Source organism: Streptomyces sp. NPDC001020 (genome assembly GCF_053599115.1).
On sequence record NZ_JBSFLQ010000004.1, the window covers coordinates 227,585 to 285,255 of the forward strand.

Below are 57,671 nucleotides of genomic sequence, written 5' to 3' on the forward strand. Positions count from 1 at the left end.
CCCGACTGGATGTGGCCCGTGCCTATGCCGAGGCAGGGCGGACAGACGAAGCGATAGACCACCTCAAGCGCGCCTACCGAACAGCTCCCGAGCAGATCAGGGCACACGAGTTCGCTCGGGACCTGGCGCGTCGGCTCCACAAGCGATCCCGCCGTCAGGACGTCCAGGACCTGGCCATGCGGCTCGGCGCCATCAGATAGAGCCTGTTCTGTAGAGATGTTCGTTGGCAGACCCGGAAAATTCCTCCGGGTCCACCTCCCTGTCGGCTTCTACGGTCTTCGCGACCAAGCCGCTTGTACGGGGAGGCAGCGAAGTGCCTGTGACCTACCGGCCGGATGATGGCGTCGGTCCCGAGAAGAGCAGTGTGGTGGTGCTGCGCTGGAGTCGCCACCCTCGCTGTGTCGGCCTTGCGCGTCGTGAACTCCGTAAGACGCTGGACGGTTGGGGACTCTCAGGTATCGAGGACCCAGCTGTCCTCGTTCTCTCAGAGCTCTTGACCGACGCGGTACGCCACGGTGATGTGCGGCCGAGCGCGGAGATCGAGACTCGGTATCTGCGACTCCGAAATGGCCTGCGTATCGAGGTGTCCGACACAGTCCACGAATCTCGCCAGTCGATGGCAAGTAGCCTGGAGCCGCGCCGAGATCCCCGGCTACGGCTCGTAGACGCACTGGCCGATCGGTGGAAGATGAACGACTCCTGCGGGCTTGTTACGTCGGCATGGGCAGAGTTCGACTTCCCGTCACAGACCGGTGCCCCCGATGTCGCCTGATGCCCTCAATCGCTTTCCGCTCGCCTTAGCAGTTGACGAGGGTACCCGCAGGATCCCGACACGCCCAGGCGCAACGCGGGTTGAGAGCGGGATCCAGGAAGGCAGCACCTCGCCCTCGTCCGAGGCGGACACCGCTGAGCGGCATGGACGCCAGTGTCGATGGTGTCGACGCCCTCTGAGCCGATACAACAATGAACCGTACTGCAGCGCTTGTTCGCGACACGTACCAGCTACCCCGTCACGACCGCCCCAGGTGGAGCCAGAGGTCTGGAAGCGATTAGACGTCCGGGAAGCTCTCTGGGCCCGTGACTTCGGACGAGTGTGCCACCTTGTGCGAATCGGAAGCTCGCTCCGCCAGAGTGATATGGCGGAGCTCACGGGTCTGAGTCAAGCCTTCCTGTCCATGCTGGAGTCAGGGGTACGAAGACTCACCAACATCGACAAGATCGTCGAACTACTTGCGGGACTCAATACTCCGGCGGAACTCACCGGCCCGATGCTGCAATCGCCGACAGCGGAAGGCCGACCGTGCGGCCCATCACCCACGGGGATGAATGAGGGATTGCCGGCGTGACGCCCGGCCCGACAGGCCACTCCAGCGGCATCGGAAGGGCGCTGTTCACGTAGCAGAAGCTTGACGACCGTCCGGTTGTAGTGCTGGAACTGATCGAGGGAGCTGGAGTTGCCGGGGCTGACTCTGGACCATGGCTTGTTCTCGTGGGGAGCGCGGGCGGTAGCGGGTCAAAGGCGCTCGACGTTCACGCCGCTCAGGCGGGCCCGACAGTCTAGGACGTAGGCCGCGTGCCGCTCGACGAGCCGGAGGTCGAAGGCATCGTGATCGGTCAGCAGGACCACGGCGTCAGCCGCAGCCACGTTGGTCTCGGTGAGATGTGCGTGGTGAGCGTGGGTATCAAGATCGAAGGGTTCCTCAACATGGGGGTCGACGACCTGGATCTGCGCGCCCTGGGCGATCAGGAGCCGCGCGATGGTGAAGGCCGGCGAGTGCCGGGTGTCGCCGGTGTTGGCCTTGTAGGCGAGGCCGAGGAGGAGGATGTGGGAGCCCATGACCGGCAGACCACGGCGGTTGAGCGCCTCGGTAAGGCGTTGCACGACGTGGGCCGGCATCGAGGTGTTGATCTCATCGGCCAGTTCGACGAGGCGCAAGGCGCCGCCTGTCCGGCGCCGGACCTGCCAGGACAGGTAGGTGGGGTCGATCGGCAGGCAGTGTCCGCCCACACCGGGGCCCGGCGTGAAGCGCATGAAGCCGAAGGGTTTGGTGGCGGCTGCGTCCAGTGCCGCCCAGATGTCCGTGCCGAGTTGCCTGGTGTGGGTGGCAAGTTCGTTTACAAGAGCGATGTTGACCTGGCGGAACGTGTTTTCCAGGACCTTCGCCAGTTCAGCGTCGCGGACGGTGGCGACTTCGACGACGGTGTCGACCAAGCCACGGTAGAAGTCGCTTATGGCTGCCAGGGAGGATGCGTCGATCCCGGAGACGATCTTGGGGGTGTTCTGGAGAGTCCATGTCCGGTTCCCGGGATCGATGCGCTCCGGGCTGTAGCCCAGGTGGAAGTCCGCGCCCCCTGCAAGCCCGGACGCGGATTCCAACAGGGGCTGCAGGACGTCCTCGGTGGTCCCGGGATAGGTGGTGGATTCGAGGATGATGACGCAGCCGGGGCGCATGTGTGGGGCGAGTATCCGGCCGGCGTCCAGGACTGCGGAGAGATCCGGTGCGCCATCGCGCAGCGGGGTCGGCACCGCGATGACCGCGACGTCGAACCCGGCCAGGTCGCCTGAGCACGTGGTCGGTGTGTAGTCGGCGTTCGTCAGGACGGCCGAGATCTGGGCGGCTGTCACATCAGGACCCAGCGGCTCTGCTGCCTTCAGCCGTTTCACGCGTCCGGCGTCGGTGTCGAACCCGATGACACGGTGGCCGACCTGTGCTGCCCGGATGGCCAGCGGAAGGCCCACATAGCCCTGGCCGAGTATGACCGTGCGGCGGCGTCGTGAGCTTGCGTCAACCACCGGCGATCACTCGACCGGCAGAGGCAGGTCGTCGGCCAGTAGACGCTCGTGAAGTTCGCCGAGAGCCGTGCGATTGCTGTCGAACCGCAGTGCCTCGAGAGCCGCCTTGTAGTCCAGCCACTGGACGTCGGTGTGCTCGTGGGAGATCTCGATCTCCACGTCGGTCAGGTCGGTGGCGAACGAGTGCTCCGGTACGACGTAGGTCCCGGCAGGCCAGCTGTCGCGATCAGCGAAGAACCGCGCCGGAATACTGGCCCTGGTCTGCAGGGGGTACAGCGGTACCGACTGGTCGAGGCCGAGTTCTTCACGGGCCTCGCGTGCGGCGGCCTGCTGCGGAGTCTCGCCGGCCTCGCCGCCACCGGCCACGGCCTGCCAGACGTTCATGTCCTCGCGTCGCAGCACAGCGAATTCGACCTGGTCGCCGACTCGGCGGAAAGGAACGACAAGGACTTGAAAAGGGGCTCGGGGCATCGTGGCTCCTTGACTGGTGGTGGGATCAGACGTGGTTCCGGCCGAGCTGGTGCTGCTCGCGGCGCAGATGGCGACGATTCTCGTGGATCTTTTCCACCGCGCGTACGACATCGGCGAGTTCCGCCGGTTCCTCGAACAGCAGCCCTGATCCGGCTGCCTGCCCGAGCAGTACCAGCCTGGCGCAGGCCGCCCGAGCCTGCGCTGCCGAGGCTGTCCGTGAGCTGGAGTAGTCACGGCTGGTGACATCGGCGTAGATCGGTTCATCGGGGCAGGCGACGAGGTCGCGGAGAGAGACAGGTATGCCCTCTGCCCGCAGCGCGGAGCGGAAGACACTGACCGAGGCGCCGCCGGTACCGTCGCTGCCGAATGCCTCGCTGTCGAAGGTGAAGGCGAAGGAGAACCGGCCGTGCGCGGTCACCCGCGGGTCGAGATCACTGGGTGGGGGCACGGGGCTCAGGCCGGGCACGCTGGACAGCTCCGAAGCGAGGTAGGCCGCACCTTTGCCCTTCGCGGCCAGGTGATCCTTCAGGCGTGCCAGCTGGACACGCAGGATGGCGGATTGGAACTCACTGAGGCGCAGGTTCCAGCCGAGTTGGGGGTGGTCGCCGGTGCCGCCGGGAGGTCGGCCGTGATCGCGTAGGGAGGCGATGCGTGCGGCGAGTTCATCATCGTGGGTGACGACTGCGCCGCCTTCACCGGCGGTGATGTTCTTGGTGCTGGCGAAGCTGAACACCCCGATCGTGCCCAGGGATCCGGTCTGGCGGCTGTTCCAGGCCGCGCCGAGAGACTGGGCACAGTCCTCGATGATCGGAATACCATGCGTGTCGGCGACAGCGCCCAGGCTGTCCATGTCGGCCGGGTGTCCGCCCAGGTGAACGGCGATGACCGCTTTCGTCTTCTCGCTGATCGCGGCCTTCACCGCCGAGCTGGTGATCGTGTGGGTGACGGGATCGATGTCGGCGAAGACCGGTACGCCACCGAGCAGGGAGACCGCTGTGGCCGTTGCCACGTATGTCATGGCGGGGACGACGACCTCGTCACCCGGTCGGATACCCAGGGCCCTCAGGGCGATCATCAAACCGGCGGTGCCGTTCGAGACCACGGCCGCATGGGGCACCTGGAGGTACGCCGCGAGCTCGGTTTCGAAGGATTCTCCTTGTGATCCGCTGTGGATGCCGCCCCAGCGGCGGCTGTTGAGGACATCGGCAAGTGCGCCGAACTCCGCTTGGTCGAACTGCGGCCACGTCTGGAAGGGGCGTGTGCGCAGGGGTGGTCCGCCGAGGAGCGCGAGAGCGGTCATGGACGTACCTCCTCCGCGACCCTGCGCAGAAGGTCGCGATGCTCGATGATCCAGGTCAACTGCTGGTGTCGGGCTCTGGCGAAGGCATGCATGCCGCGGATCTCGCCCTCAGGTGTGGTGAACGTCCGGGTCTCGGCCGCCTGCACGGTGACGTACAGGTCGACCATGAGTGCGCGGTCCGCCGCGGAAATCGGCATGATGGCGTGATAGGCACTCAGGTAGGACCGGAATGTCGAGTCCAACAGGTGGGCGGGCAGCTCAGGGCCGACGGAGGCGACGTAGCCCCGAACGACTTCGTACGGTCGCGGGAAGCGTGAGACCTGGTCGAAGTCGATGAACAGGTGCCGACCCGCGGTACACGTGGTGGTGAGCAGATTGTCCGGGCGTGCGTCGCCGTGGATCCAGCTGCGGTGGGTGGTCGCCACTGTCTGTGATCCGAGCCCGTAATCCGCAAGGATCCGCAGGCGCCACTCAATGACCTCGCGGCAGGCTTTGTCCTGCGTCCGCCGCAGAACCCGCTCCAGGCCCAGGGCGGGAGGGCCGGACAGCTCAAGGAAGTCCGTGCAACGACCGCCGGGACGGAAGCCTTCGAGTCGGACGTGCAGTGTGGCGAGCGCGGCAGCGAAGTCGGTGAGTTCGGGCGGACACGCTGGATCGATGTACTCGGTGATCATGTAGGTGGCATCGTTGATCTCTGTGGTCAACTGGCCGCTCAGCGTCAACCGTACCGGTGGGGCCAGCCCGGCGATCGCCGCGAACTGATGGGCCTCCGCGGCGAGCCGAGTGCGCGCGGCGTCGAATCGTCCGCCGAACCGTTTGACGGCCAGTGGCCCTTGGCTGGTCGGAACCACGACGGTGCTTCCAACGTGCCCGCCTGGCAGGGGCCGTGCCGCTCGGCGTGCCTGCAGCCCGTATTTGCGCAAGCACGCGGTCAGCTCCTCCCCATCCATGATCGTGGTCACTTGGCGAGCACTCGGTTGCCCAGGACGAGCAGGTCAAGGCCCGAGGAGTAGTAGGTGCGGATGGCGTCTTGAGGCGTGCACACGATCGGTTCCTCGGCGAGGTTGAACGAGGTGTTGAGGACCGCACCGACGCCCGTGAGATCGCGGAATCCACTGATCAGCTGATGGAAGAGCGGGTTGGTGTCCGCACTCACGGTCTGCGGCCGTGCGGTGCCGTCGACGTGGACGGCAGCCGGAATGAGTTTCTGTGCTTCGGGCCGTACAGGGAGCGTTCGCTCCATGAACGGCACCGGGGGTTCCGATCCGAAGTAGACGGCGAAGTCCTCGGCGAGCACGGCCGGCGCGAAAGGCCGCCACGGTTCGCGGAACTTCACCGCGTCGTTCACCTGGTCCCGCATGTGCGCGCTTCGAGGGTCAGCGAGGATCGATCGGTTACCCAGGGCACGTTGGCCGAACTCCATGCAGCCCTGGAACCAGCCGACGATCTTGCCCTCGGCCAGCGCGTGGGCGGCAGCGGCGGCCGGATCCTCCACGGCCGGCGCCCGCAGCTTGGTGCGCGACAGCACCTCGTCGATCGATGCCTGGCCAAAGGAGGGACCGTAATAGTTGTGGGTCATCGCAGGACCACGTTCCGCGCCCAGCAGGACGCAGTGCGTGTAGAGCGCGGCTCCGATCGACGTACCGCTGTCGTCCGGGCAGCTTGAGATGAAGACCTGGTCGAAGGGAGTCGACGACGTGATCTTCCCGTTGAAGACGGAGTTCATGAAGCTCCCTCCGCCCAGGACAGCTCTCCTCATCCCGGTCTGCCGGTGCAGGTTCATGAGCAGGTACCGCAGTGCGTCCTCGAGCACATGCTGCACAGCCGCCGCCACGTCATGGTGCCGACTCGTGATGGCTTCGCCAGGCTGCCGTGCTGGACCGAAGCGGTCGATGAACGCGTCACTGACCGCGCCACGCGAGGGGCGAAGGTAGTAGCCGAAGTAGTTGAGGTCGATGCGGACGGTGCCGTCCTTGAAGTCGACGAGATCACGAAGGGCCTTGTAGGCGGCTGAGTCGGGATCCCCGTAGGCAGCCAGTCCCATGACCTTCCACTCGTCTCGGTCGATCCGGAAACCCAGGTACTGGGTGACAGCGCCGTACAGCAGCCCCACCGAGTGGGGGTAGGGGATGGTGTCGACCGTGGTGAAGGTGGTCCTGTCTCCGGCCGCACTCAGCGCAGTGCAGTCCTCACCCCGCCCGTCGACTGTCAGGATCGCGGCCGACTCGAAGGGGGAAAGGAAGAAGGCGTTCGCTGCGTGGGCTTCGTGGTGGTAGACGTAGTCGATCTGTAGGGGCTTGTCCGCGGTCTGGAGCACCTGGGTGGTGTGCCCCTGGTATGGCCCATCCACCAGGGTGGCGAGATTGTTCGGAATCGAGTAGAGGCCCTCTGGGTACCAACGGGCACGTCCGGAGTAGCGGCCGTCGGGCACGCTCAGATCGATCGCCGGGTTCGCGCTGACCGCGACCCGGTCGACGCCGCTCAGACCACCGGGAACGGTGGACAGACAGTAGTCGATGGCGCGGGCGGGGAACGCCCGAGTGTGCTTGCTCCGACTGAAACGCTCTTCGGGCGCCGCGGCCACGATCTGGCCGTCCTCGATCAGCGCGGCGGAGGAAATGTGCATGTCACTGGCGATACCGAGGATGCGCATCTCTCACTCTCCCGCCGGTGTGCGGCTCATGAGGTCTTCGATCAGTTGGACGGTCAGCGGGCCCATAGCGGGCGGTTGGACCAGGCGGTAGGCGGGAACTCGCGGAATGCGAAGCGCGGTCCGGTTCGCCGGGTCGGCAACGACGGCCTGTTCGGGGAAGACCGCGGCAGGGTCGGGCAGCAGGTGTCGTGCCCAGAGCGCGCGGCACTCGACATCGTTGAGCCTCTGCAGGCTCGGTGTGGCCACTCCCGGATCAAGGCGCGGTTCGATGGCCAGGCCAAGACGGCAGCGAGGCATCACTCTGCTGCCGACGGCTGCGGCCAGTTCCTGCGGCCGGACCTGGAGACGGGTTTCCTGGTCGCTCTGGGCATCGAGGTCACCAAACCGCTGCGACCATCTGCCCTTTAGGAACGCCCGCAGCGGGCCTTCTGTCAGGGCGAGCACGCTGCCCGCGCGGATCCCGGCCTGTATGGGGAAGCCAAGTGCCACGACGGGGTCGGAGTCCGTGCCGGGCACCAGGGCGATCTTGTCGTTGCTGACCAGTGCCGCCTCTGGGTGGTCCAGGGCATGCAGAAGAGTCGTCGTCTTGCCGGCCGCACGAACTCCGATCAACGCCACGCCTGTTCCCCGCAGCGCGAAGCAAGCCGCGTGGAAGAACGAGCAGCGCACGGCCAGCAGTTCCCGCAGGACGAGCGCGCGCAGGATCCGTACCACCAGCACGCACTGGTCCGAACCGGCCGGCGGCACGAGATGGACTGCTCGGCGCCGGTCATCCACCAGGCAGATCGTTTCCGAAGCAGAAGGGAGAACGACCCGCCGCAGCGGCGGAGCGAGCCGCGCGCGATGGACCGAGCGCCACAGGTTCGGAGGCAGATCATGGACGAAGAGCCGTGCCTGGGCCGGTGACTGAAGGCTTCCGAAGTAGCTCTCCGTGTACCACCGGACGTAGTCGACGATCGGCGATGGTGCATTGATCTGAACCACAGCCTCCGGAACACCGAGGTGTTCCTGTCGCCAGCCTGTGGCGCCATGGTCCGCCCAGGAGTCGAGTTCGTCGCTCGACAAGATGCCCTGCACGAAGGTCACCCCTCGACCGCGTAGGCGCCGCCCTCAACGAGGTCGGCCACGTGTTCCTCCAGCCGATCGATCCCGCTGTCCGCCACGACGCTCTTGGCCTCTGCCAGGAGTCGGTTGGACCGGTTCTTGAACGGGTCACATACCTTCGGACAGATCACGGGAAGCCTGCCCCGCAACTGTCGACGCAGCTCGCCCTCCCAAACCGTGGCGAACGACTGGTCCAGCGCGCTGCCGTAGCTGAATCCACCGGGGCGTGGGTGGTAGTTGCACGGGTACAGACAGCCGTCTGAGCCCACGGCGGCCATCAGGTCGGTGATCGAGCAGGTCGAACACGACCGGGCCATCTCGCCTGTCTGGCCGACCCTGTGAATCTCAAACAGCCGGAAGCTGTCGGTCTCCAACTCCGCGCGGATCCGCCCGATCAACCGAGCCGCGTGACGTGCCTGGTCGTGGCTCAGGGGGCGCTGCCCGGAGTTGTCCTGCTTCAAGCGCAAGCTGTCTGCGCCTGCCGCCCGGATGAGCTCGGCGGCCGTATGGACCTCGTGGAAGTTCTCCGGATACATGACGAAGGAGGTGTTGATCTCCACGTCCGATCCGGTTTCGGCTCGCCGCTGGACAAGCCGCGCGAGGTTTGCGAGGGCTCGCTCGAACATGGCCTTGCCGGCTGAACGGCCTCCGTACTTCAGCTGGGCGTAGGTCTCCGGTGTTCCCGCATCGATACTGATGTGCACATACCCGGCTGGAAGCAAAGCCTCGATGCACGCGTCGTCCATCAGCACGGCGTTGGTGAAGATCCCGTAGCGGATACCGCGCTCGGCCAGGAGTCCGAATGCCGGCATCAGGGCCTTGCGGGCGACGAGTGGTTCGCCGATCAACCCGGAGAACGACACGGCCTCCACCTTGAAGACGCCCGAGCAGTCCTCGCCGCTCTGCCGGTAAGGTGCCTCCACCTCGTAGTCGACGATGTCGCCTATGAGCTTGAGCATGTTCGCCGGCGCCGTCAGATGGTCCGGGAGTCGATCAACAGCGTCCTTGGCCGCGTCGAGCATGACCAGTTGCTCGCGCTGTTCATCCCATAGCTCGAGAGGGACATGGTCTCCAATGCACCAAGCACATCGCAGGTTGCACCCGCTGGAGGGGTGAATCAGGACTTCGTACGGCGGCACGATCGCGCCCTGCGACACTGCCGCGAAACGCGCCCAATGCCGCCGGAGCACGTCGAGCTCGTTGAAACGGCCAGGTAGATCGTGGCGAACGTACGGGGCGAGAGGATTTGACTTCAGAGCGCTGGCCATGCGTAAACCCCTGAGCGTTGTTGGCTGCTTGCTGGCGGATGGTCGCCTCGGTGTCAGAGCTGGCTGGTGAGCCACGACAAGCTAGCGGTCGGCTGACGAACGCGCATATAACCGGGGAAATACGGCTCGCGGGGACGGCGCCAGCCCGTCGGTGATCCGCGCGCTCACCCCACGCCGTTGCCAGCAGGTCACGGTTGGAGGCGTAGCGGTGTGCCCTGCCGCCCCCTCTAGGGCCCGTCTTCAAACTCGCGCCGTCCGGCCGGGACCTGCCCGCGGAGGTCGAGCTGACCGGCGTTGACTAGCTCGGCGCGCGCGGTGCTGGACGGCGGCGGTCGGCCGGCCGAGCTGCCCCTTGGTCCACGTTGCTGCCGATCCGGCGGGCGGACCGAACTGCACCGGGCAGCCGGGGTCGGTTCGTACTTCCGGGGTGCACGGAGTCGTCGTTGAAGATTGAACGTGACGTCTGAATACCGCCGGACCCGCAGGGCGTTCCGGCCTTGGATTGAGCGTGTCCAAGACCGGAACAAGGAGTTTTACGGAGATGACGATGAACGGTGCGACGGCGCTCGACGGCAAGGTGGCGCTGGTTACCGGCGGCAGCCGGGGGATCGGGGCGGCGGTCGCGCTGCGGCTGGCCGAGGACGGCGCAGACGTGGCGCTGACCTACCAGGGCTCGGCCGAGTTGGCCGAGGAGGTGGTCGCCAAGATCACCGCGATGGGGCGGAGCGGCTGGGCCGTCCGCGCGGACAGCGCAGACCCGGAAGCGGTGTGCGGCGCGGTGGCGGCGGTCGCCGAGCGGTTCACGCGGCTGGACATCCTGGTGAACAATGCGGGTGTCGGCGCCGTCGGACCAATCGAGGCGGTGACATGCGACCAGATCGACCGGGTGCTGGCGGTGAACGTTCGCGCGCCCTACCTCTACACCCAGGCGGCGCTGCAGTACCTGGTCGAGGGTGGACGGATCGTGAGCATCGGCAGCTGCATCGCCCAGCGCGTGGCCTTCCCCGGAAGCGCGCTCTACGCGACCAGCAAGGCCGCTCTGATCGGCTTCACCAAGGGCATGGCCCGGGAGCTCGGCCCGCACGGGATCACCGTCAATCTGGTCCACCCGGGCCCGATCGACACCGACATGAACCCGGGCGACGGCGATTCCGCCGACTTCCAGCGCGGCTTCACTGCGCTCGGCCGCTACGGCACGGCGGCGGAGGTCGCGGACGCCGTCTCATACCTGGCCGGCGAGAGCGCCCGATACGTCACAGGCGCGGAGCTGGCGGTGGACGGTGGTTTCGCAGTCTGAGCCCGCACGGTCCGACGCAGGCCAGGTAGACCTTGGCGCTCAGGCCGTCACGGCATCGACCCGTGATCTTGGGCAGTGGATCATGGCTGGGTGACACGTCGCCAGGAGTTGTCCGATGCCGAGTGGGACCTGCTGCGGCCTTTGCTGCCCACGGCTGCGACAGGCCGTCCCCGGTTGGACGACCGTATGGTCCTGAACGGCATCGTGTGGAAGTTCCGCACCGGGGTTGCCTGGCGGGACGTACCCGAGCGGTACGGGTCCTGGGCCACCCTGCACACCCGCTTCCGCCGGTGGGCCAAGGACGGCACCTTCGAGCGGATGCTGCAAGCCGCGCAGGCGAAGGCGGACGCAGCCGGCGACATCGACTGGGTCGCCTCGGTCGACTCCACCATTGTCCGAGCCCACCAGCATGCCGCCGGAGCCCGAAAGGGGGCTCCGCGACCAGGCTCTCGGCCGCTCGCGCGGCGGGCTGACCAGCAAGCTCCACCTGGCGGTCGACGGACTCGGCCGCCCGCTCGGCCTGGTCCTGACCGGCGGCAACGTCAACGACTGCACGCGGTTCACCGCTGTGATGGGCGCCATCCGGGTGCCCCGGTCGGGTCCGGGACGGCCCCGGACCCGACCCGCTCATGTCATCGGCGACAAAGGCTACAGTTCGAAGGCGATCCGCGCCTGGCTTCGGCAGCACAACATCGCCCACACGATTCCCGAACGAGCGGACCAGATCGCCAACCGCCTCCGACGCGGCCGCTCCGGCGGGCGCCCGCCCGCATTCGACAAGCAGATCTACAAACGCCGTAACGTCGTCGAACGCTGCTTCAACAGGCTGAAGCAATGGCGAGGCATCGCAACTCGCTACGACAAGACCGCCGAGTGCTACCAGGCAGCCGTCACCCTCGCCTCACTTCTCATGTGGGCGTAGCCCTTTGACGACACTCCCTAAGCCGTGTCTGACAACCATAAGATCGCTGGTGACGTAGCCAGAGAGGTGGGTCTGGTCCGGCTTGGCAGAGCGTGGCGAGTCGAGCTGTGCTGTCGAGCGTTGGAGCGATCCGCGCGAGATGCAACCAGCCCGGCAGCCAAGTGCGTGATCGCAGTACCCTGGCTCGGTGGAAATCGGGAGCTTCAACATTGACGCTATTCACGACGGCACTGGGGTGGAGGCGGCCGGAGAGATCCTGTCGCGGCCTGGCGTTCCGGACGCTCTGAGCTGTCATCGTCACCATTTCGGCGAGAACGGCCGCTGGGAGTTTCCCGTCGGCGGGTTCCTCATCCGCGGCGAGAACAAAACCATCCTCGTAGATGCGGGAGTCGGCCCGCAGAACGACGGGGCTTACACAGGAGGCGGTCTTCTGGCCAGCCTGCGAAATCTGGGCGTAGAGCCTGGCGACGTCACCGACGTGGTGTTCACCCACCTGCACTTCGACCACATAGGCTGGGCTTCCGTAAACGGCTCGGTGCCTTTCGCCAACGCGCGCTACCACCTGCACCAGGATGACTGGGGACACTTCGCCGAAGGGCCGCACCGCATTAATACGGCCGTGGAAAAGTTCGCGCCAGCGCACAATCGCATGGAAACTTTCGCAAGCGATTTCTCGCTGTCGCCCGGGGTCGAGGTGCAGCATGTGCCCGGACACACGCCTGGTTCCAGCATCATCAGTGTCACGTCGAACGGTCAGCGGGCGCTTCTTATCGGTGACGTGGCCCACTCCACCATCCAATTCGAGGAGCGTGACTGGACCGTCATCTGGGATGTAGACCCCGTCGCTGCTTCCGTCGTGCGCAACCGGATCGCAGATGCCGCAGCGAACACCGACGAACTCATCGTCGCCGCGCACTTCCCAGGAATGCGATTCGGCCATGTGGTCGCGCAGGACGGCACACGGAAGTTCGTCGCGGTCTGATACCAGAGCGCGGGCACCGTTGCCCCCGGGTAGCGGACACCGTCTGGGCTGGTGTTGGCGTACTGGCAGTGATCACGATGGAGTTTCTCGAAGCCAGAAGATGAGTGAGGCGAGTTCGAGTCCGGCTCGGTACCGGGTGGCGATCTTGTCGAAGCGGGTGGCGACGGCGCGGAACTGTTTGAGTCGGTTGAAGCAGCGTTCCACGACGTTGCGGTGCTTGTACGCCTCAGCGTCGAAAGCGGGCGGGCGGCCCCCGCGGGAGCCCCGGTGGAGCCAGTTGGCCTACTGGTCCCGCCGTTCCGGGATGGTGGCAGCGACGCCGTGGCGCCTGCACCACGCGCGGATGGCGCGGGACGAGTACGCCTTGTCACCCAGGACCGGCCGGGTGCGGGGCCGTCCCTTCCCCACGCGCGGGATGCGGACCGCGTCCATGACCGCCTCGAACACGGGGCGTCGTTGACGTTGCCCGGCGTGAGGACCAGGGCGAGTGGGAGGCCGCGGCCGTCGACGGCCAGGTGGACCTTGGTCGTCAGTCCGCCCCGGGACCGGCCGAGGGCCTGCCGCGCCGCCGAGCGTTCCGAATCCGCCAGTTCGTCCCCGCCGGACGCCCCTTTTTACGGGCGCCGGCGGCGTGCTGATGGGCGCGGTTGATCGTGGAGTCGACCGAAACGGTCCACTCGACCCCACCGACCGCGTCGTCGCGGACCTGGACATGCTCCAGCAGCTTCGCCCAAGTCCCGTCCGCCTCCCAGCGGGCAAAGCGCTCGTAGACCGTCTGCCACGGCCCGTACCGTTCCGGCAAGTCCCGCCATGGCGCACCCGTACGCAGCCGCCACAGCACCGAGCCTTGAGGCACTGCTGGCAGGGCTGATGGCGTTCCTCCCAGATCACGGGAGAGATATCACGACCGTGATGTGCAAAGTTCGCCCACTGGAAGCAGGGTTGGTCGGGAAGGCGGCAGCCCACAGGCAATCGACTCGTCCCGAAGCACGTCGTTCCAACGCCACCCGCCGGCCCGTAGCGCACGACAGAGGCACACTGCGCCGCCCATGAGCACCGCCCCCTGAGTACCACTCGATGCGCCTTGGACGCGAGGCGGTTTCTTGCGTCTACCGCCAGTTTGCACAACCACTCAGCGACTGCACCTCCGCAGCCGCAGGATCCCCAGGCCACTCGCTTGCCGAGAGGTCCCGATGAGAGGAGTGCCGAGTGACCAAGACCGCGAAGAGTACGAAGGCCAAGAAGGAGGGCGGCGGGACCAGCGTCGGCCTGCTGGTCGCCGTCGAGCAGCTCGCCGTGGCCCACGACCGTAGCGAGGCGGAGCGGTCCGACATCACCAGCTCGCAGAACAGCGCGGGCGATGACGGTGACAACCGGGACCTGAACCTTCCCAGGGAGTAGGAGACACCATGGAGCACCGGCTCGTCACAGGTATCGAGAAGGCACTTGGCTGGGGCGGGCCGGCGCCCGTGGGCACCGCGTTCACTCGCGGGCACCTCGCCGATCCGGACCTCATCACCCGGCTGATGACCCCGAACCGGCTGCTGGAAACCATCCGGCACCGCCACCTCGCCAACCCCCAGCTCCGCTGCTACGCCGAGGGAGACGAGGTACACCCCTCGCTCTTCCTGTCCACCAACGTCAACAGGCGCAGGCAGGTCGTCAGCCAGGCCGACATGGCGGCCCTCGGCCGAATCCTCAACGGCGGCGGCACCGTGGTCCTGGACCACGTCGACTCCTTCGACCCGACGCTGGAAGTCGCCTGCCGCGCTCTGGGCTGGTGGTCCGGCGAGCTGGCCTCCGCCAACGCCTACCTGGCCGTTGGCGACACAGATGGCTTCAACCTGCACTGGGACGACCACGACGTGATCGCGGTCCAGCTCTCCGGCGAAAAGTCCTGGGAGGTTCGAGGCCCCTCCCGCCCAGCACCCATGTACCGCGACGCCGAACGCAACCTCACTCCGTCGGAGGAGGTGCTCTGGAAGGGCACCATGCAGGCCGGCGACGTCATGCACATACCCCGCGGCTTCTGGCACACCGCAACGAGGATCGGCTCCGGCGACGACGGTCACTCCCTCCACGTGACCTTCGGCCTGACCAAGCGCACCGGCGTGACCTGGGCCAACTTCCTGTCCGACGCCGCGCGCGCCGACGAGGTCTTCCGTACGGACCTGGAGCCCAGCAACGACGCAGTCGACGGAGACGTGCTCGCAGCGAAGCTTTCCGACCTCGCCCGCGAGTACGACCCCAGGCGGTACCTCGCGGAACTGCGCGCGAACACGCCGCCCGCTCGGCACATGCCCCACATCCCGGTGTTCGGCCCGCTCGAATACGTCGCCGCTGTCACCGAGTTCGAACCGGTCATCACGCCCTGCGCCGACACGGTCCACGTGGTCGGCGGCGGCAAGCGCCTCACCTTCCACGGCCGCGCCGAACCCGGACTCCGCAGCCTCCTGTCCGGGCACCCGGTGCGCCTCACCGACGACGACCAAGACCTCACCACGCTCGCCGAGCACCTGATCCAGGAGGGCCTGTGCGCACCGCTGACCGCCGAATCGCTCTCGGCCTATACCGGACTGGTCACACCCGACACCTTCTAGAGGGTGCGCTGGCGCAAGGTGTCAGGGACCTCGACACCGCGTTCAACTACCACCAGTTCGACTCCCACCGTGTCCTCGCGGAGGTCGCCGACGACCTGCTCTCCTCCTTCACCATCTCCACCAAGGTCGGCTACTTTCCCGACGGCCACAGCCTCAGCCCAGCGCGGCTTCGCGCAGCGGTCGAGCAGTCGGCGGAGGATCTCGGCCGCACTCCGGACACGGTGCTCCTGCACAACCCCGAGTCCTCGGTCGCCGGCCTTGCCAACGCGTGCGTCGTGCTCCGGGATATGCGGGAGGCGGGATTCTGCAAGAACTGGGGTCTCTCCACCTGGGATCCCCGAAGACTTCTTGAGGCCGACTGGGAGATCCCGCGCCCGGACGTGACCATGGTCCGCGCTGGCCTCACGGTCTCCGCCGGGATCCTCGATGCGGTGGACGAACTCGTGGACCGTACGCAGATCACAGAACTGTGGGGCATGGCCCCCTTCGCCGGGAACGCCGCTGACCCGATATGGCAGACCGTCGACACCTCCACGTTCCTCGCCTCGGGCCAGCACGGCAGCACACTCCAGGCAGGTGTCGCCGCAGCGTTCGCTGTCCCCGGGGTGACCCGCCTCGCCGTCGGCACCTCCCACGTCAGCCACCTCACTGAGGTGGTCGACGGCTCCCGACTTGAGGTCAACCGCGAGGCAGTGACTGCCTATCGGGAGTTGCTACGTGAGAGGGCTACTGTGAGCGCAGGAGCCCCGTCCAGGAAGGACCGATAGTGCAAGCCAACTTGGATGACCTCTCCACTGTTCAGCTCGACGATGTCCTCGACGGCGTCGAGCGGCGGCTCGGTCGACAACTCAAGCGGCAGGACGGCCACTTCAGCCAGTTCAACGGAACTGCAGGATTCCGAACTGACGAAGGGACCTGGGTCCGGCTGGCCTGGCGCCGTACGAGTGAGATCGATGCTCAGGCGTGGACGGGCTTCGAGGCTGCGTCCGCCATCGAAGGAGTGCCACGTCCTGAGTGGTCTGGAGCGGCCCTCTGGACCGACGAGACACGCGGCGTGGTGTGGCGCGCAGACGAGATGACGCTCGTGGAGGATGGAGCCCTCTCAGTCACGGGCGACATCACCGCGGATCCCGGGCTGCCCGAGCAGTGGTGGACCGACCTGCGCACCGCTCTCACCAACCTCGCAGAACACTCCACTGACCGAGTGTCCATGGGCCAAACCCACCTGTCGCGACGAATCCACGAGGTCTACGGCGAGGGCCTCGACACTACGATCACCGACTGGGCCTGTGCCCACGGCGACCTTGGGTACGCCAACCTCTGCGGCCCCCGCCTGTCGCTCATCGACTGGGAGAACTGGGGAATGGGTCCGGTGGGATGGGATGCCGCCTGCCTGTGGTCCGCGTCCCTGACCGTGCCGGCTCTCGCAGAGCGCGTGCAGTCCCTGTTCTCGGACATCCTGTCCACGCGCAGCGGCAAACTGTCACGGCTGCTGCTGTGCGCCAACGTCGAGCGCGCCTACCGACGAACAGGCGTGAAGGCCCCGTTGACCGACTTCATGGCCACAATCGCCGAGTCGCTCTTGTGTGAACTGCGATAGCCCCGACAGTCACGGCAGCTGTAGTTCTGGTCATGGCTGGTCCTGGAGAGCGTGTCGGCGCTGGTGGCAGGCTTGTGCGACGGCTTGATGGTGGCGGCGCCAGGCCATCCAGTGCAGGACGTGTTCCGCGTCCCGCACTGGTGGTGTGAGGACGAACGCCCGGAGGAGTCGGACGAGTTCGGGAAAGTTCAGCGGGATGAGACGGACCGGTCCGGCGGGTCGGCCGTGGTCGTGACGGCGGCGGTCAGGGCGAGGACGGCGGATGTGGCAAGGGAGAACAGCGACCAGCGCGTCCGGGAGTACCAGCAGGTCCTTCATCCAGGCCGGTGAAGGTCTTGCCGAGTTGGAAGGTCTCCGCGATCCGCCAACGTCGGCAGATCACCTCCGACCGGCTGGGCGAGGGTGACATCTTCGGGCGACCAGCAGCGGAACAAGGAGGTCTCGCCGGGGTACCGGTGCCAACGAGCGACCAGGACGCTGGTGTCGTAATCCTTGTGTCCGTTGGGGGTGTCGTCCGAACGGACATCGAGCCAGGCCCAGTCGTACTCGCGGGTGCCCTTCGTTCCGTGACCGGTCTGGATGCGCATCCACTGATGCGGCAGCACCTTGTTGATCATCTGGCGGGCCTTCCCGCTGCGGCCGACTCCGTCCGTGCCCGTGCATGGGGGACGCGCCGACCGCGTAACCGGGCCCGAACCCGCATATGGCCTGGCGGAGTTCACGGCCGCAGTACACATCGTCGCCGGTGAGCCAGCGTGCCCGGACGCCCAGCTCGAGCGCGTTTTTGACCATGGCGGCGGTCTGCTGCAGCTTCGTCGCGAACATGATCTCCTCCGGGACACCGGCGGGGCGCGGTCGATCACTACCCGCACCGACTCGGTCACTGCGGCCAAGTGCACGGCGACCTGGCACAGTCCGACGCCTTTGATCGCGCCGCAGCTGCCGTGACGGACTCCGGACACTTCCCGTGCTGTTTCCGCCGTGTGCGCGCCGTCAGGGCCGATCGGCCCTCAACACCACATCTGTACATGGGAGATGCCTGGTCACGGCCTCCTGTACCACCCTTCGGGAATCGTGCGTGACTTGCGGTGGTGTATCGGCTCTGCAATCCCTTCAGCGTGCACCACGGCCGGGGATACGGTCTGAAACATGACAGACACATGGCGTTGGGGCGTTGCGGACGAGCCGGAAAGCAGGACGAGCCCGGAGGAAGAGGCGCTCTTACGCGCCGCTGCCGAACGGGGTGACGCGTTCGCGAGCTGGCGACTGGGCAGAGCACTGTTGCGTATGGACTCTTGTGCACAAGAGGCTCAGCACTGGCTCAGGGTTGCGGCCGACGCCGGGCAGCAAGATGCTCGCATGGTCCTGGCCTGGCTCGACGCCGGAAGGAAATACTGCAGCTCCGACACCAGGCCCGAGATCGACTGGTGGTTCCGGAACATCGGTGCGTCCTGGAACCGATTCTCCAATGTTGTCGTGTTTCCTGCACGCTGGATGCCCGAGGAGGAGGACCTGGAGAACTCGCTGTTGCGTGACCTCGTCGCGGTCGGCGACGCCCAATCCGCTCGGTACCTCGCCATCTCCGCAAGCCGGTCGGGTGACCATGAGGCTGAGGCGGAATGGTGGGCGAGGGCGGCCGAACTGGGTGATGAGGTCTCAGCCCTGATGCAGGGAAGAGCACTCGAGAAGCTGGGCAAGTTCGAAGAGGCGGAGGCCGTCTACCATCGGGCCGCGGCCAGGGGAGAACCCAGTGCCCAGTACCAGTTGCGCGAAATCCTTCGGCGACAGGGCAAACCGGTCCCGGAACATCTGAGATCCATTGAGGACCCCCCGCCGGTGCAGCGGAGTGGTACGACACAGACAGTCGTAGTGACAGCGATCATCACCACGGCGGTCGTGCCGTTCGTCCAGGCACTCGCCTCCAAGGCAGCGGAGCACGCCTACGAGACGGCCCGTACTTTGACCCGTCGGCTGCTGCTCCGGGAGGACCGGGCTGCGGCGCCGCCCTCTGGCGGACCGGTCATCTATGTGCTGGAGGATTCGCAGTCCGGCACTCGATTTGAGCTGCGGTCCGGCCGTCTCAGCGATGAAGCGTTACTCGGGCTGACTCTGGTTGACCTCGAAGCCCTCGCTGCCCCAGACCCATCGGGCCGGACGGTCACGATCCGTTGGGAGGACTCCGTAGGGGTGTGGCGGCGACACGTGCAGGACAACCGTTCACGGACTACAGGGTAGTTTCGCGCATTCAGCCCGGGGCCCCTGTCTCCGCACCGGGCCACGAGGACGCGGAGACGATCTGCGGCTGAGTGAAGGAGACCCGGCCGCAGGTGCAGACACCTCGACGGCGCTCAGGGCCTGGCTCGTCCTCGAGTACGAGCCAGGCTTCTCGATGTCGCCGTCTACCTCCCGGACCTGGGCCCGCCGGGGCGCATCCCCGTCATCCGGGTCCGCGGCCGGTCCCGCCGCCGCATTTTGATCGCCGCTCTTGAACGCCGTCGGCGGGCGCGATCGGGTGGCATCCCCAGGGGCCGGGGAGCTGGATACGACTCCCGGGCTCCGCCATGTTCCGGGGCGTGGCCGCACGACCGGTTCGGTTGGATCAGGCGGTCGGATCCACCGCGTAGGCGTAGCGGAAGTCGTGGTACTCGCCGACCGTCCACATCACCTTCTCGGACCCGTGATAGCTGAGATCCTCCGGGCCGGTGGACAGGAGGCTCTGCCGTACGGGCGATCCGCCACCGGGCTTCCAGGACATCAGTTGTCCACGCCTGGTCCGGCCGGCGCTGACGGAGAGGTAGTAGGTCCCGTTGACGCCGGCTGCCCCCTGCATCTGGCGCCGGCCGACCTCATGCACCTCGTTGGCCACCATGCTGCCCGTCTCGTCCGTCCAGCCCGGCGACAGCGGCCAGCGGACCAGCTTGGGTTTCCTGCTGCGGTTGGGTCGTCCCCGGAAGTCACTGTTGTAGGTGATGGTTCCGTCCTGGTCGTATTCGCAGACCAGGAGACTGTGGGGAGAGGCCGTCCGGTCGACCGACACCGCGGAGAAGCGCAGCCTGAGGCCGGCGTTGTCGAGCGCGCCCACCTGGGGGAGGACGTACTTGTACCCGTAGGAGTAGTAGTCCCCGGCGTCCCCGTTCCCGTGGAGTCCGACCCACTGCGGCCGGTCGTCCCTGGCCACCAGGATGGTGCCGAGGTCGAAGACGCGCAGGCCGTTGTACGTGTCCGCGACGTACAGACAGCCGTTGTACGCGGCGATGCCGCCCGCGTGGATGCGGACAGGGCCGTATGTGTAGAGGCCGTTGGCAGTCCTGTACGGCTCGACGAGCAGAACGTGGCGGTATCGCGGTGTTCCGCCGGGGCTCCAGTCGACGAAGCTGACCCGCAGCCCTTGGTCCTGCGCACCGCCGAGGTCGTACCAGGAGACGTACAGAGTGGAACCCATCCCGACGTTGTCGTACGCGGTGGTGACCCCCTGCGGGCGCCATCCCGCCGCCGACTGGTCATGGTCGACATCCCAGTTGAAACCGTAGGCGTATCGCTCGGCGATGTTGGCCCGCCCCTCGGCCGGATCGACCAGTCCTCCGGTTCGGTTGGCGTCCGCGAGCACGCGCTCCTCCGACACCTTCGGAAGGATCCGCGCCAAGCCGGCGATCGCTTCCCTGTACAGGGTGCGGCCGGGGCCCCGGGTTGTGTGCAGTCGTCGGCTGAACCGGTAGTCGCTCGCTTGCTGCGCCGTCGCAGGGGTGGACAGGGCAACGGTTGCGGTGACCGAAGCCAAGGGCGCGGCGGCCAATCCCGTCAACAGCGATCTGCGTGAAATGCTCATGACGGGAAGGGTATGGATGGAATCCGAACGTCAGTAGATGCCGGAGAGACGGGTTACGGCCATTCCCGGGGCCGGCGGCAGGGCCGCCCCGGCGCCCCCTATGGGGCGCGCCGCGGGGGCGGGGGCGAAGCAGGGGGAGCGGGTGGTCACGTGGGTGCGGCCCGGGCGCGAGGCGAACGAGTACACACCTTGCGGGGAGCTTCGCGGTTTCGCCGGTCGGACGGTCCGCTGTTTCCTAGCGTTAGCGCCGGGTGATCGGCCGACACCGGCGCGTTGTGCGCGTCCTGGTGGCGTTTGCAGGCGGAGCGAGCCGTGTCCCTCGGTGGGGTGAGGGAGTTGGGCGGACCGGCCGGTGGGTGGCGGAGGTGAGCGGGCGATGAGCGAGTCGGTGCGGGAGCTGAAGGAGACGGCTGAGGCGGGATCGCCGGGTACGGAGGCGGCGCCAGGACCTTCCCCATAGCCGGGGACGGGGATCTCGCGGGTGTTCGGGCGACAGATGAAGCTGTGCCGGTTGCGGGCGGGCCTGGAACGGCCGGAGGTCGGTGCGCAGACGGGCTACTCGCCGTCCACCATCGGTTGATGCCGCCGTGCTCAACGACGTAGGGAATGTTCTCCAGATCAAGCTCGATCATGGCGAACACCGAGCATCGCGTCACGCCCCCACCCAGGGCGCACTGCCCGTCGACGCTCGCCCGCCCACCGGTCTGTGAGCGCAGAAACTTATGCTGGACCGTCGCTTCGTCGTCGTCCGCGACGACCACGGAGGACGGCTCGCGGACGCGCCCGCGCTGACCTTCCCGCCGAAAGTTGGGAAGAATCGGCAGTAGAACAGCTCCGGAACCCTGGCGCCGACAGCCCGCCCCTCCGAGTTTCCGGCATCGACGCGCCTTCAGGCAGCTTGGTACTCCGCTCCTGCTCGTGCACCGCCTATTGGACGGGGCTTGGCCAGCGCCGAAGGGGCGTTGCCCGTGCATCTGGCCATCGTCTGCTCAACTAGCACTTCACGACGCGGTGTCTCCATCGTCGTGATCACCTCTACTGAGGACGGTACTTCGAGTTCGAACCAGATCGTTTTCCCCGCCACGCAGGGCTGCGATCCCCAATCTGTTGCCAGTGCAGCGACGAGGAAGAGACCGCGCCCGTGGTCGTCCATGGGCAGAGCTTGAGAGAGAGCCGCCGGTGTGGGATCGATATCAGTGACTTCCACACGGAGCCGCTCTCCGGTCCACCGTACGCACACCACGCACGCAGCCTTCGTGTACGTGACCGAGTTCGCGACCAGTTCTCCGGTAAGCAGCTTCAAGTCGTGGGTCAATTCCTCGCCCAGACCCAGCCCAAGCCGCCGAGCACGGTCCGCGACGCGGTCCCGTGCTGCCGGCACCGCCTCGACCAGAGGCGGAACGGTGAACGCGTAGGGCGATCCTTCGAACGGGCGCGACATAGCTGGAACCTCTCAACGGGCAGGAGCTAGGGCGTCAACGCGATCTCCTAAGTGAGCGATCGCTCGCCGACCTCACCGGGCAGCCCCGCAGGGCAACCGGGAGATCCGGTAACGCCCGGCGCTGTCGGATGACCACCATGAGCCACAGACCACCCGACTCGCTATTCCTCCGGTGATATCACCGTCGCGATGCCAATGAGACTGCGCCAACCACTCCACGGATGCGCTGGCGAAGGCGTTGCTGTCCAGCACGGTGGCCAGCTGGCGGGACACAGAAAGTGATTGTCACACCTCGCGCAGGGGAAGCATTACACCCTCTTCCCCGTCCGGCCGTTTCAACAGAATGTGCCAATTCTCTAAACGGCCAACTGGTAGGACGCAGCCGAGGCCTCAGATCGCAGAAGGTTCTGGCACAAATTCCGTGACGACGATCACCCGGGTTCTGCCACGGTGACGTACCGTCATCTGGGACCGTGGTGCGGTGTAATGACCTCATAGGTGTGCTGTTTCCGCACTTCGACGCGGTTCTGGTGGAGCGGGTGTTCACAGAGTGCGGTGTGGTGCACATCGTGGCGAGAACCCTCGATGGCAGTGCTTCATGCCCGGACTGTGAGCTTCCGTCGGGTCGTGTGCACAGCTGCTACGAGCGTCGGCTGGCCGATACTCCGGTCGGCGACCAGCCGGTTGTGATCGAGCTGACCGTGCGCCGGCTGTACTGCGATAACGCCCGGTGCGAGCGTCGCACATTCGCAGAGCAGGTCGAGGGGCTGACTTTCCGGTACGGGAGACGGACGTCTGCTTCGCGCAGAGTCCTGGAGGCCGTGGCCGTTGCGCTCGCCGGCCGGGCGGGAGCCCGGCTAGCCGTGATGCTACACAGCACGGTCAGCCGTACGACGCTGCTGCGGCTGCTGATGGCGATTCCTGACCCCTACTGGGAAGTGCCCAAGGTGCTCGGGGTCGATGATTTCGCGACCCGCCGCGGGCAGCATTACGGGACCGTGCTCATCGACTGCGAGACCCGCAAGCCGCTCGGCCTGCTGCCAGGACGGGACGCCGGGACCCTGGCTACATGGCTGCGTGAGCATCCTGGAATCGAAGTGATCTGCCGAGATCGTGCCGGCTCCTACGCTGAAGGAGCCCGCATCGGGGCCCCGCAGGCAATTCAGGTCGCTGACCGCTTTCACCTGTGGCAGAACCTCGGCACCGCGGTGGAACAAGTCGTGCGTCAGCACATCGGATGCCTGCGGTCACCCAGTTCCGGTCCCGGTGACCTGCCGGACCTGGAACCGCCGCCAGCACAGGAAATGTCACCGTTCGAAGCCCGTATCCGTGAACGTCACGCCCTCGTCCACGGGCTCCTCGACCAAGGCCACGGCATCCGGGAGATCGCCCGCGAATTACACATGGGCGGGAACACGGTCCGACGATGCGCCCGCGCGGCAACCCCAGAGCAGTTGCTTGGCAGCCGACGGCAACCACGGCCCAGCCAGCTCGACCCTTACAAGTCCCACCTGGACAAACGCTGGGCGGAAGGATTCACCAACGCGATCGAGCTCCACTCCGAGCTCCAGGCCCTCGGCTACCGCGGCAGCTATCAGATCATCAGCGACTACCTGCGGCCACGACGCCGACGCCGCATCCGCGTCGTCGGGACCGCGCCGCCAGGGGTCCGGCAAGTCACGGGGTGGATCATGCGTCACCCCGACCGACTCTCGCAGAGTGAAGGTAGGCAGCTGACCGAAGTCTTCACCCGCTGCCCCGAACTCACGGCAGCCCACCGTCTCGTCCGCAGCTTCGCCGAGATCCTCTCCACCCGCACCGGCCAGCATCTGAAGGACTGGGTCGTCAGCGTGCAAGCCGAGGAGCTTCCCGGCCTCCGCTCTTTCGCCACCGGCCTGGAGAAGGACTGGGACGCCGTCGTCCAGGGCCTGACCAGTCACTGGAACTCCGGCCCGGTCGAAGGCCGGGTCAACCACATCAAGATGGTCAAACGCCAAATGTTCGGTCGCGCCAAACTCCCGCTCCTCCGCAAACGGGTACTTCTCACCGCCGCCCGCTGACGGCCCTGTTCAGGCAGGATGAAGCCGTCGAAGTGCATACTCCGACGGCCAGCAGAGGGCTCGAACAACCGCGTTGGTGACGACGAAATACCCCGGGCTCACCCAACCGTCCTTTTTACTCACGAGCCCCGGACCGTCCTCGCGGTAGTAGCGACGCAACAGGCGGCGGCGCAACGGAGTACCAGCCACCAACAGGACTGGAGCGACGATGACTGCACCGACCGTCACGGCGAGCCGGACTGCCTGGACCCCGGCGACATTCTCTATCCGCATCGCTCCAGTCTGCCGACCAGAAGAGACCCGTCCACCGCTCTCACGGAATGTGTGCCAGAACCTCGCAGAAGCCGGATCGTCGGTTGAGCGAGAGCCACCTCAATTCCTGATCGAGTCCGCGTGAAGTTCCGTTGAAGCCGGAGCCTCGCATCCAGCGGTCCGTCCCTCCATCCGCCATCGCGTGTGATCTCGCGGAGCCAAAGGCACAACCCCCATGAAGTCGACTCCATGTAGACAGGGCCAAGGGCGGGTGCAGATAGGAAGGTGAACAGGAACGCCGCCTGAGGAGCTTCCCTATGACACTTGCGGACGATCGATTCACGGCAGATCATTCCGAAGTGGCAGCCACAGAGGCACCCGTACTTTTCATTTCGCATCGCCCCTCCGCCCTCACGACAGGGACATTGCTCCCCTGCCCCCTCCAAGAGCCCCCGGCCGCCAAGCACGGAGCCAGCATCCTTTATTCGTATCGCAGCCTCATCCGCCAGGACAGTCCGTACGAGCCCACAGGATTCTGGCGACCCGTCACGCCGCTCCGTCGGAAGGGCCTCGGCGATCGCCTGGTCGACCAACCGGTCTCGCGACGTGATCGCCCACACCGCATCGGAAGCCGTGCGATCGACTCGCAACTCTGCCACTGCGCTCTCACGCAGTTTCGCCTCGTCCATTCAGCCGCCTCACTCGCCTTGCCGCTTTCCGCCGGATTGAAACTTTTCCAGCGATACTCGGCTTGCATAGGCCGGAGTTGCGCGGTAATGGGCTCACGTGGGCGATCCGCCCGTCGGCGCATCACCCACGTGAGTCTTCCGCTATAGCGTGTCCGTCGGACTCTTCTCGGGGCCATGCAGGAAACCAGGTACCCAGCGAACCGGTGCGCTGGCCGGGAAGAGGGTTACCCGGACGCCGAAGTCGATCAGAATCTCCTTGCGGGCCTGCACATCGGGAGCACCGAACCAGCGGTCGGCGACGGTCTCACCCGTCGGCCGCCGGACCATGCCGGGTGCTCGCTGGGGCTCAGCCTCGAGAGCAGTCAGCTCACGACCCAACGCGGCGTACCGATCCCGGAACCAAGCGGCGTCGTCCGGTGAGTCGTAGAGCCCGGCCTCACGGTCGGCTCGAAGTCGTTCGCGGCTGGCCCGTGTCTCCGCTATCCGCTCGGGGATACCGTTGCCCGGGTCGTACACCGTCTCGTAGATCAGCCCGTCTCCCAGTTCACGGAGAAACCATTCCTCGACGTACGAGTCGAGGAGGTGGGCGTTGATGAGCGGTGCAGGACGGCAGTGCTGGGCGTGCCGCCAACCCTTGTTCCGGGCTGTACAGGTATAGCGCGGAGGCACATCCTTCGACGTCTGGGTGTACAAGCGCGTGTGGCACTGTCCGCACAGGGAGACATGCGTCAGCAGGTAGTCACGGTTCGAGTGGCGCGTCCAAGGAACCTTCCGGTCGAGTACGGCTTTCTTCAGCGCCTCATGCGTCGCTCGGTCCCACAGTCCTTCGCAGAGCCTTATGGGGTTGCCGTCCCTCCCAAGAACCGGCTTGTTCCGGTGCATCAGGTAGCCGAGCGTGGCCTCCGACAGGAGGATGTTCTTCAGGCTCTGTGGGGACCATGGCCGAGCCCCGGCCGACTTGCCGTACATCACGGCCAAATGGTCTGCGGGCGACAGTTCTCCAGCACGGTTGAGACGGGCAGCCTCACTACTGGTGGTGACATTGTCGGGATCGGCCACAATGCGACGGGCGACCTCGCGTATCACTTCGGAGGCATGCGGGTGCAGTTCGACATGGTCGATCTTGCCTCCCATCACCTTCCGCACGTACTGGAAGCCGTAGGACGGCTTGCCCTTGGGACGGCCGGCCGCACGGGTCTTGATCGTCGCATCGCGGTTCCGACGCTGGATCGCGCGGAGTTCCATCTGCGCGCCCCACGCTTCCATGGTGAAGCGGTTCTCATCAGCGGGGTCATCAAGATCCCAGGCGCCGTCGTGCCCGTACGTGACGAGCATCTTCTTCTCGTCCCGCATCTTGTATCCGGTGTTCAGGCAGTCGACGACGTTGCGGCCGAGCCGGTCCACCGCTGCCGCCACCAAGCCGTCGTAAGGTCCCCTCTCATCGCGGAGCCAGGGGCCGAGCTTCGGGCGTGTCACAGGGTCGGTGGCGCCCGAGACCTCCCAGTCGTCCGCCCAGCCGATAATGTGCGCGCCGACCGAGGCGGCGGCAGTGAGCACGTTCTCCCGCTGACGCTCGGGGGACGACGTCGCCAGCTTCACGCGCGACAGCCGCCTCACTCCGAGCAGACATTTGCCGCATCCGTCATAGGGGCGTTCGATCACACTTGGGTCCGTACCGCGCAAGTTTCTCTCCGTTCGCGCACGCATGGTACGGAGATTTGGCGGCACGGCCTCGGCGAGTGATCTTGGTCAGCCGAGGAAGCTCAGACGAACCTGACGGTTGTCTTTAGAGATGTTCGTGTCCACCAGGCACACCGACTGCCATGTCCCCAACTCCAGGCGTCCACGGATGACCGGCAGGGTCGCATGGGGAGGGACGAGGGCCGGAAGGACGTGGTCGCGGCCGTGGCCGGGACTGCCGTGGCGGTGCTGCCAGCGGTCGTCCGCCGGGAGCAGTGTGTGGAGGGTCGCGAGGAGGTCGTCGTCGCTGCCGGCGCCCGTCTCGATGATCGCCACGCCGGCCGTGGCGTGCGGCACGAAGACGTTGAGGAGTCCGTCCCGGCCGCCCGCCGTCTCACGGAGGAAAGCCTCGCAGTCTCGGGTGAGATCCACGACCGCCTCCACCGAGCCGGAGACGACGTTCAGGACACGGGTGCTGAAGGCATCGGACATGGCTCCATCCTCACGCATCCGCCGCTGTCCGCGCCCGAAGGATCGCCTGTCCAGCGGTACGGAGCGTCCATGCGCGAGACACCGTCGACCGGACCTGGCTCCACTGGCCGGGGTCGGCCCGTTCCGGCCGGGTCCCTGGGCGCTCGGGAAGATGCACGGCTACGGCGGGGTTGGTGGAAACGTGAACGACATCGAGGTGCGAGAAGTCGAGGTAGTGGTCGTAGGCGCCGGGCAGGCCGGTCTGTCCAGCGCCTACCACTTGCGGCGCACGGGTTTCGAGCCGGATCGCGACTTCCTGGTACTCGACCACGCCCCCGGCCCGGGCGGCGCCTGGCAGTTCCGCTGGCCCTCGCTGACGTACGGCAAGGTGCACGGGATGCATGCGCTGCCGGGCATGGAGTTGGCGGACGCGGATCCAGGACGGCCGTCGTCCGAGGTCGTCGCCGAGTACTTCGACGCTTATGAGCACACCTTCGACCTGCGCGTGCGCCGACCGGTCGATGTACGGGCCGTGCGCGAGGGCGTCGACGGGCGGTTGCTCGTCGAGACGTCCACGGGGACGTGGTCGACACGGGCGCTGATCAATGCCACGGGCACCTGGGGGCGGCCGTTCTGGCCGCACTACCCCGGCCAGGAAACCTTCCGGGGACGGCAGTTGCACACGGCCCAGTACCCCGGGCCCCAGGAGTTCGCGGGGCAGCGGGTGGTCGTCGTCGGTGGTGGTGCGTCCGGCACCCAACATCTGATGGAGATCGCCCCGTACGCCGCCGCGACCACGTGGGTGACCCGACAGCCGCCGGTCTTCCGTGAGGGTCCGTTCACCGAGGAGGTGGGGCGAGCCGCCGTAGCACTTGTTGAGGAGCGGGTACGGATGGGGCTGCCACCGCGGAGCGTGGTGTCCGTCACCGGGCTGCCCGTCAACGACGCGGTGCGGCAGGCCATCACGGACGGCGTACTGGACCGGCAGCCGATGTTCGACCGGATCGTGCCGGACGGGGTGGCGTGGGACGACGGACACCGCATCGAAGCCGACGTGATCCTTTGGGCGACGGGCTTCCGGGCCGTGATCGACCATCTCGCCCCACTGCGGCTGCGCGAACCGGGCGGCGGCATCCGGGTCGAGGGCACGCGGGTGGTCTCCGACCCTCGGATCCATCTGGTCGGATACGGCCCGTCGGCCAGCACGATCGGCGCCAACCGGGCAGGCCGCGCAGCCGTGCGGGACATCAGGCGGCTGCTGGCGGGAGAACCGGCCGCCGTCGCGTGAGATCCGGCGATGGCGGTCGCCGCCATGGAACATTCCCGGTGCGTTCGCCCACCGTGCGCGCTCAGGGCGACGGCGACCCGCTGCGCCGTAGCCGGTTGAACTCGGCCACGTTCCGCTGCTGCTCCTCGTAGCTTCCCGTGAAACGGGTGTCACCCGGCTTGACCGTGACGAAGTACAGCCAGTCGCCCGGTGTCGGGTTGAGCACGGCCCGCATCGCCTCCTCGCCCGGGTTGGCGATCGGTGTCGGCGGCAGACCCATGCGGCGATACGAGTTGTAGAGGCTGTCGATTCTCGTGTCGGCCGTGGTGGTGTTCAGTGTGAAGCGGTTCATCGCGTAGTTGAGGGTGGAGTCCATCTGCAGCGGCATGCCCCGTTCCAAGCGGTTGAAGACGACCCGGGCGACCTTCCGCATGTCGGCCTGGGTCGCCGCCTCGGCCTGCACGATGCTCGCGACGGTGACGGCCTGGTAACCGTTCATCGCGCTGCGCTGGGCGCCCGCGGCGACCGTGACACCGCTGAACCTCTTGTTCGCGGTGTCCACCATGTATTGCAGCAGGGACTCCGGAGTCGCCTTCTCGTCGATGGGATACGTGGCCGGGAAGAGATAGCCCTCCGGGTTGCCCTGCGCACCTCTCGGCAGCTTGAGATGGGCCTTGGCCAGGGACTTCTTCGTGGCGCCCGGCGGCAGCCGGAGGGCCTTGTCGACGGCCGCGTAGACCTGGCCGGCGCGCCAGCCCTCCGGGATGACGAGGAACGCCCGGGCTCCCTCGCGGCTCTGCAGGATCATGAGCGGCACCGCCACGGCGGTGACCGCCACGCCGGCTCCGGCCGCGACCAGGGCGGCCCAGCCCCGGCGCGTGAGTCGAGACCGCTTCCGTGGTGGAGTGTTCATCTGCATGCGGGCACGGTAACCCGCACAGCATCATATATCCGACATATCGTCATCTTGTCGGCTCCAGTCGGACGTCCCGCCTGACGAGGGCCGCGTACCGGCCGCCCAGCTCCAGCAGTTCCTCGTGCGTACCCCGTTCCACCGCGCGTCCGGAGTCGAGGACGACGATCTGGTCGGCACCGCGAACGGTGGACAGCCGGTGGGCGATGGTCAGCGTGGTGCGGTTGGCCGACAGGGCGTCGATGGCCTCCTGGACCGCATGCTCGGTGCGCGTGTCGAGCGCGCTGGTCGCTTCGTCGAGGATGAGGACCGGCGGGTCGCGCAGGATGGTGCGGGCGATGGCGAGCCGCTGCTTCTCGCCGCCCGAGAATCGGTGGCCGCGCTCCCCGACGACCGTGTCGTACCCGTCCGGCAGCGACGCGATGTGGTCGTGGATCTGGGCCGCCTCAGCCGCCGCTCGCAGTTCCTCATCGGTGGCGTCCGGCTTGGCGAAGCGGAGGTTCTCGGCGACCGAGGCGTGGAAGAGGTACGTCTCCTGCGAGACCACCCCGACCGCGCGGGCGAGCGTGTCGAAGTCCAGATCGCGCACGTCGACACCGTCGAGCGTGACCCGCCCGCCCGTCACGTCGTACAGCCTCGGCACCAGATAGCTGAGCGTGGACTTGCCCGAGCCGGTGGGGCCGACCACAGCCAGGCTGCCGCCCGACGGCACGGTGATGTCGATACCCTCCAGTATCGGGCCGCTCTTGTCGTCGTAGCGGAACTCGACCCCCTCGAAGCGGATCTCGCCCTTGACCTGGTCGAGGTGGACCGGGTTGTCGGGCTCGGTGATGTCGATGGGCAGGTCGAGGTACTCGAAGATGCGCTGGAAGAGCGCGAGCGAGGTCTGGATCTGAACGCCGGTGGACAACAGGCTGACGGTCGGCCGGAACAGGCCCTGCTGGAGCGAGACGAACGCGACGAGCGTACCGATCGAGATGGTCGGTCCGCCGAACTGGAGTGCGATGCCCGCGGTCCAGTAGATGACGGCGGGCATGGCGGCCATGACGATGGTGATGACGGCCATGCGCCAGCGCCCTGCCATGTTCGACTTCACCTCGAGGCCGACGAGACTCTCGGACTCCCCCTCGAAGGACTTGCTGAGGGAGTCGGCGCGGCCCATGGTGCGGCCGAGCAGGATGCCGCTGACGGAGAGCGACTCGGTGACTGTCGCGGCCATCGCGGCCATCTGCTTCTGGCGCTGGGTGGCGATCCTCTTGCGTTCGTTGCCGACACGCCGGCTGATCCAGACGAACAGCGGCAGCAGAAGCAGCGAGACGACGGTGAGCCGCCAGTCGAGGGCGACCATCGCGACGATCGTGGCGACCACGCTGGTGAGGTTGGAGACCAGCGAGGTGGCGGTGGAGGTGACCGTCGCCTGCATACCGCCGATGTCGTTGGCGATGCGGGACTGGACCTCACCTGTGCGGGTGCGGGTGAAGAAGGCGAGCGACATGCGCTGCAGCCGACCGTAGACGGCGGTGCGCAGGTCGTGCATGACGCGCTGGCCGACCGTCGTGGAGATCAGGGTCTGCAGCACACCGAAGACGCTGGTGACGACGGCGCTCACGATCATGCCGAGGGCGAGCAGGCTCAGCAGTCCGGTGCGGCCCTGCGGGATCGCGACGTCCAGCGTCTCCTTCAGCAGGAACGGCGTGGCGACGGAGACCAGCGACGAGGCGCCGACAAGCACGCCGACGACGGCGAGCCGGCCGGTGTACGGCTTGAAGAGGCTCAGGATGCGGCGTACCTGCCGCGGCTGCGGAGGTGAGCCGTCGGGCGACGGGGTCCACGTTGGTCGGTCGGGATGCATGAGCTCCTACGAAAGTGAGTCAGCGGACGGACAAGGACGGGTCGGCAGACACTTCGGACGGTACGACGACGACGGAGCGACGGCAGAACAGCAGGTCGACAACGATTACGGATCCTAGCTCATTGTTACCTATATTCACAATGAATAAGATCCTGATACTGTTTGCGTATGACCATTCCCGATCCCGACGGCCTGCTCGCGGAGCAGCTACTGCGGCTCACCCGCCGTGTGCACCGCATCCAGAAGCGCCATCTGGGGCAGAGCGACCTGGGCATCACGCCGGCCCAGTCCCGGCTTCTGCGCACCCTCGCGCACTTCGGCTCACCACCCCGCATGGCAGACCTCGCCGAACGGCTGGAGGTCGTGCCACGGGCCGTGACGACGCTGGTCGACGGCCTGGAGGCAAGTGGCAGGGTGCGTCGGGTGCCCGACCCCACCAATCGCCGGGTGATCCGGATCGAGGTCACGGACGAGGGCCGCGAGGCTCTGCGCACACTGCACGGAGCACGCAGATCCGCGGCCGAGGAGATCCTGGCCCCCCTGACGGACGAGCAACGCGAGGTACTGGGCAGCCTGCTCGCCACGTTGATCGACAGCGGCGAACGACCTGGCACCCCTTCCACCCCCGGAGAGGTGCGGCGCCACTGACGTCCGATCACCGGCCAGATCGGAGCTTCGACCACGGGACGTGGCCCGGCCCCAGGGCCGCTCCAGGCCCGGCCTAGGTCTTCAGAGCCTCCCTGTCCCCCATGACCACCACGGGGTCCCGTTCCGGGTCGAGCGTGCGCAGCAGGTGCCTGATACCCGCCTCCGGCAGGCTGATGCAGGCCAACGTGCCGTCGCCGTGATCCAGGTGCATCCAGATGCTGCCGCCCTTCGTCTGGCCCTCGGGACGGGTCGGATCAACCGGCGGAGTGCCCCGGACCCGGTTGTAGTCGACGGCGATGACGTAGTAGAAGTCGCGCCTGTGCGCCTCACCCCAGGCCTCCGGCACCTCGTAGGCCTCGCTCTGGTCGTACGGGAGCCTCGTACCCGGGTCTTCGAGGACGCCGCCCGCGTCGCTGAGCGTGAACACGCCCACCGGGCTGCGCAGATCGTCTTCGTGATGGTCCGTCGTCCAGCCCTTCCGGCCGTTGTGCCCCCGCCAGCGCCCGGCCTCGCTCCAGATGGTGCCGCGCTTCGCGTAGAGGACGATCGTGGAGTCCGGCGAGTCCTCGTCGTCGCCGTACACAGCGACGACCTGGCGTGAATCGGCCGGGATCTGCCCGTGCAGCCAGTCACCGATGCCGGGGACACGGCTCGGGCCGTCCACGGAGGCAGACCCTCTTCCGCCCCCGCTTCCCGAACCCGCCGCCGGGGCGGACGCCCTTCCGCCGCTGCTTCCCGGACCTCCGCTCTTCGTCCGGTGCACGTCTCCTTCCGGCCCGCCGCATGCCGACAAGGACATCAGAAGCACGCCGCAGACCGCCGCCACGAATCCCGAGCGCACCGCACCACGCACACCAACTGATCGCATAATTTCGTATGATCACATAGCTTTTTCTACATTTGCGCTGCATCTGCGCATTTCCCGGTTTGCGTGTCGCATGTGGTGCGGCGGGCCGGATCTCGCCGTCACCCGCGGAAAACCGTTTGCGTCCGGCCGCGTTCCGACGCGAACCTTTCACGGTCTGTTGCGGGCCTTCACAGACGCCGGAGCAGCTGCCCCCGGCTCCCGCCCCCCGACCCGAGTCCGTCTCTGACACAAGCCACTGGGACGTCATGCAGATTCAAGACCTTCCCTATCCCGACCCAGGTGTGCCGGATGCGCGCTCGGGCCCCCGATTCCTGTGGTGGCTCGGCCGGAACCAGTTGGGCGGACAGCTCAAGTCCCTCGCCTGGGGGCTGCTGCACTTCCTGTCCGTCTGCGGGCTGCCGTTCTGTGTCGGCCTCGCCGTCCAGGCCGTCGTCGAACGCTCCGGCGCAGACCTCGCGCTGACGGGCGGGTTGCTCCTGCTGTGCGGCGCGGGCATCGCGCTGGGCGACGTCATGCTGCACCGCACCGCGGTCACCAACTGGATCACCGCGGCCGCACGGATCCAGCAACTCCTGGCCCGCAGAACGGCCCACCTCGGCTCCGCCCTGACCCGGCGGGTCGCCGCCGGCGAGGTCGTCGCGGTCTCCACAGGCGACGTCGAGAAGATCGGCTGGTTCGTGGAGGCTGTGTCGCGTGTGAGCGCGGCCGCCGTCACCGTCGTGGTGGTCTGCGTCGGGCTCGTCGTGTACCAGCCCGCACTCGGCGTCGTCGTGGCCGTAGGCGTACCGGTACTGGCGCTCGCGGTGCTGCCGCTGCTGCCCCGTGCCACCCGGCGCGCCGACGTCCAGCGCGAGAAGGCCGGCCGTGCCACCGAGTTGGCCTCGGACACTGTCGCCGGTCTCCGGGTACTGCGCGGCATCGGCGGCGAGGAACTGTTCCTGGACCGCTACCGCAGGGCCTCGCAGGAGGTCCGCGCGGCGGCCGTGCGAACCTCCCGGATGTGGTCGCTGATCGCGGCGATCCAGGTGCTGCTCCCTGGGCTGCTGATGATCGCGGTCGTCTGGCGCGGTGTGCAGCTGGCCCAAGACGGCCGGATCACCGTCGGTGAGCTGGTCACGGTGTACAGCTCGATCATGCTGCTCACCTATCCGTTGCAGCACTTCCAGGAAATCGCGATGGCGTACTCCTTCTCGCGGCCTTCCGCCCGCCGCGCGGCCCGAGTGCTGTCACTGGAGCGGGCCACGGACTCCGATGGCTCGCGCGAGGCCGGTCAGCCCGCGGGGGACCTGTACGACCCCCAGACCGGGCTGCTGGTGCCGGCCGGTCGGCTCACCGCCGTGGTCTGTGGCGATCCGGACGCGGCCGGCCTCCTGGCCGAACGGCTGGGCGGCCATCCGGCCGAGAAGAGCACCCCGGTTCTCCTGGGCGGTGTCGCGCTGGACGAACTGCCGCTCGACTCGGCCCGAAGCGCCGTACTCGTCCAGGACAAGGACCCGGTCCTGCTGTCCGGCTCCCTGCGCGACCTGCTCGACGTGCCCGCCTCGGGCGAGGTCAGCGCCGAGGAGGCGCTCGCCGCCGCGCAGTGCGGCGACGTCATGGACGCGCTCGCACAAGGATCCCTGCACACGGGCGACCTGATGGACGCACGGATCACCGAGCGCGGCCGTTCTCTGTCCGGCGGCCAGCGCCAGCGACTCGCCCTGGCCCGGTCCCTGATCACGGACCCGCAGGTACTGGTCCTGGACGAACCGACCTCCGCCGTCGACTCGCACACGGAAGCCCGGGTGGCCGAGGGGATCCGGGAACTGCGCGCGGGCCGTACGACGGTCGTGTTCACCTCCTCGCCGCTGCTGCTGGACCGCGCCGACCGGGTCGTGCTGGTGCACGAGGGCGAGGTCGCCGCGGTGGGCCTGCACCGCGAACTGGTGCACAGCGAGCCCCGGTATCGGACGGTCGTCACACGTGAGACCGACGACGAAGCCGCCGCGCTGAACGACGTACTGGCCGAACTGGAAGAGATCGAGGAGAACGCATGATCGGCGTGGCGCCACCGGAGTACGACCCGGCGGCCCCGACGGCGGCGAACACGCTGCCGGTGGGCGCCCCCGCGACCGTACGCGCCTACGTGGCCGAACTCTTCCGGCGACACCACCGGGCGTTCCTGCTGCTCATCGCCGTGAACACGGTCTCCGTCGTCGCCTCGATGGCGGGACCGTACCTGCTGGGCGGACTCGTGGAACGTGTGTCGGACGGAGCGCGGGAACTCCATCTGGAGCGCACCGCCGCGCTGTTCGTCCTCGCGCTCGTCGTACAGGCGGTGTTTGTACGGTTCGTGCGACTGCACGGTGCCATGCTCGGCGAGCGGATGCTGGCCGATCTACGGGAGGACTTCCTCGTACGGTCGGTTGGGCTGCCGCCGGGCGTCCTGGAACGGGCGGGGACCGGCGATCTGTTGTCCCGGATCACCACCGACATCGACCGGCTCTCGAACGCGATGCGGGAGGCGGTGCCACAGCTCGCCATCGGTGTGGTGTGGGCGCTGCTGCTGCTCGGCGGCCTGACCGTCACGGCCCCGGCGCTCGCTCCGGCCGTGCTCATCGCGGTGCCGCTGCTGGTGATCGGCTGCCGCTGGTACTTCAAGCGTGCCCCGTCGGCCTACCGCTCCGAGGCCGCCGGGTACGCCGCCGTGGCCGCCGTCCTCGCCGAGACCGTGGACGCGGGTCGCACGGTCGAGGCCCATCGCCTCGGCGACCGGCGCATCGACCTCTCGGACCAACGGATCAAGGAGTGGACCGCATGGGAGAGGTACACCCTGTGGCTGCGCACGGTGCTCTTCCCGGTCATCAACCTCACGCACGTCACGGTCCTGTCCTCGGTCCTGATGATCGGCGGGGCGTTCGTCCTTCAGGGCTGGATCAGCATCGGCCAGCTCACGACGGGGGCGCTCCTCGCGCAGATGCTGGTGGACCCGGTGGGTCTGATCCTGCGCTGGTACGACGAGCTGCAGGTCGCCCAGGTTTCACTGGCCCGGCTGGTGGGCGTCCGCGACATCGAGCCGGATGCGGGCGATGCGGCGCTGGTCCCCGATGGGCGTGACGTCGAGGCCGACCGGGTGCACTTCGGCTACCGTGCGGGCGTCGACGTGCTGCGGGAGGTCTCCCTGGAGGTGGCGCCCGGCACCCGGCTCGCCCTGGTCGGGCCGTCCGGTGCGGGCAAGTCCACACTGGGCCGGCTGCTCGCCGGGATCTACGCCCCTCGGGACGGCCGGATCACCCTCGGCGGCGCGGACCTGTCCCGGATGCCCGCCGAGCGGGTGCGCTCGCATGTGGCCATGGTCAACCAGGAGCACCACGTCTTCGTCGGCTCCCTGCGCGACAACCTGCTGCTGGCCCTCCCCCACTCCCGGCTCGGCTCGAACGGAGAGACGCCCATGGACACCGTCGACGCTGAGCTCTGGGCGGCGCTGGGCGCGGTTGACGCGGACGACTGGGCGCGAGGTCTGAAGGACGGTCTCGACACCGAGGTGGGCTCCGGCGGTGTGACGCTCACTCCGGCTCAAGCACAGCAGATCGCGCTGGCTCGGCTGGTGCTCGCCGACCCGCACACGCTGGTCCTTGACGAGGCGACCTCGCTCCTCGACCCACGCGCGGCCCGCCATCTGGAGCGTTCCCTGGCCGGTGTCCTGGACGGCCGTACCGTCGTCGCCATCGCCCACCGACTGCACACCGCCCACGACGCCGACGTCATCGCCGTCGTCGAGAACGGGCGGATCAGCGAACTGGGCAGCCACGACGACCTGGTCGCCGCCGGCGGGGCCTACGCGGCGCTGTGGCGGTCCTGGCATGGGTGACGCAGGCCGACGCGCCTCGGACGGCGCTCCGGGAGCGGCGGCGGACGACCGGTTGCGAACCGCCGTCGGCCTCCGGGACCTCTGCCCCCGCTCTGCCGTTGCGCAGGGGCAAAGGGGGGTGGAAGGCTGGATGTCGGTACCGGCGCGGGGAACACCCTGTAACGACCCGGTTCACGACGGCCCGGCCCGCGCCGAGCGGTCCCCGCCCTCGCCGTACCGTCGTGCACGGCGGCAACCGGTTCCGCAGCCACCACCTGGAGGTACCCGTGGACAGCACCGACGGATGGGGAGACGACGTCTACCAGCCCGACGAATCCGAGGTGCAGGACGACGCGGGGCTGCTCGACGCCTCGGACACCCTGATCGCCGACGGGGTCAGCGACCCGCTCGACCGGGGCTGGTCACCTCCGGAGCGGCCGTGGGCGGTGGAACGCCGGGACGTGACCGCGGCCGAGAGGCAGCGTGGTGAGACCCTGGATCAGCGCCTCGCCGAGGAACTCCCGGACGTCACGGTTCCGGACGGCGATGGCATCGGGGACTGCCCCGACAGCGACGGCGAACCCTTGGACAACGAGGTCGGCGCGGCTCGTTCCGGCCGTCTCGTCGCCCCCGACGAGGGAGCGCACGAGGACGAGGAGAGCGGTTTGATCGCCAGCGACGTAGGCGTCGACGGCGCGGCGGCCTCGGCCGAGGAGGCGGCCGTGCACATCGTCGACGAGGACACCCTGTCCGGCTGACACCGCCCGTTCCCGCGCCGCACAAGGAGCAGCCATGGCGGTGGACTCGGAGGAGTCAGTGCGGGGCGGGGGCCGGTGGGGACGGGCAGACGGTGATCGGCTCGGGGCGAGTTCGCAGGGCGCGGTATCGGGGCCGCTCTCAGACGACGTTGAGCGCCAACGCGCAGCCCACCCCGCCAAGCACCATGAACACCGGCATCAGTACCTTGAGCTCGATCCAGCTGCCCGCCCGGAACCGCATCATCTTCGGCGGGCCCACCGGGTACCAGCGCCTGCGGCCCACAGGTATCGGCCAAAGGATCGGGCAACCCGAGACGGTCAGCGCATCCCCGAGGTCGTGCACCAGGGCACCCAGGACGATCGGCAGGCCGAGCCACAGGTACTCCTGCCCCGGCTCGGCGAACAGCCAGTCCGAACCATTGCCCGGTTTGTCCAGTATGCCCGCCAGGATCCAGGCGGTCGTCGCGGCCAGCAGCCACACCAGGATGTTGCTGCTCGAACCACGGGCCGCCCGCCACAGCAGGCCCTCTATGGCGAGCACCATGTGCACGAAGAGGATGGCCAGCACTGCCCAACGGCCGCCCGTGATAGCCACGGCCGACGTACCCGCACCGATCAGCACCGCCCACAGCCAGGTGTGCGTCAACGTGCGGTGCCCGCCCGACCGGCGCGGGTCGCCCGCTTTCCTGGTGGCCTTGTAAGTGGCGTACGACAGCTTGTCGACGATCTCGCACAGCCAGTGGGACAGGGGTCCGAAGGCCGTCGAGATGGTGGCCGCCTTGTGATCCAGGTCCGGGGCCAGCGCGGCACCCGCACAGATCAGCGCGCCGACGAGGAGGACCGGCCAGGGCATCGGATGACCCGCCGCGGCCGTGGCCGCCCCCACCCCGAGCCATGCTGCGGCCCCCGACAGTGAGTGTGCTGGTCCCATCATGGCCGCTTCCCGCCCCATTCCTCTTGTAACGCTGCCCAGTTACCGACGCACGATGACGCTTCGCCGGCGCCACAGCGTAGCGTTCGCGATCTTCGTACAGGCATCCGATTCCCCCATCGGGTGCAAGGGCAGGCAAGATGGGGGCGTGACCCTCATCGATCAGCTCCCGCAGACCGCAGATCCCGACGCCCTCTACGAAGCCTTCGAGTCGTGGGCCGGGGAGCGCGGCCTCACCCTGTACCCGCACCAGGAGGAGGCGCTGATCGAGGTGGTCTCGGGCGCGAACGTGATCGTGTCCACGCCCACCGGCTCCGGCAAGAGCATGATCGCCGCGGGCGCGCACTTCGCGGCGCTCGCCCGGGACGAGGTCACCTTCTACACCGCGCCGATCAAGGCGCTCGTCTCGGAGAAGTTCTTCGAGCTGTGCAAGCTCTTCGGCACCGAGAACGTCGGAATGCTCACCGGCGACGCCTCCGTCAACGCCGACGCCCCTGTGATCTGCTGCACAGCCGAGGTCCTCGCGTCCATCGCGCTGCGCGACGGCAGGCAGGCGGACGTCGGCCAGGTCGTGATGGACGAGTTCCACTTCTACGCCGAGGGCGACCGCGGCTGGGCCTGGCAGATCCCGATCCTGGAGCTGCCACAGGCCCAGTTCATCTTGATGTCGGCGACACTCGGCGACGTCTCGATGTTCGAGAAGGATCTGACCCGCCGTACCGGCCGTCCGACGGCGGTGGTGCGCTCGGCGACCCGCCCTGTGCCGCTCTCGTACGAGTACCGGCTCACCCCGCTCACCGAAACCCTCACCGAACTCCTGCAGACGCGCCAGGCCCCCGTCTACATCGTCCACTTCACCCAGGCGCAGGCCGTGGAGCGGGCCCAGGCGCTGATGAGCATCAACATGTGCTCGCGCGAGGAGAAGGACGAGATCGCCAAGCTGATCGGCAATTTCCGCTTCACCACCAAGTTCGGCCGCAACCTCTCCCGTTACGTGCGCCACGGCATCGGCGTCCACCACGCGGGCATGTTGCCCAAGTACCGCCGCCTGGTGGAGAAACTGGCCCAGGCCGGTCTGCTGAAGGTCATCTGCGGCACGGACACCCTCGGTGTCGGCGTCAACGTCCCGATCCGCACAGTGCTGTTCACGGCGCTGACCAAGTACGACGGAAGCAGGGTGCGCACCCTGCGTGCCCGCGAGTTCCACCAGATCGCCGGCCGGGCCGGACGCGCCGGCTTCGACACCGCGGGCCTCGTCGTGGCGCAGGCGCCGGAGCACGTCATCGAGAACGAGAAGGCACTCGCCAAGGCCGGTGACGACCCGAAGAAGCGCCGCAAGGTAGTACGCAAGAAGGCACCAGAGGGCTTCGTCGGGTGGACGGAGAACACCTTCGAGAAGCTGATCGCCTCCGAGCCGGAGCCTCTCACCTCCCGATTCCGGGTCACCCACACGATGCTGCTGTCGGTGATCGCCCGGCCTGGCAACGCCTTCGATGCCATGCGTCATCTACTGGAGGACAACCACGAGCCGCGCAAGCAGCAGTTGAGGCACATCCGGCGCGCGATCGCGATCTACCGCTCGCTGCTGGACGGCGGAATCGTCGAGAAGCTCGACACACCGGACGCCACCGGCCGCATCGTGCGCCTCACTGTCGACCTCCAGCAGGACTTCGCGCTCAACCAGCCGCTGTCGACCTTCGCGCTGGCCGCGTTCGAGCTCCTCGACCCGGAGTCGCCGTCCTACGCCCTCGACATGGTCTCGGTCATCGAGTCCATCCTGGACGACCCGCGGCAGATCCTGGTAGCCCAGCAGAACAAGGCGCGCGGCGAGGCGGTGGCCGCGATGAAGGCGGACGGCGTCGAATACGAGGAGCGCATGGAGCGTCTCCAGGATGTGACGCACCCCAAGCCACTGGAGGAGCTCCTCTTCCACGCGTACAACACCTACCGCAAGAGCCACCCCTGGGTCGGCGACCATCCGCTGTCGCCGAAGTCGGTCATCCGCGACATGTACGAGCGGGCGCTGTCCTTCACGGAGTTCGTGTCCTTCTACGAACTGGCCCGTACCGAGGGCATTGTGCTGCGCTACCTGGCCAGCGCCTACAAGACCCTCGACCACACGGTCCCGGACGACCTGAAGTCGGACGACCTGGAGGACCTGATCGCCTGGCTCGGTGAGATGGTGCGCCAGGTCGACTCCAGCCTGCTGGACGAGTGGGAGCAGCTGGCCAACCCGGAGGAGATGACCGCCGAGGAGGCCCAGGAGAAGGCCGACGAGGTGAAGCCGGTGACGGCGAACGCGCGTGCCTTCCGCGTCCTGGTCCGCAACGCCATGTTCCGCCGCGTGGAACTCGCCGCCCTCGACCAGGTCGAGGAACTCGGCGAGATGGACGCCGAGTCCGGCTGGGACGCCGAGGCATGGGGTGCGGCCATGGACAGGTACTGGGACGAGTACGAGGAACTCGGCACCGGCCCCGAGGCCCGCGGCCCGAAGCTTCTGATGATCGAGGAGGAGCCGGACAACGGGCTGTGGCGCGTCCGGCAGGCCTTCGCCGACCCGAACGGCGACCACGACTGGGGCATCAGCGCCGAGATCGACCTCACGGCTTCCGACGCGGAAGGCCGTGCCGTCGTCCGGGTCACCGATGTCGGCCAGCTGTGAGCACAGGAGAACCTGACGCATGACAAACCCCGCCGAGAGGCTCGTCGACCTGCTCGACCTGGAGCAGATCGAGGTCAACATCTTCCGTGGCCGCAGCCCGCAGGAGTCCCTGCAGCGGGTCTTCGGGGGCCAGGTGGCCGGTCAGGCGCTGGTCGCCGCCGGCCGCACCACGGACGGCGAACGGCCGGTGCACTCGCTGCACGCGTACTTCCTGCGCCCGGGCATACCGGGCGTGCCCATCGTGTACCAGGTCGAAAGGGTGCGTGACGGCAGGTCCTTCACGACCCGCCGGGTCACGGCCGTGCAGCAGGGCCGCACGATCTTCACTCTGACCGCTTCCTTCCACAAGCCCGAAGCGGGCAGCTTCGAGCACCAGTTGGCTCCGACCCGCAAGGTGCCGGACCCGGAGTCGCTGCCGACGGTGACCCACGAGGTCAAGGAGCATCTCGGCGTCCTGCCCGAGGCGCTGGAGAGGATGGCCCGGCGTCAGCCCTTCGACATCCGCTATGTGGACCGGTTGCGCTGGAGTGCCGAGGACACCAAGGACGCCGAGCCGCGCAGCGCGGTGTGGATGAGAGCTGTCGGCCCGCTGGGGGACGACCCGCTCGTGCACACGTGTGCGCTCACCTACGCGAGCGACATGACGCTCCTGGACGCTGTCCGTATCCCCGTCGAACCGCTCTGGGGGCCGCGCGGCTTCGACATGGCCTCGCTGGACCATGCCATGTGGTTCCACCGGCCGTTCCGCGCGGACGAGTGGTTCCTGTACGACCAGGAGTCACCGATCGCGGTGGGCGGCCGGGGTCTTGCCCGGGGCCGCATCTACAACCGCGAGGGGCAACTGATCGTGTCGGTGGTGCAGGAGGGGCTGTTCCGCAAGCTGGGCTGACCTGAGGTTTCACCGATTGCCGACCAGCCCGCGTCGCGTGGTGCGACGCTCCGCGGGCCGGCCGTCACGACGTTCTTGCCGAGAACGAAGCAGCGGCACTGGTCCGAGTCGCACCCCACCGTGCCTCATCGCGTTTCGTTGCACCCCACAGCGATTGGGCCAATAGTGTGCCAGTGATCTGAACGATCGATAGGCCGAGGCGGCGACAGCGGCTGCCACGGCACAGAAGCCGAACTCAAGCGGCTGGCCGCACAGCCACTGCTCCACGCGGCGCCCGCCCCGGACCACAGCCCCCGCCAACTACCGCGACGTGGGCGTGACCACCACATGCGATGACGACAGCCCCGGGGAGCCCTGGCTGCATGCGGACCGCGTGTACGCCTTACCCGGCAAGCCTGCCGCCGTCATCGCCTACTACACCAGGACAGCCGCCGCGGCCGGTTGGCAAGTCGAGCACGACCCGGACCCCGGGGCACAGGCGGCCACCGCCGCAGGCGCCTGCTGGACCAAGACCGAAGAGGACCGACACCTACTGCTCAAGGTCGATTTCAACACCGGTGGCTACGCGCCCGCACCCGAGGTGGGCAGGGGAATCGCCTACGAGGTGTCGGTCGGCAGCACAGCGGACGGCGGTGGCGGCGACGAGGCCACCTGTTGGCAGTGAGCCTCCATCGCTGCGGCGGGCAGCGATTCTGGCCGCGATCGTGTTCGTAACGCATTCAGCACAGGAACACGCCCCGCTTATGCGCCAGCTCCCCGTTTTCAGTGGACGGTGACGACGATGGTGTGCCAGCCGGTGGAGCCGCTGGGGAACGGGGGGACGCGGGTTTCGGGTTGGAGCGCGCCGGTGCCGTCGGTGGCGCGGACCTGGATCTGGTGGGTACCGGATGTGGCGTCCCAGTTAGTGGTCCACTGCCGCCACGTGTCGCTGCCGTCCGCGGGCGCGAGATCGGCTTCGGTCCACGGGCCATGGTCGACGCGGACCTCGACCCGGGCGATGCCCCGGTGGGACGCCCACGCAATGCCGGCCACGCTCACCGGCCCGGCGGTCAGGCGGGTGAAACCGGTGGGCACGTCGATACGGGAGGCGGTCCTGCCCACCCCCATACGGTCCCAGCCGCGCTGGACCCAGTATGGGGTGCGGGCCGCGAAGGTGGTGACCTCCAGTTCGGTCAGCCATTTCGTGGCACCGGCGTAACCGTAGAAGCCGGGTACGAGCATCCGGCACGGGAAGCCGTGCGAGATCGGCAGCGGCTGGCCGTTCATGGCCACCGCGAGCAGTGCCTCACGGCCGTCGAGGACGGCGTCGAGGGGCACGCCGGTGGTGAAGCCGTCGGTGGAACGGCCCACCAACTGGTCTGCTCCGGCCTGCACACCAGCGCTGCGCAGCAGGTCGGGCAGGCGGGCACCGATCCAGCGGGCGTTGCCGACCAGGGAACCGCCGACCTCGTTGGAGACGCACGACAGGGTGAAGTCGTGTTCGGTCAGGGGCAGGTGCAGCAGTTGGTCGAAGGTGATTTCGGTCGGGCGGTCCACCATGCCGAGGATCCTCAGCGTCCACGAGGCCGGGTCGACCTGGGGCAGGCCAAGCTCGGTGTCCACGCGGTAGAACTCTTCGTTCGGCGTGTAGAAGGGGGAAAGGCCCCGCACAGGAGGGTGGGCGGCAGGCGGGAGCGGTGCGGCGGGATGTGCCGGATCGGGGACGCGTACGCGCGCACGGGCCGCGCTGACGTCGTATCGACGCCCCAGCAGAGCCCGGCCCGCGATACCGGCCAGCGCCGACGCCGCCGCGGTCCCGGCGGTGGCGGCCACGAATCCGCGCCGGCTGCCGACCCGGCCGCGCGCACCTCCCGTCGGTTCCGCGGGGGGAACCTTTGCCGTGCTGTCGGCCGGCGCCCGAGCGGGCGCGGTCGGCGGCCAGGCTCGCCGGTGCAGCGCTGCCAGCGCCCAGATTGCCGCACTCCCCGCCACGGCGGCAGCAAGGGAGGGCCAGATTGCCGTCGGGCGGGCCATCGGACGTGTCGCGGCGGCCAGCGCCCCGACTGCTCCGAAGCAGGTCACGATCGCCGCGCCCACCAGCGGCCACCGAAGCGCCAGCACCCCCGCCACGATCGCGATCAGGCCCAGCACGGCGAAGATCCCGACCAGCAGCACCGCTTTGTCGTGCGCACCGAAGGTGTGGACCGCGTATTCCTTGAGCGGAGTGGGCGTAAAGTCGATCGCCGCCGCCCCGACCGCCGCCACCGGTGCGGTCCCGGGCCCGGTCGACACCGCGACCAGCTCTCCCACCCCGATCGCGACCCCAGCCGCGACCAGCCCGACCACCCCGCCCAGAGCGAACCCCTCACCCCACCGGCGGGCCGCGAACAGACGCACACTCACAGCAAGCTTCTCGGCCCCTTTACGGACCCGCCCAAGCAAGATCCCCCCTTCGGCCCAGTTGCCGTCCACCACGGCACCTGTTCGCCGCACCTCACTGGGTACTCAGCGCCACCAGCGTCTTCAGCTTGGTCGCGCTGGCACTGTTCGGACTCGTACCGGGCGGCAGGCTGCTGGGTCTGCAGCGACGTCGGCGGGCCCGTCGAACTGCCGAAGCAGGGCAGCACCACCCGCCGTTGACGTCTCGCCGGGCCTACGGCGTCCGGAACCGTCGCACCGAGGCGGAGCGGCAGGAGTTGGCCCGGGACGTCCGTCGCCACTGACGCGTCCCACAGCCCACGAGGGCATCCCCGCGGTCATCTCCTATTGAGATAACTGACATCGAGATCCATCGCACTCGATGGGGAAGTGGCAAGAGCTGTCGCGCGCTGAGTGCAAGTGAGAGCAGCGAGGAAGCCGCTCGACCACCGGCGAGCCAGGCCCTCCGCTCGTCCGCCACGAAAGAAGGCCTCATGTCCCAGTCACCCGATCTCCGCACATCCGGTCCGCGCACGGCACACCACGCCGCGACCGGTGCGCGTGCTCCCCACGGCGTCCCCGGCTGGCTGGTCGCGCTGCTGGCCGTCGCCTCTGGCGCGACCGTCGCCAACCTCTACTACGCACAGCCCCTCCTCGCCTCGCTGCGCGACGTCTTCCACATCACCACGGCCACCGCGGGCGTCCTCATCACGCTCACCCAGGTCGGCTACGTGATCGGCATGCTCTTCCTGGTCCCGCTCGGCGACCGGCTGGAAAAGCGCGGCCTGATCACCGCCCTCCTGACGGTCACCACGCTCGCCCTGCTTGCCGCCGGCCTCGCGACCGGGTTCCCGATGCTGCTGGTCGCCTCTCTGATCAGCGGTGGCACCTCGGTCGTCGCCCAGATCCTGGTCCCCTTCGCGGCGAGCCTCGCCCCCGACCATGCCCGCGGACGGATCGTCGGCCGGGTGATGAGCGGCCTGCTCACCGGCATCCTGCTCTCCCGTACCCTCAGCAGCCTGGTCTCCGACATCGCCGGTTGGCGCGTGGTCTACCTCGGCTCCGCCGTGCTGATGGCCCTCCTGGCCGTGGCGCTACGCTTCGCCCTGCCCAAGCACGCCCCCACCACCACCGTGCCGTACCACCACGTGCTGCTCTCCACCGTCGCGCTCGTACGCACCCACCCCGCGCTGCTGCGCCGAGGCCTCTACCAGGCGGCGATGTTCGGTGCCTTCAGCGCGTTCTGGACCACCGTCACCTACGTCCTGACCGGCCCGGGCTTCCGCTACTCCCCCATGGGCGTCGGCATCTTCGCCCTCGTCGGAGCCGCAGGTGCCGCCATCGCCCCGCTCGCCGGGCACTGGGCCGACCGCAAGCTCGCCCGTCCCATGACCGGCCTCGCATTCGGCGTCGCTGCCGCGGCGTTCGCCGTCGCAGGCTTCGGACAGCACAGTGTCGTGCTGCTCGCCCTGGCCGCGATCCTCATCGACATGGCCGTGCAAACCACCCTGATCCTCGGCCAGCACACCATCTACCAGCTCGACGCCAGTGCCCTGGCCCGCCTCAACTCGGCCTTCATCGCCACGTTCTTCCTGGGCGGCGCCCTGGGCTCCCAGCTCGGCTCGATCGCCTACCGCACCGGCGGCTGGGACGCGGTCGCCATCCTTGGCACGGCTCTGCCGCTACCGGCGCTGCTGTACTGGCTCACCGAGCACCGCGCCGCCGAGCGGAAGACCGTCTCTGTGCCCAACTGAGCCAAAGAACCGCGGGAAAGCGGGTCAATTCGCACCCGGTGTGGTCCACGGGAATGGACCGCACCGGGTCGTGGGGCCCTCTACTCGCCGGCAGAACCATGGGTCCAGACTGAAATGAAGACCTGGTCAGGTGATGTGCCGCAGTAGTGCGGCGACCGCTGGTGGCGCCTCGCCGGGAGGGCGGACGACCATGATCTTCCAGTTCGGCGCGTGCCGGTCGAACCGGTACTGGAGCAGATCGGGAAAGCGGTCCCCGATCGATTTCGGCATGATGCAGACGCCGAGGTCATTGCGGACCAGTTCGGCCGCCGCGACGATGTCGTTCACCTCGAACGTCGTGCCGCGGTCGACACCTGCCGCCCGGAAGGCCCGGTCGACCGCGTAGCGGATGGCCCAGCCGGGTGTGAAGTCCACCAGCGGCAACTGGGCGATGTCCGCGAGCCGGACCTCGCCCTTCGGTGTGGCCTCGCCGAGCACCCGCCGGGGCGCTGCCATCAGCACCATGTCCTCGCGGGACAGCAGCCGGGTCGTGAGCCCACGCTGCTGCTGACGGTCGAGGGCCACCACGGCCAAGTCCACCGTGCCCTCACGCAGTGCCTGCCGGATGTCGGCGACGGCAGCCTGCCGCAGCTGTACGACCACCCCCGGATGCTCCGCGCGCAGCGCGGCCAAGGCATGGTGGAGTCCCGCCCAGACGCCCTGCATCGTGCCGACCGTCACCCGCCCGCGCAGCTGCCCCTGCACGGCGTCGACCGCTTCCCGGGCCAGCTCGGCGGCCCGGAGTGCCGTGCGTGCGGCAGGGATGAACGCCTCACCAGCCGGGGTGAGGGCCACGCGGTGCGTGGTGCGATCGAACAAGGGTGTGCCCAGTTCGCGTTCGAGGGCGCGGACCGTGCCGGACACGGCGGACTGGACCACGTGCAGTCGGCGTGCGGCCGCCGTGAAACCACCCGTTTCCGCCACGGCGACGACGACCTCCATCTGCCGCAAATCCATCGTCCGCTCCCGGGCAAGCAGTGCTCCGCGCGACGCGCATGCGACGGACGGGCTTCGATCTTTACTGCATCGTATGCGGAACGCACGGCACCCTGCGGATCGCCGGATCCCCCTCCGGAGCCCCCGGTCACCCGCGTCGGGTCGGCAGACGAATACCGCGACCGTTGCTCTCAGGCGCGGACCAGGGGTGTGTCGACCAGGTGCTCGGCCAGGAACCACGCCTGCCGCTCACCGGTCCGGATCACCTGGGAGACCAACAGGTCGTTGGTGCCGTCGTCACCACCCTCGGCGGCCCGGGCCGCGGCCTCGTGGGCGTCGACGAGGATGGACTCGTGGGCCGCGAGCAGCCGGGACAGCATCGCCGGCACCTCCTCCACCCCGTCCGGGGGTCGCGGGATCGAGGTGAGTTCGGCGACGTGCCGGGAGTCCCCGACCGCGACGCCGCCCAACGACTGGACACGCTCGGCCAGCGCGTCGACGATCTCCAACTGCTCGCCGGCATGCCGGTCCAGGACCAGGTGCAGTTGGTAGAAGGTCGCGCCGCGCATCAGCCAGTGGTGCTTCTTGTAGAGGCCGTGGAGGATCTGCGTGTCCGCGAGGACCCGGTTCAGGCGCTGACAGGAGTACATCCGCGTCTCGTAGGACAGGCCGACCGGATACAGCCTGACGGTCCCGAACTCCTGGATCACCTCGCCCTTCTGATGCAGCCAAGGCTGGCTTCCGTGCGGGGTCGACGAGTGGGTGGTCATGGGGCGCCTCCTGCGGTTCCGTGCCGTGTGTACCCCAGTGACGTTAGGTGCGGGGCCGGGGACGACTTGTCCGGCAGCGCATGCGATGGAGTCCGCGAGCGCACGGTAAGGCGGGTCCTCGTCCTCGGTGTTGGCTCCGGGACGACCCGCCGTACGCCGTGGACTCGGGCGATCGGGAAGGAAGCGAAGGACCCGTCGATCCATCCTGTTCCTGATCCGGGGTGACAACGGCTGAGTGACAGACGGGCGTTGCGGTTCGGTGGGAGTCGTAAGGGTGAGCGGGGCACACCGCCCGGGGTGCGGCGGATAGGAGCGGGTCTTGAGGGGAAGCTCTTTCGAGCACGTGGGGGCCGAGGGGTGCCCCGTTGGTCGCTTGTCACGCACCTGACATACGACGCACCTGTGCGATGCGCCGAAGAGAGAGGCACTGAACGCCATGAACAGACCCCCCTTCCGTGGCTTCCGCCGCACCGGTCTTGCGATTCTGGGCGCTGCGCTGGCGTCGGCCACGCTGGGCACCGCGGCGAGCGCGGCCGTGCCGCCGGACACGGCGCACGCCGCTTCGGCCGGGGCGCGGACGGCAGCCGCGCGCAGTTGCGCCGTCGTCTACTTCGACCTGGGCGAGACCCTGGTGCACACGGACGAGGCCTCCCGCACCGGCTACATGCCCGGCGCGGCCGCCTATCTGCGCAAGCTGCGAGCGCGGCACATCAAGGTCGGGCTGATCACCAACGTGCCGTCCTCCTGGGGCAAGACGGACCTCGAGCGTGCCGCCACCCTGAAGAAGGAGGTCGACGGCGCCTGGCAGGGCTCCGTCCCCTTCGCCTGGGAGGACTTCGGCGACCGGATCCTCACTCCGCGCACCGAGGCGGAGCGCAAGCCGGCGCCCACCCTCTGGGAGCGGGCCAAGACGCAGGCGCACGGCTGCCGGCTCGTCTACGAGGCAGAGACAGCCGCGGAGACCGACGTCGCGGTCTCGCTCGGTTACGTGGCCTACCAGACGGGGCTGCCCTCTCGCCCCGCCTACCTCCCGGTCGGCGTGATCGAGCGGCTGGCGCACGGCTCCCGCTGACGCGCCTGCACGGCTTGCCGCACGCCCGCGCCGCGCCCGCGCTCGAGGGAGAGTGCGGGCGTGTGCCCGTCCTACACGACGGCCTTGGGGTGCGGTTCCGACGTCTGCGGCTCCGCCGCCTCCCTGGGCCCGCGGCGCATCGCCTCAGCGCGCACCACCAGTTGGAACGCGCCGAGCAGCACCGCGGTCGCCAGGGCGCTGTGCCAGAGCAGGGCGTCCAGGCGTCCGGCAGAGAGGTAAGCGCCCACGGCGACGGCCGCCAGGGCGCACACCGCGCGGTCCACGATCGACTCGACCGACAGAAGCGTCGCCCGCGGGGCGTGGGCAGGCACGGCGTCGTTGACCAGCTTGCGCTGGATCGGGTATGCGAATCCGGCGGCGGCGGCGAACAGACAGAGCAGGGCGACGACCGTCCAGGGCCCGCCGAGCGTGATGCCCGCCAGGGTGCCCGCGAGGGCGAGGCTGAGGACGGACACCCAGGCCACCGGGGACAGACGGCGGCCGAGCCACTGGGGGCGTGCCGAGCCCACGGCCTCCGCCACCGTCATGGCGGCGAGCACCCCGCCGTGCGAGGCCTCGCCGATGCCGTGGTCGAGCAGGATCGGCTGGAAGAGGTTGACCTGGCAGATCCTGGTCAGCGTGAACACGGCCACGCCCTGCACCATCACCAGTGCCAGCCACGGCGAGCAGGCGAGGCAGCGCAGCGCGGCCTTCGCCTCGCCCAGCGAACTGCCGCGCCCGCGCTTCGTGGCCCGGCTCTTTCCTGTGTGGCCCGGCGCGTCCGTACGCCGTGACCCGGCGGAGACGGCCGCGCGGGGCAGGGCCATGACGCAGACCAGGGACCCTGCCGCGGTCACGGCGCTCAGGATGTACGGGGCGGGATGGGCGAGGGCCATCAGCGGACCGACCAGTGGCCAGCACACGACTTTCGCGGCCAGTCCGAGCGCCCGGGCCGTGCCCTCCGCCTTCAGGTAGTGCTCCTCGCATCCCTCGGCACGCAGCCCGTCGTACAGGTAGGCGCTGGCCGCTCCCGAGGTGAGCGAGCGGCCGGCAGCGATGGCGAGGAAGTGGACGAGGAAACCGGTGTACGAGGCACTGAAGACCGGGGCGAGATTCGCCGCCGTCATCACGACGGCGCCGGCCCGCAGGCAGTTGCGGGTGCCGATGCGGTCAGCGATCAGCCCGGTCGGGACCTCGAAGAGGCAGAAGGCCACGTAGTAGATGCTCTGGATGCCGAAGATCTGGCCGTCGGAGAGTCCGGCGTTCTTCTGATAGGCGTAGAACACCGGCATCCACCACAGCAGGTTGAACAGGAGCTGGAAGCCGTAGTTGAGCCGGATGATGCGACGGGCGGTGCCTGTCAGGGAGGTGGTGGCGAGCCGTGACGTGGCCGCGGGGCGCGGGATGCGGGGGCTCACAGCGCGTAGGGGCGGATCTGGACCAGGCGGAAGCTGCCTTGGTCGGTCAGCAGCCACTCGATGTCCAGAGGGCCGTCCACCTGGGGCGCGCTGAAGTGGGACTGCAGCAGCCGCCCGGTCAGGGACAGGTCCGCGAGCCGGGCCCGTGTGGTGGCGGGCAGTTGCTCGCTTGAGGAACCGAGGTCGACGGTGCGCCCGCCCCCCTCGACGGTGTTGTAGAGGTACTGCTGCGGAAGGGTCTTGCCCTCGACGACCTGTTCGGGCGACCCCGGCGAACAATTGAGGTAGACGTTGCGGAAGTCCTCGCGCCGGGTCGGGTTACAGGTCACCAGGACGCCGCCGAGTGCGGCCGGGACGTACACCTGGATGATCACGCCCATGTACGTCTCGTCCGGGGAGATCCCCACCTGGTGACGCAGCCGTACGCTGCGCGGGGAGAGCAGCGAGGCCCACACCTGCCGCACGGAGTCGAGGAGTTTGCCGGTGCCGCGCACAGCGGTGACGGAGTCGTAGACACCGGCCGCGGAGAAGCCCGGGAGGTCTTCGGCGTTGGAGGACGAGCGCACCACGAGCCTGCCGCCCGCGGCGAGCGAGGTGTGACAGGCCCGCGTGATCTCCTGGGCGACGGAGTCGGGCATCGGGGTGTGCCGGATCAGGTGCTGGAGCTGCAGACAGAGCGAGTCGAGCACGTCGGTGGCGTCGAGTTCGAGCGCCATCTTCAGCTTGCCGATGCCCTGCTGGAGCGCGGGGGAGGAGGTGAGGAAGCGGTGCAGGAGGGAGAACGGCAGGGCGACACCCTCGGGGGCCTCGACGGTGTCGGCCACGAAGGAGGCCGCGGCCGCGCGGAGTTCCACGGCGGAGGGCGCGTGCAGGCCGAGCCGGGCCGCGAGGTGCCCGTACAGGTTCTCCCGCGGCGGGCGGGGGCGGCCGTAGAACGCGGTGAGATCGGCCGTGCGGCTGTCGAGTACGTGGTGCAGTTCCCCGAGGTTGGCCGCCTTGGTGCCGTAGCGGTCCCGGTCGGCGCTGCGCAGCCGGTGCAGGGAGAGGACGGGCGCGTCCTGAAGGAGCGGTGGTTCCAGCCGGATGCGTTGCTGGTGCCAGGCCGGGGCCCGCAGCTCCGGAACCTCCTCCATCCGCTCCAGGGTGATCTCGTCCTCGCAAACGCGGTAGCGGACCCAGGCGCCGTCCAGACCGTCCTTCTCGATGAGCTGTTCCAGGTCGCGGACGATCGCGTTGGGGATGCCCCACCCGGAGGCGAGGACGTTGGTGTGGGAGAGCGGCGTGATGGGCATGGTGTTGATGAATCCAGCCACTCTCTGCACGTCGTCCGGCAGGCAGGGCATGGCGACGATGTCCGACCAGCCGAGCCCGCCTGCCGCCGCCTCGTACTCCTCTACGGTCCGGAAGTGGTGCAGCCGACCCATCGCGTCCCCGGGGTTGAGCGGCGTGCGGGTCCTGGTGCCGAAGAGCTGGTGGCTGAGAATGCGCGGCACCCGCTGCTCGCTGACCGCGGCGAGTTCCTCTTCCTGACCGTGATTGGCCGGCTTGAGCAGCAGCGGCAGCCTGCCGTCGAGGCGCTCGCGGACGAAGGAGTAGAAGAACTCCAGCAGCTCCCCGTCCATGGTGTCGGCCTCGGTCGTCTCCAGCACGAGGAAGGTACGCTCGGTGCCCTCCACGTCCCCGTCGGTGTGCAGGGAGAGCACCCCGAGCAGGAAGCGGCGCCCGGGGTCCATGTAGACGGACGCGTTGAACTCGTCCAGGGCGGCGTCGAGTTCGGCGACGTCCATGCCGAGGACACGGGTGGCTATGTAGTTGACGTGGAAGGGGTGCACGGCCGTGTCCAGCAGATGCCAGGTGGACTCGGCGCGGTCGACGACGACCTTGAGGTACGAGTGGCCGGCCAGGACCCCGGACAGTGTGCGGAACAGCGGCAGCGAGAGGTTCTCGCCGACGACCGTGCGGTCGGTGGCGGGTTCCGCGACGTCGGTGGGGAGAGTGACGGTGCTCATGCGGGGGCTCCCTCGGGCTGCGACGCGGCGGACACGGATTGCGCTACGGCGTACCCGGCAGGCGGCAGCACCGTGGGCAGCGCGTCTATCAGCGTCGTGAAGTCGCGGAGCACGGTGCGCGCGTCGGGGGCCGAGAGCAGACACAGGGCCGCCATCGTGTTGGCCCCGCCTGCGGGGTCGTAGACCGGCACAGTGCTGCCGTCCGGCAGTGAACTCTCCGGTACCACCGACAGAGTGCTGCCCTCGCTCAGCGCGACGGTCTCCTTCACCGTGGGAAAGTCCCACACACGGCGGTCCCGCCAGGCCTCGCCGTGGCCGTCCACCGCGAGGACCACGAGGGAACCCGCGGCGCCTCGTGCCTGCTCGGGGCCCAGGGCACGATCGGGCCAGTCGACCGGGCGGCCCAGGAGGTGGTCCACGAGCATGCCGACGAGGTCGAGCCCGAAGACCTCCTCGATCTGCGGGACGGTCATCGCGCCGCCGAGCCGGGCGGCCGTCTCGATCAGCCACATGCGCCCGTCGGCGCCGAGCTTGATCTCGGTGTGCGTGCCGCAGTCGCGCAGGCCGAGGGCGTCGACGGCGTCCCGGGCGAGGGCCACGACGCGGTCCTGGAGGTCCGCGGGAAGTAACGCGGGGGTGATGCCGGCCCGCTCGGTGAACGGCTCGACCGTCGGCATCCGGCCGCTGACGCAGACCGGACGGAAGACGCCGTCCGCCACGACGCCCTCGACGCTGACGTAATCGCCCCAGCCGGGCTCGTCGAACCACGGCGTGGCCTCGCCGGTCACGATCTCCTCGACCACGTAATGCGCGTCGGCCTCGGCCACATGGAGTTCGGCGAAGCCCAGTTGGGCGGACTCGGCCATCGTCGCGCGCGAGCGCCGCCACGCGGCGTCGGCTTCCTGCGGGGAACCGATGATCTGGTGGGCGGTGGAGCCCGCGCTCCAAGCCGCCTTGAGCAGCATGGGGACGGGCAGAGTGGCGGCGGCCTCGTGGAGGTCCGTCTGCGTGGTGACGGGGTGGAACGCGGGCTGCGGCAGGCCGCGCCGATGCCAGGTCTGCCGCATCCGCCGCTTGTCGCGGGCGAGCGCGACGGCGCCTCCCGCCCCAGGGAGACCGAGGGCCTCACACGCCTCGGCGACGGCCACGACCGCGTACTCGGAGAAGGTGAGAACGGCGTCCGCGCCCACGGCTTCAGCCCGCGAGACGATCAGCGCGACCAGGTCGGACCGCTCCGCTTCGGTCGGCCTCACGACCGAGGCGCACAGCCTGCCCGCGGACGCGGCGACCGTCGACGGAAGCGCGCTGAGCGCCAGCAGGTGCACTTCCGCTCTCGCCGCCGCCCGCGACAGGACATGGCCGAGCGGCGGACCACCTTTGGCGTGCACCAACAGAACTGTGCTCACTGAAGTTCGTCTCCTATCGCTTGTCCTGCCGGGGGGCGTCGAACAGTGGCCCGGCCCCGCTACACGACCGGTCGGCCCGGCTGGGCCGTCCCCGGGATCAACCCGCGTAGAACACGACGGGTGCTGGCGGCGCATTCAAGAGAAGCAGACGGGGGACCCCGGAAGTGCCACGGGAGACGACCGCGGGATCAGGCAAATGCCTGAGTCGCAGACCTCTTTGAATCAGAAGGGGGTTTCTGGGGCCGCCTATGGTGAGTTGTGCGGGGATGCGCTCACGCACCGCAGTCGGCCGATAACCGAGCATGAGTGGGTCCGGCCCGGGAAAGGCATCGCAACGTCACCTTCCGCCGCCCGGCAGCGACTTGCAGGAAGGGCAGTTGTGGACGATTCCGGTGTCAGAGCATTCATGGAGCGCCTCCCCGTGTTCTGGTGGGAGGCCGACGAGCAGTCGCGCGTGGCGGAGTGGGGCGGCGGCGCCTTCAACGACCTGTCCACCGCGCAGCGCTTCCTCGACCGCGCGCGCCAGGAGATGTCCGCTCCGGTACGCCACCTCGAAGAGGGGCACCGCCTTGTCCAGTTCGACGGCCGGACCTTCCACGTGCGTTGGCCGCCGGGCGAGAGCCCGGACCACGGCCGCACCCGCGGGATCGCCGTGGAGACCGGCACCCAGCCCGCGGGCGGCCGCCGGTACGCCGCCTTCGCGGAATTCGCCGACTTCGCCCCGGCCGCGGCCTTCCTCCGCGACCGCCACGGCCGCTACTTATGGGCCAACCATTCCTATGCCCACCTCTACGGCACCACACCGGAGCGGATCGTCGGCAGCCGCATCGAAGACCTCGACACCCCTTCCGACGCCGCCCAGTTCCGCGCCCTGGACCAGGAGATACTCAGCCGGGGCAAGCCGGTGCGCCACCACCTGAGCTATCACCGCACGGACGGCAGCACGGGGCAGGCGGCCGGCCACCGCTTCCCTGTCCAGGAGGGCGGCCAGACCTGCGTGGCCGGAATCTATGTCGACATCACCGAGCACGCCCGGGCGATGGACCAGCGCCGAGAGGCCGAGGAGAACCTGAAGGCACTACGTGATCACAGCGGTCTGCCCTGCGCGCTGCTCTCGGTCGACGGCCGTATCGAACAGGCGGGCACAGCCACCGCCGAACTGTTCCGGTCACGCCTGTCCAACCTCATCGGCCGCCGCGCCCACACCCTGCTCGCCACCACGCCCGACCTCCGCCCCCTGCGACTCGCGTGGGAGGGGCTGATCACCCGCCGTATCAGGCGGGCGGAGACCTCCGCCGTGCTCCTCGATGCCCAGGGACGCCAGCGCCGCACGCGGCTCCACCTGGCCGCGGTGAGCGGACCCGCCGGCCGCGTCTCACACGTGTGGGCCGTCGTCACCCACCAGAGCATCGCCCATGAGGCCCACCCCCCGCTCACCGCCGCGCAGATCCGCATACTGTCCCTCCTCGCAGGAGGCAGCACCAACGGCGAGATCGCCGCCTCGCTGGGGCTCTCCCGGCAGACGGTCGACTACCACCTCAGCCGGCTCCGGGCCCTGCTGGGCGCTGCGACCAGGCCCGCCCTCGTCGCCCGTGCCTACGTCCTCGGGATCCTCGGCCCCCGCACCTGGCCCCCGCAGCCGGCCACAGCCTCATGAACTTCTGCGCATGCTGAGTTCACCGGCCACGGCACACCACCCCAAACGAGTGCAGGGTACTTACGGGGATGACTGTTGCCGCGTAACCATTTCCGCAAGTGAGGGACGGCGTAGGCCGTGTCGGCGTCGAGGCGTTGGGGTTTGAAGCGGCGGCCGCGGTGGGGGGCGCGTCGCGTCTCGTTCGGTGCCCGTGAAGGGCCGACACCCAGGGCAGCCTCGCCCTGGAGCCCAGTCTTAGGTGTGCCGCCGGTGAACCGCGGCACGAGTTCCCCCGCCAGACGGCCGGTCCTCCCCACCCGACGCAGCCCACCTGCACAGAGTTGGCTGGAATGATTCCTTCCGGTCGATGCGGCGGGATCGGTCGGCGTAACCGGCCGCGGGCCGACGTTGCCGCCCTCGGGCGCCTGATTGCGGGCCGATCGCCCCGCGGACCGTACGGGGCCACCTCGCCGCCGTTGCGGAATCGACGGTTCCAGAGTCGTTCGCTAACCCGGAAGCGACGCATCGAAACCGAAATTTTCACGCCATCTCGATGACCATCGACAACAGTGCAAACCATCTGGCCATTACTTAGGTGTGATAGAACCTCTGTTCGTGCAGGTGATCGGCGGAACGCCTCCGGCAAGACCCGGTCCACGCACTCTGCCCGAAAGTCGAGTGACCTGGTCCGAGACAGGGGGGAACATGGATTGTTTGCTGGTCGGATTCAACGACACATCCTTTCCGGATTACGTCGAAACGGTCCGAGCGATGGGAGAGGACTCCGGCGCCTTCCAGGACCTCAGACTCGCCTTCGTGGAACACGAGGGCGAGCCGCTGCGCGCACTTGAACTGCTGACCCGGTTACACAACGAGGAATTCCAGGACAGGCCCCAGAACTTTCACAACTCCGACTTCCTGTGGCCAGTGATCACCTATCTGGGGACCTATCTGCACCGGGCCGGACTGTCCTTCGACTATGTGAACCTCTTTCACCTGGAGAAGGACCGGCTGCGGGAGAAGCTCCAGTCGCAGGACGTGCTGACGGTCGCCATCACGACGACGCTGTACGTGTCCGCCCAGCCGATCATCGAGATCGTCGAGTTCGTCCGCCGGTACAACAAGAAGGCCAAGATCGTCATCGGCGGCCCGTATGTGGCCAACCAGGCGCAGGTGGTCTCCGGACCTGACCTGGAGGCTCTGCTCGACTACCTGGGCGGTGACATCTACGTCATCGGCCGCGAGGGCGAGAAGACGCTCGCCCGGCTGATCAAGGCACTGCGCGACGGCGCCGACCTGGCCGGTGTGCCGAACCTCGCCTACCGCAAGGGCGACACCTTCGCCCTCACGCTCCCGGAGGTGGAGTCCAATCCGCTGGAGGAGAACATGGTCGACTACGACCTGTTCCCGCCGGACGCGATCAACGAGTTCGTCACCACCCGTACCGCCAAGTCCTGCCCGTTCTCCTGCGCCTTCTGCGGCTTCCCGCAGCGTGCGGGTAAGTACACGTATCTGGACCTGGAATACGTCGAGAAGGAGCTGGACCGGCTCAGCCGACTGCCCCACGTCAACACGATCACGTTCATCGACGACACCTTCAACGTCCCGAAGGTCAGGTTCCGCGAGATCCTCCGGATGATGATCGACAAGGGGTACGGCTTCCGCTGGAACTCCTTCTACCGGAGCGACCACGGCGACGCCGAGACCATCAGGCTGATGCGCGAGGCCGGCTGCGAGGGCGTGTTCCTGGGCATCGAGTCCGGCAGCGACGCCATGCTCAAGCGGATGAACAAGACCGCCCGGCGCAAGAATTACGTCACAGCGCTGGAAGCGTTCAACGACGTCGGGATATCCGCCTACGCGTCCCTGATCGTCGGTTTTCCCGGAGAGACCGAGGAAACCGTCGAGGAGACGATCAGCCTCATCGAGGAAGGACGCCCCGACTTCTATCGCGCCCAGTTGTGGTACGCCGATCCAGTCACTCCGATCTGGCAGCAGCGCGAGGAGTACGGAATTCGTGGCGAGGCGTTCAACTGGTCGCACAACACCATGGATTCCGCAACCGCCTGCGACATCATCAACGACATGTTCACCTCGGTACGGAACTCCATCTGGCTGCCCCAGTTCGGATTCGAGCAGTGGAGTGTTTTCTATCTCCAGCGCCGCGGTATGTCCCTGGGTCAGGTGAAGACTTTCCTGCGGAATTT

The 57,671-nt window shown here is 68.1% G+C and carries 46 protein-coding genes and 3 pseudogenes (2 of these 49 running past the window's edge); 25 read left to right on the top strand and 24 right to left on the bottom strand.

The features are described 5' to 3' along the window. Together ACWDEX_RS05360 and ACWDEX_RS05365 are read left to right on the top strand one after the other, a co-directional pair. Positions 1–200 carry the 3' end of a helix-turn-helix domain-containing protein gene (locus ACWDEX_RS05360; RefSeq protein ID WP_450461853.1) on the top strand. Its footprint begins 1,003 nt before the window's first position, so 200 of the gene's 1,203 nt are visible here — the last part of the coding sequence; the start codon falls outside the window, past its left edge; it ends in the stop codon at positions 198–200. Between the two features lie 561 nt (positions 201–761). Next, entirely contained in the window at positions 762–1,346 is a 585-nt protein-coding gene (locus ACWDEX_RS05365) for a helix-turn-helix domain-containing protein (protein WP_450461854.1), read from the top strand. A 167-nt stretch (positions 1,347–1,513) separates the two neighbouring features. Here the strand turns inward: ACWDEX_RS05365 and ACWDEX_RS05370 are convergent, their stop codons facing one another. The 7 genes from ACWDEX_RS05370 to ACWDEX_RS05400 are packed head-to-tail and all read right to left on the bottom strand — an operon-like array spanning position 1,514 to position 9,665. Further along, positions 1,514–2,794, bottom strand: coding sequence for a nucleotide sugar dehydrogenase (locus ACWDEX_RS05370; RefSeq protein WP_450461855.1), 1,281 nt, complete (start codon positions 2,792–2,794; stop codon positions 1,514–1,516). A 6-nt stretch (positions 2,795–2,800) separates the two neighbouring features. Further along, complete coding sequence (locus tag ACWDEX_RS05375) at positions 2,801–3,265, bottom strand: NUDIX hydrolase (RefSeq protein ID WP_450461857.1); 465 nt, start codon at positions 3,263–3,265, stop codon at positions 2,801–2,803. A 25-nt stretch (positions 3,266–3,290) separates the two neighbouring features. Further along, positions 3,291–4,565 (bottom strand): DegT/DnrJ/EryC1/StrS family aminotransferase, encoded by a 1,275-nt coding sequence (locus ACWDEX_RS05380; protein WP_450461858.1) that lies wholly within the window; start codon positions 4,563–4,565, stop codon positions 3,291–3,293. Then, on the bottom strand, positions 4,562–5,515 hold the full coding sequence (locus ACWDEX_RS05385) for a phosphotransferase (RefSeq protein WP_450461907.1): 954 nt from the start codon (positions 5,513–5,515) through the stop codon (positions 4,562–4,564). Before ACWDEX_RS05385 ends, ACWDEX_RS05380 begins: the two co-directional genes overlap by 4 nt. A gap of 8 nt (positions 5,516–5,523) precedes the next feature. Beyond that, positions 5,524–7,218 carry a carbamoyltransferase family protein gene (locus ACWDEX_RS05390; RefSeq protein WP_450461859.1) on the bottom strand — a complete coding sequence of 565 codons (1,695 nt, stop codon included), beginning with the start codon at positions 7,216–7,218 and terminating at the stop codon, positions 5,524–5,526. A 3-nt stretch (positions 7,219–7,221) separates the two neighbouring features. Beyond that, on the bottom strand, positions 7,222–8,295 hold the full coding sequence (locus ACWDEX_RS05395; protein ID WP_450461861.1) for a hypothetical protein: 1,074 nt from the start codon (positions 8,293–8,295) through the stop codon (positions 7,222–7,224). 5 nt (positions 8,296–8,300) lie between these two features. After that, positions 8,301–9,665 carry a radical SAM protein gene (locus ACWDEX_RS05400; RefSeq protein ID WP_450461862.1) on the bottom strand — a complete coding sequence of 455 codons (1,365 nt, stop codon included), beginning with the start codon at positions 9,663–9,665 and terminating at the stop codon, positions 8,301–8,303. A gap of 466 nt (positions 9,666–10,131) precedes the next feature. Here ACWDEX_RS05400 and ACWDEX_RS05405 point away from each other — a divergent pair, with 466 nt between their 5' ends. The 3 genes from ACWDEX_RS05405 to ACWDEX_RS05415 all read left to right on the top strand — a co-directional run bounded on the left by ACWDEX_RS05405 (position 10,132) and on the right by ACWDEX_RS05415 (position 12,791). Continuing rightward, positions 10,132–10,887, top strand: a complete 756-nt coding sequence (locus ACWDEX_RS05405; RefSeq protein WP_450461863.1) for an SDR family NAD(P)-dependent oxidoreductase — start codon at positions 10,132–10,134, stop codon at positions 10,885–10,887. A gap of 90 nt (positions 10,888–10,977) precedes the next feature. After that, positions 10,978–11,809 (top strand): IS5 family transposase gene (locus ACWDEX_RS05410; protein WP_450461864.1). Its coding sequence is split into 2 segments (ribosomal slippage): positions 10,978–11,330 and positions 11,329–11,809, totalling 834 coding nucleotides; the frame shifts between segments, so codons are not numbered across the junction. A gap of 187 nt (positions 11,810–11,996) precedes the next feature. Beyond that, positions 11,997–12,791: an MBL fold metallo-hydrolase gene (locus tag ACWDEX_RS05415; RefSeq protein WP_450461865.1), complete on the top strand. Its 795-nt coding sequence runs from the start codon at positions 11,997–11,999 to the stop codon at positions 12,789–12,791. 72 nt (positions 12,792–12,863) lie between these two features. On the opposite strand, the pseudogene ACWDEX_RS05420 reads toward ACWDEX_RS05415, so the two are convergent. After that, positions 12,864–13,632: pseudogene (locus ACWDEX_RS05420) on the bottom strand (IS5 family transposase); the annotation flags it as partial. 368 nt (positions 13,633–14,000) lie between these two features. On the opposite strand from ACWDEX_RS05420, the gene ACWDEX_RS05425 reads away from it, so the two are divergent. From ACWDEX_RS05425 to ACWDEX_RS05445, 5 genes are read left to right on the top strand one after another with little or no spacing between them, the layout of a single operon-like run. Continuing rightward, positions 14,001–14,192, top strand: coding sequence for a hypothetical protein (locus ACWDEX_RS05425; protein WP_450461866.1), 192 nt, complete (start codon positions 14,001–14,003; stop codon positions 14,190–14,192). 8 nt (positions 14,193–14,200) lie between these two features. Beyond that, positions 14,201–15,391, top strand: a complete 1,191-nt coding sequence (locus ACWDEX_RS05430; protein WP_450461867.1) for a JmjC domain-containing protein — start codon at positions 14,201–14,203, stop codon at positions 15,389–15,391. Continuing rightward, the gene (locus tag ACWDEX_RS05435; RefSeq protein WP_450461868.1) at positions 15,325–16,158 is read left to right on the top strand and encodes an aldo/keto reductase; all 834 of its coding nucleotides are present in this window, start codon (positions 15,325–15,327) and stop codon (positions 16,156–16,158) included. The genes ACWDEX_RS05430 and ACWDEX_RS05435 overlap by 67 nt, the downstream gene beginning before the upstream one ends. Next, positions 16,158–16,991 (top strand): aminoglycoside phosphotransferase, encoded by an 834-nt coding sequence (locus ACWDEX_RS05440; protein WP_450461869.1) that lies wholly within the window; start codon positions 16,158–16,160, stop codon positions 16,989–16,991. The genes ACWDEX_RS05435 and ACWDEX_RS05440 overlap by 1 nt, the downstream gene beginning before the upstream one ends. 51 nt (positions 16,992–17,042) lie before the next feature. Beyond that, entirely contained in the window at positions 17,043–17,321 is a 279-nt protein-coding gene (locus ACWDEX_RS05445) for a hypothetical protein (protein WP_450461870.1), read from the top strand. Here ACWDEX_RS05445 and ACWDEX_RS05450 read toward each other — a convergent pair. Then, on the bottom strand, positions 17,306–17,608 hold the full coding sequence (locus ACWDEX_RS05450; RefSeq protein WP_450461871.1) for a hypothetical protein: 303 nt from the start codon (positions 17,606–17,608) through the stop codon (positions 17,306–17,308). The genes ACWDEX_RS05445 and ACWDEX_RS05450 overlap by 16 nt on opposite strands. A gap of 532 nt (positions 17,609–18,140) precedes the next feature. Between ACWDEX_RS05450 and ACWDEX_RS05455 the strand changes: the two genes are divergently transcribed. Beyond that, positions 18,141–19,226, top strand: a complete 1,086-nt coding sequence (locus ACWDEX_RS05455) for a hypothetical protein (protein ID WP_450461872.1) — start codon at positions 18,141–18,143, stop codon at positions 19,224–19,226. 109 nt (positions 19,227–19,335) lie between these two features. Continuing rightward, positions 19,336–19,478: pseudogene (locus ACWDEX_RS05460) on the top strand (IS630 family transposase); the annotation flags it as partial. A gap of 112 nt (positions 19,479–19,590) precedes the next feature. Here ACWDEX_RS05460 and ACWDEX_RS05465 read toward each other — a convergent pair. Both ACWDEX_RS05465 and ACWDEX_RS05470 read right to left on the bottom strand, forming a co-directional pair. Then, positions 19,591–20,817 (bottom strand): hypothetical protein, encoded by a 1,227-nt coding sequence (locus ACWDEX_RS05465; protein ID WP_450461873.1) that lies wholly within the window; start codon positions 20,815–20,817, stop codon positions 19,591–19,593. An 889-nt stretch (positions 20,818–21,706) separates the two neighbouring features. Further along, positions 21,707–22,258 (bottom strand): ATP-binding protein, encoded by a 552-nt coding sequence (locus ACWDEX_RS05470; RefSeq protein WP_450461874.1) that lies wholly within the window; start codon positions 22,256–22,258, stop codon positions 21,707–21,709. 476 nt (positions 22,259–22,734) lie between these two features. On the opposite strand from ACWDEX_RS05470, the gene ACWDEX_RS05475 reads away from it, so the two are divergent. Next, positions 22,735–24,318, top strand: coding sequence for an ISL3 family transposase (locus ACWDEX_RS05475; protein WP_450461909.1), 1,584 nt, complete (start codon positions 22,735–22,737; stop codon positions 24,316–24,318). A gap of 1,082 nt (positions 24,319–25,400) precedes the next feature. Here the strand turns inward: ACWDEX_RS05475 and ACWDEX_RS05480 are convergent. After that, positions 25,401–26,858 carry a recombinase family protein gene (locus tag ACWDEX_RS05480; protein ID WP_450461875.1) on the bottom strand — a complete coding sequence of 486 codons (1,458 nt, stop codon included), beginning with the start codon at positions 26,856–26,858 and terminating at the stop codon, positions 25,401–25,403. Positions 26,859–27,008: 150 nt separating this feature from the next. Beyond that, a complete protein-coding gene (locus ACWDEX_RS05485) occupies positions 27,009–27,431 on the bottom strand; it encodes a secondary thiamine-phosphate synthase enzyme YjbQ (protein WP_450461876.1) in 423 nt (140 codons plus the stop codon). Between the two features lie 181 nt (positions 27,432–27,612). Here ACWDEX_RS05485 and ACWDEX_RS05490 point away from each other — a divergent pair, with 181 nt between their 5' ends. Beyond that, complete coding sequence (locus tag ACWDEX_RS05490; protein WP_450461877.1) at positions 27,613–28,698, top strand: NAD(P)-binding domain-containing protein; 1,086 nt, start codon at positions 27,613–27,615, stop codon at positions 28,696–28,698. Between the two features lie 61 nt (positions 28,699–28,759). On the opposite strand, the gene mltG is transcribed toward ACWDEX_RS05490, so the two are convergent. Together mltG and ACWDEX_RS05500 are read right to left on the bottom strand one after the other, a co-directional pair. After that, entirely contained in the window at positions 28,760–29,596 is an 837-nt protein-coding gene (mltG, locus tag ACWDEX_RS05495; protein ID WP_450461878.1) for an endolytic transglycosylase MltG, read from the bottom strand. Positions 29,597–29,639: 43 nt separating this feature from the next. Beyond that, positions 29,640–31,442, bottom strand: coding sequence for an ABC transporter ATP-binding protein (locus ACWDEX_RS05500; RefSeq protein ID WP_450461879.1), 1,803 nt, complete (start codon positions 31,440–31,442; stop codon positions 29,640–29,642). 168 nt (positions 31,443–31,610) lie between these two features. On the opposite strand from ACWDEX_RS05500, the gene ACWDEX_RS05505 reads away from it, so the two are divergent. Continuing rightward, positions 31,611–32,090, top strand: coding sequence for a MarR family winged helix-turn-helix transcriptional regulator (locus ACWDEX_RS05505; RefSeq protein ID WP_450461880.1), 480 nt, complete (start codon positions 31,611–31,613; stop codon positions 32,088–32,090). 73 nt (positions 32,091–32,163) lie between these two features. Here the strand turns inward: ACWDEX_RS05505 and ACWDEX_RS05510 are convergent, their stop codons facing one another. Then, positions 32,164–32,958 (bottom strand): hypothetical protein, encoded by a 795-nt coding sequence (locus tag ACWDEX_RS05510; RefSeq protein WP_450461881.1) that lies wholly within the window; start codon positions 32,956–32,958, stop codon positions 32,164–32,166. A gap of 245 nt (positions 32,959–33,203) precedes the next feature. Here ACWDEX_RS05510 and ACWDEX_RS05515 point away from each other — a divergent pair, with 245 nt between their 5' ends. From ACWDEX_RS05515 to ACWDEX_RS05525, 3 genes are all read left to right on the top strand, one after another. Continuing rightward, a complete protein-coding gene (locus tag ACWDEX_RS05515; protein ID WP_450461882.1) occupies positions 33,204–34,994 on the top strand; it encodes an ABC transporter transmembrane domain-containing protein in 1,791 nt (596 codons plus the stop codon). Then, entirely contained in the window at positions 34,991–36,808 is a 1,818-nt protein-coding gene (locus ACWDEX_RS05520) for an ABC transporter ATP-binding protein (protein WP_450461884.1), read from the top strand. The genes ACWDEX_RS05515 and ACWDEX_RS05520 overlap by 4 nt, the downstream gene beginning before the upstream one ends. A 266-nt stretch (positions 36,809–37,074) precedes the next feature. Next, positions 37,075–37,545 carry a DUF5709 domain-containing protein gene (locus ACWDEX_RS05525; protein ID WP_450461885.1) on the top strand — a complete coding sequence of 157 codons (471 nt, stop codon included), beginning with the start codon at positions 37,075–37,077 and terminating at the stop codon, positions 37,543–37,545. 139 nt (positions 37,546–37,684) lie between these two features. On the opposite strand, the gene ACWDEX_RS05530 is transcribed toward ACWDEX_RS05525, so the two are convergent. Beyond that, on the bottom strand, positions 37,685–38,479 hold the full coding sequence (locus ACWDEX_RS05530) for a metal-dependent hydrolase (protein WP_450461886.1): 795 nt from the start codon (positions 38,477–38,479) through the stop codon (positions 37,685–37,687). A 145-nt stretch (positions 38,480–38,624) separates the two neighbouring features. On the opposite strand from ACWDEX_RS05530, the gene ACWDEX_RS05535 reads away from it, so the two are divergent. The 3 genes from ACWDEX_RS05535 (at position 38,625) to ACWDEX_RS05545 (ending at position 42,691) form a co-directional block, all read left to right on the top strand. Further along, the gene (locus tag ACWDEX_RS05535; RefSeq protein ID WP_450461887.1) at positions 38,625–41,138 is read left to right on the top strand and encodes a DEAD/DEAH box helicase; all 2,514 of its coding nucleotides are present in this window, start codon (positions 38,625–38,627) and stop codon (positions 41,136–41,138) included. Between the two features lie 19 nt (positions 41,139–41,157). Beyond that, positions 41,158–42,027 carry an acyl-CoA thioesterase gene (locus ACWDEX_RS05540; RefSeq protein WP_450461888.1) on the top strand — a complete coding sequence of 290 codons (870 nt, stop codon included), beginning with the start codon at positions 41,158–41,160 and terminating at the stop codon, positions 42,025–42,027. Between the two features lie 316 nt (positions 42,028–42,343). Continuing rightward, the gene (locus ACWDEX_RS05545; RefSeq protein ID WP_450461889.1) at positions 42,344–42,691 is read left to right on the top strand and encodes a hypothetical protein; all 348 of its coding nucleotides are present in this window, start codon (positions 42,344–42,346) and stop codon (positions 42,689–42,691) included. A gap of 98 nt (positions 42,692–42,789) precedes the next feature. Here ACWDEX_RS05545 and ACWDEX_RS05550 read toward each other — a convergent pair whose 3' ends face one another. Continuing rightward, positions 42,790–44,409 (bottom strand): molybdopterin-dependent oxidoreductase, encoded by a 1,620-nt coding sequence (locus tag ACWDEX_RS05550; RefSeq protein WP_450461890.1) that lies wholly within the window; start codon positions 44,407–44,409, stop codon positions 42,790–42,792. A gap of 509 nt (positions 44,410–44,918) precedes the next feature. Here ACWDEX_RS05550 and ACWDEX_RS05555 point away from each other — a divergent pair. Continuing rightward, on the top strand, positions 44,919–46,178 hold the full coding sequence (locus ACWDEX_RS05555; RefSeq protein WP_450461891.1) for an MFS transporter: 1,260 nt from the start codon (positions 44,919–44,921) through the stop codon (positions 46,176–46,178). A 126-nt stretch (positions 46,179–46,304) separates the two neighbouring features. On the opposite strand, the gene ACWDEX_RS05560 is transcribed toward ACWDEX_RS05555, so the two are convergent. Both ACWDEX_RS05560 and ACWDEX_RS05565 read right to left on the bottom strand, forming a co-directional pair. Beyond that, complete coding sequence (locus ACWDEX_RS05560) at positions 46,305–47,174, bottom strand: LysR family transcriptional regulator (RefSeq protein WP_450461892.1); 870 nt, start codon at positions 47,172–47,174, stop codon at positions 46,305–46,307. A 170-nt stretch (positions 47,175–47,344) separates the two neighbouring features. Then, positions 47,345–47,923 (bottom strand): Dps family protein, encoded by a 579-nt coding sequence (locus tag ACWDEX_RS05565; RefSeq protein ID WP_450461893.1) that lies wholly within the window; start codon positions 47,921–47,923, stop codon positions 47,345–47,347. Positions 47,924–48,359: 436 nt separating this feature from the next. On the opposite strand from ACWDEX_RS05565, the gene ACWDEX_RS05570 reads away from it, so the two are divergent. Beyond that, on the top strand, positions 48,360–48,995 hold the full coding sequence (locus ACWDEX_RS05570; RefSeq protein ID WP_450461894.1) for a hypothetical protein: 636 nt from the start codon (positions 48,360–48,362) through the stop codon (positions 48,993–48,995). A 71-nt stretch (positions 48,996–49,066) separates the two neighbouring features. Here ACWDEX_RS05570 and ACWDEX_RS05575 read toward each other — a convergent pair whose 3' ends face one another. The 3 genes from ACWDEX_RS05575 to ACWDEX_RS05585 are packed head-to-tail and all read right to left on the bottom strand — an operon-like array spanning position 49,067 to position 53,828. Further along, positions 49,067–50,413: an MFS transporter gene (locus tag ACWDEX_RS05575; protein ID WP_450461895.1), complete on the bottom strand. Its 1,347-nt coding sequence runs from the start codon at positions 50,411–50,413 to the stop codon at positions 49,067–49,069. Next, positions 50,410–52,422: a PEP/pyruvate-binding domain-containing protein gene (locus tag ACWDEX_RS05580; RefSeq protein WP_450461896.1), complete on the bottom strand. Its 2,013-nt coding sequence runs from the start codon at positions 52,420–52,422 to the stop codon at positions 50,410–50,412. The genes ACWDEX_RS05575 and ACWDEX_RS05580 overlap by 4 nt, the downstream gene beginning before the upstream one ends. Beyond that, a complete protein-coding gene (locus ACWDEX_RS05585) occupies positions 52,419–53,828 on the bottom strand; it encodes an ATP-grasp domain-containing protein (RefSeq protein ID WP_450461897.1) in 1,410 nt (469 codons plus the stop codon). Before ACWDEX_RS05585 ends, ACWDEX_RS05580 begins: the two co-directional genes overlap by 4 nt. Before the next feature lie 421 nt (positions 53,829–54,249). Between ACWDEX_RS05585 and ACWDEX_RS05590 the strand changes: the two genes are divergently transcribed. Beyond that, on the top strand, positions 54,250–55,485 hold the full coding sequence (locus ACWDEX_RS05590; protein WP_450461898.1) for a PAS domain-containing protein: 1,236 nt from the start codon (positions 54,250–54,252) through the stop codon (positions 55,483–55,485). A 77-nt stretch (positions 55,486–55,562) separates the two neighbouring features. On the opposite strand, the pseudogene ACWDEX_RS05595 reads toward ACWDEX_RS05590, so the two are convergent. Next, positions 55,563–55,691: pseudogene (locus ACWDEX_RS05595) on the bottom strand (IS5/IS1182 family transposase); the annotation flags it as partial. Positions 55,692–56,169: 478 nt separating this feature from the next. On the opposite strand from ACWDEX_RS05595, the gene ACWDEX_RS05600 reads away from it, so the two are divergent. After that, a protein-coding gene (locus ACWDEX_RS05600) for a PhpK family radical SAM P-methyltransferase (RefSeq protein WP_450461899.1) crosses the window boundary here: on the top strand, positions 56,170–57,671 show its 5' portion. 112 nt of this gene lie beyond the right edge of the window; 1,502 of the gene's 1,614 nt are visible here — the first part of the coding sequence; it begins with the start codon at positions 56,170–56,172; its stop codon lies off the right edge, out of view.

What these genes read in the sequence shown, in the direction of transcription:
- ACWDEX_RS05365 (WP_450461854.1), top strand. Translation starts at nt 762, where the DNA reads ATGTCGCCTGATGCCCTCAATCGCTTTCCGCTCGCCTTAGCAGTTGAC.
- ACWDEX_RS05375 (WP_450461857.1), bottom strand. Translation starts at nt 3,265, where the DNA reads ATGCCCCGAGCCCCTTTTCAAGTCCTTGTCGTTCCTTTCCGCCGAGTC.
- ACWDEX_RS05380 (WP_450461858.1), bottom strand. Translation starts at nt 4,565, where the DNA reads ATGACCGCTCTCGCGCTCCTCGGCGGACCACCCCTGCGCACACGCCCC.
- ACWDEX_RS05385 (WP_450461907.1), bottom strand. Translation starts at nt 5,515, where the DNA reads ATGGATGGGGAGGAGCTGACCGCGTGCTTGCGCAAATACGGGCTGCAG.
- ACWDEX_RS05390 (WP_450461859.1), bottom strand. Translation starts at nt 7,218, where the DNA reads ATGCGCATCCTCGGTATCGCCAGTGACATGCACATTTCCTCCGCCGCG.
- ACWDEX_RS05405 (WP_450461863.1), top strand. Translation starts at nt 10,132, where the DNA reads ATGACGATGAACGGTGCGACGGCGCTCGACGGCAAGGTGGCGCTGGTT.
- ACWDEX_RS05430 (WP_450461867.1), top strand. Translation starts at nt 14,201, where the DNA reads ATGGAGCACCGGCTCGTCACAGGTATCGAGAAGGCACTTGGCTGGGGC.
- ACWDEX_RS05450 (WP_450461871.1), bottom strand. Translation starts at nt 17,608, where the DNA reads ATGATCAACAAGGTGCTGCCGCATCAGTGGATGCGCATCCAGACCGGT.
- ACWDEX_RS05455 (WP_450461872.1), top strand. Translation starts at nt 18,141, where the DNA reads ATGACAGACACATGGCGTTGGGGCGTTGCGGACGAGCCGGAAAGCAGG.
- ACWDEX_RS05465 (WP_450461873.1), bottom strand. Translation starts at nt 20,817, where the DNA reads ATGAGCATTTCACGCAGATCGCTGTTGACGGGATTGGCCGCCGCGCCC.
- ACWDEX_RS05470 (WP_450461874.1), bottom strand. Translation starts at nt 22,258, where the DNA reads ATGTCGCGCCCGTTCGAAGGATCGCCCTACGCGTTCACCGTTCCGCCT.
- ACWDEX_RS05485 (WP_450461876.1), bottom strand. Translation starts at nt 27,431, where the DNA reads ATGTCCGATGCCTTCAGCACCCGTGTCCTGAACGTCGTCTCCGGCTCG.
- mltG (WP_450461878.1), bottom strand. Translation starts at nt 29,596, where the DNA reads ATGCAGATGAACACTCCACCACGGAAGCGGTCTCGACTCACGCGCCGG.
- ACWDEX_RS05500 (WP_450461879.1), bottom strand. Translation starts at nt 31,442, where the DNA reads ATGCATCCCGACCGACCAACGTGGACCCCGTCGCCCGACGGCTCACCT.
- ACWDEX_RS05505 (WP_450461880.1), top strand. Translation starts at nt 31,611, where the DNA reads ATGACCATTCCCGATCCCGACGGCCTGCTCGCGGAGCAGCTACTGCGG.
- ACWDEX_RS05510 (WP_450461881.1), bottom strand. Translation starts at nt 32,958, where the DNA reads ATGCGATCAGTTGGTGTGCGTGGTGCGGTGCGCTCGGGATTCGTGGCG.
- ACWDEX_RS05515 (WP_450461882.1), top strand. Translation starts at nt 33,204, where the DNA reads ATGCAGATTCAAGACCTTCCCTATCCCGACCCAGGTGTGCCGGATGCG.
- ACWDEX_RS05520 (WP_450461884.1), top strand. Translation starts at nt 34,991, where the DNA reads ATGATCGGCGTGGCGCCACCGGAGTACGACCCGGCGGCCCCGACGGCG.
- ACWDEX_RS05530 (WP_450461886.1), bottom strand. Translation starts at nt 38,479, where the DNA reads ATGATGGGACCAGCACACTCACTGTCGGGGGCCGCAGCATGGCTCGGG.
- ACWDEX_RS05540 (WP_450461888.1), top strand. Translation starts at nt 41,158, where the DNA reads ATGACAAACCCCGCCGAGAGGCTCGTCGACCTGCTCGACCTGGAGCAG.
- ACWDEX_RS05555 (WP_450461891.1), top strand. Translation starts at nt 44,919, where the DNA reads ATGTCCCAGTCACCCGATCTCCGCACATCCGGTCCGCGCACGGCACAC.
- ACWDEX_RS05560 (WP_450461892.1), bottom strand. Translation starts at nt 47,174, where the DNA reads ATGGATTTGCGGCAGATGGAGGTCGTCGTCGCCGTGGCGGAAACGGGT.
- ACWDEX_RS05565 (WP_450461893.1), bottom strand. Translation starts at nt 47,923, where the DNA reads ATGACCACCCACTCGTCGACCCCGCACGGAAGCCAGCCTTGGCTGCAT.
- ACWDEX_RS05570 (WP_450461894.1), top strand. Translation starts at nt 48,360, where the DNA reads ATGAACAGACCCCCCTTCCGTGGCTTCCGCCGCACCGGTCTTGCGATT.
- ACWDEX_RS05580 (WP_450461896.1), bottom strand. Translation starts at nt 52,422, where the DNA reads ATGAGCACCGTCACTCTCCCCACCGACGTCGCGGAACCCGCCACCGAC.